The sequence below is a fragment of the Streptomyces sp. NPDC002092 genome, from assembly GCF_053593775.1.
This window is the reverse complement of the sequence record NZ_JBSFDG010000015.1, coordinates 169329-224526: the sequence shown is the minus strand read 5'-3', so window position 1 is coordinate 224526 and position 55198 is coordinate 169329. Positions and strand designations below refer to the sequence as shown.

General features: G+C 70.4%; 58 protein-coding genes, 1 tRNA gene, 1 pseudogene and 1 riboswitch (2 of these 61 only partly in view). Of the genes and pseudogenes, 30 read left to right on the top strand and 30 right to left on the bottom strand.

The genetic code is table 11. From position 1 onward, the window contains the following. Positions 1–1121, top strand: the 3' portion of a protein-coding gene (locus ACWCRD_RS32050) for a sel1 repeat family protein (protein ID WP_450969236.1). The gene continues 691 nt to the left of window position 1, outside the view; the window shows 1121 of its 1812 coding nt (coding positions 692–1812); its start codon lies off the left edge, out of view; the stop codon is at positions 1119–1121. Between the two features lie 107 nt (positions 1122–1228). Further along, a tRNA-Met gene (locus ACWCRD_RS32045) sits at positions 1229–1302 on the top strand. 87 nt (positions 1303–1389) lie between these two features. On the opposite strand, the gene ACWCRD_RS32040 is transcribed toward ACWCRD_RS32045, so the two are convergent. The 3 genes from ACWCRD_RS32040 to hisN form a co-directional block, all read right to left on the bottom strand. Next, positions 1390–1806: a Fur family transcriptional regulator gene (locus ACWCRD_RS32040; RefSeq protein ID WP_115906041.1), complete on the bottom strand. Its 417-nt coding sequence runs from the start codon at positions 1804–1806 to the stop codon at positions 1390–1392. A 106-nt stretch (positions 1807–1912) separates the two neighbouring features. Continuing rightward, positions 1913–2305, bottom strand: coding sequence for a CBS domain-containing protein (locus ACWCRD_RS32035; RefSeq protein ID WP_450969235.1), 393 nt, complete (start codon positions 2303–2305; stop codon positions 1913–1915). Between the two features lie 184 nt (positions 2306–2489). Further along, positions 2490–3290 (bottom strand): histidinol-phosphatase, encoded by an 801-nt coding sequence (gene hisN / locus ACWCRD_RS32030; protein ID WP_450969234.1) that lies wholly within the window; start codon positions 3288–3290, stop codon positions 2490–2492. Between the two features lie 187 nt (positions 3291–3477). Here hisN and ACWCRD_RS32025 point away from each other — a divergent pair, with 187 nt between their 5' ends. Beyond that, the gene (locus tag ACWCRD_RS32025; RefSeq protein ID WP_450969233.1) at positions 3478–4086 is read left to right on the top strand and encodes a TetR/AcrR family transcriptional regulator; all 609 of its coding nucleotides are present in this window, start codon (positions 3478–3480) and stop codon (positions 4084–4086) included. 198 nt (positions 4087–4284) lie between these two features. Here ACWCRD_RS32025 and ACWCRD_RS32020 read toward each other — a convergent pair whose 3' ends face one another. The 4 genes from ACWCRD_RS32020 to ACWCRD_RS32005 all read right to left on the bottom strand — a co-directional run bounded on the left by ACWCRD_RS32020 (position 4285) and on the right by ACWCRD_RS32005 (position 7872). Further along, a complete protein-coding gene (locus ACWCRD_RS32020; protein WP_344405388.1) occupies positions 4285–4608 on the bottom strand; it encodes a DMT family transporter in 324 nt (107 codons plus the stop codon). A gap of 76 nt (positions 4609–4684) precedes the next feature. After that, positions 4685–5698: a ribosome small subunit-dependent GTPase A gene (rsgA, locus tag ACWCRD_RS32015; protein ID WP_450969232.1), complete on the bottom strand. Its 1014-nt coding sequence runs from the start codon at positions 5696–5698 to the stop codon at positions 4685–4687. Between the two features lie 11 nt (positions 5699–5709). After that, entirely contained in the window at positions 5710–7026 is a 1317-nt protein-coding gene (gene aroA, locus ACWCRD_RS32010) for a 3-phosphoshikimate 1-carboxyvinyltransferase (protein WP_450969231.1), read from the bottom strand. Between the two features lie 123 nt (positions 7027–7149). Further along, entirely contained in the window at positions 7150–7872 is a 723-nt protein-coding gene (locus tag ACWCRD_RS32005) for a M50 family metallopeptidase (RefSeq protein ID WP_450969230.1), read from the bottom strand. Between the two features lie 50 nt (positions 7873–7922). On the opposite strand from ACWCRD_RS32005, the gene ACWCRD_RS32000 reads away from it, so the two are divergent. The 8 genes from ACWCRD_RS32000 (at position 7923) to def (ending at position 15284) form a co-directional block, all read left to right on the top strand. After that, positions 7923–8738, top strand: coding sequence for an SOS response-associated peptidase (locus tag ACWCRD_RS32000; protein WP_450969229.1), 816 nt, complete (start codon positions 7923–7925; stop codon positions 8736–8738). Between the two features lies 1 nt (position 8739). Continuing rightward, on the top strand, positions 8740–9384 hold the full coding sequence (locus ACWCRD_RS31995) for an alpha/beta hydrolase family protein (protein ID WP_450969228.1): 645 nt from the start codon (positions 8740–8742) through the stop codon (positions 9382–9384). Between the two features lie 256 nt (positions 9385–9640). After that, on the top strand, positions 9641–10324 hold the full coding sequence (gene sigR, locus ACWCRD_RS31990; protein WP_450969227.1) for an RNA polymerase sigma factor SigR: 684 nt from the start codon (positions 9641–9643) through the stop codon (positions 10322–10324). Further along, positions 10321–10623, top strand: coding sequence for a mycothiol system anti-sigma-R factor (gene rsrA / locus ACWCRD_RS31985; protein WP_398957465.1), 303 nt, complete (start codon positions 10321–10323; stop codon positions 10621–10623). Before sigR ends, rsrA begins: the two co-directional genes overlap by 4 nt. Positions 10624–10764: 141 nt before the next feature. Next, the gene (locus ACWCRD_RS31980; protein WP_450969226.1) at positions 10765–12075 is read left to right on the top strand and encodes an HD-GYP domain-containing protein; all 1311 of its coding nucleotides are present in this window, start codon (positions 10765–10767) and stop codon (positions 12073–12075) included. 100 nt (positions 12076–12175) lie between these two features. Next, a complete protein-coding gene (locus ACWCRD_RS31975; RefSeq protein WP_450969225.1) occupies positions 12176–13417 on the top strand; it encodes an HD-GYP domain-containing protein in 1242 nt (413 codons plus the stop codon). A 107-nt stretch (positions 13418–13524) separates the two neighbouring features. After that, complete coding sequence (locus tag ACWCRD_RS31970) at positions 13525–14505, top strand: tetratricopeptide repeat protein (RefSeq protein WP_344405375.1); 981 nt, start codon at positions 13525–13527, stop codon at positions 14503–14505. Positions 14506–14633: 128 nt separating this feature from the next. Beyond that, on the top strand, positions 14634–15284 hold the full coding sequence (def, locus tag ACWCRD_RS31965; RefSeq protein ID WP_450969224.1) for a peptide deformylase: 651 nt from the start codon (positions 14634–14636) through the stop codon (positions 15282–15284). A 17-nt stretch (positions 15285–15301) separates the two neighbouring features. On the opposite strand, the gene ACWCRD_RS31960 is transcribed toward def, so the two are convergent. After that, entirely contained in the window at positions 15302–16267 is a 966-nt protein-coding gene (locus ACWCRD_RS31960; protein ID WP_450969223.1) for a GlxA family transcriptional regulator, read from the bottom strand. A gap of 93 nt (positions 16268–16360) precedes the next feature. Here ACWCRD_RS31960 and ACWCRD_RS31955 point away from each other — a divergent pair, with 93 nt between their 5' ends. After that, the gene (locus tag ACWCRD_RS31955) at positions 16361–16585 is read left to right on the top strand and encodes a hypothetical protein (protein ID WP_450969222.1); all 225 of its coding nucleotides are present in this window, start codon (positions 16361–16363) and stop codon (positions 16583–16585) included. Here ACWCRD_RS31955 and ACWCRD_RS31950 read toward each other — a convergent pair. From ACWCRD_RS31950 to ACWCRD_RS31905, 10 genes and pseudogenes are all read right to left on the bottom strand, one after another. Next, positions 16552–17037 carry a hypothetical protein gene (locus tag ACWCRD_RS31950; protein WP_450969221.1) on the bottom strand — a complete coding sequence of 162 codons (486 nt, stop codon included), beginning with the start codon at positions 17035–17037 and terminating at the stop codon, positions 16552–16554. The two genes, ACWCRD_RS31955 and ACWCRD_RS31950, sit on opposite strands and share 34 nt — an antisense overlap. Before the next feature lie 110 nt (positions 17038–17147). Then, on the bottom strand, positions 17148–19193 hold the full coding sequence (locus ACWCRD_RS31945) for a putative Ig domain-containing protein (RefSeq protein WP_450969220.1): 2046 nt from the start codon (positions 19191–19193) through the stop codon (positions 17148–17150). Positions 19194–19425: 232 nt separating this feature from the next. Continuing rightward, the gene (locus ACWCRD_RS31940) at positions 19426–20046 is read right to left on the bottom strand and encodes a nucleotidyltransferase family protein (protein WP_450969219.1); all 621 of its coding nucleotides are present in this window, start codon (positions 20044–20046) and stop codon (positions 19426–19428) included. 27 nt (positions 20047–20073) lie between these two features. Beyond that, the gene (locus ACWCRD_RS31935) at positions 20074–21093 is read right to left on the bottom strand and encodes a ribonucleotide-diphosphate reductase subunit beta (protein WP_450969218.1); all 1020 of its coding nucleotides are present in this window, start codon (positions 21091–21093) and stop codon (positions 20074–20076) included. Beyond that, a complete protein-coding gene (locus ACWCRD_RS31930; RefSeq protein ID WP_450969217.1) occupies positions 21093–23465 on the bottom strand; it encodes a ribonucleoside-diphosphate reductase subunit alpha in 2373 nt (790 codons plus the stop codon). Before ACWCRD_RS31930 ends, ACWCRD_RS31935 begins: the two co-directional genes overlap by 1 nt. A 124-nt stretch (positions 23466–23589) precedes the next feature. Beyond that, positions 23590–23718, bottom strand: a riboswitch (cobalamin riboswitch). A 62-nt stretch (positions 23719–23780) separates the two neighbouring features. After that, the gene (locus ACWCRD_RS31925) at positions 23781–24281 is read right to left on the bottom strand and encodes a GNAT family N-acetyltransferase (protein WP_450969216.1); all 501 of its coding nucleotides are present in this window, start codon (positions 24279–24281) and stop codon (positions 23781–23783) included. Positions 24282–24355: 74 nt separating this feature from the next. Next, positions 24356–25984: a monocarboxylate uptake permease MctP gene (mctP, locus tag ACWCRD_RS31920; protein WP_450969215.1), complete on the bottom strand. Its 1629-nt coding sequence runs from the start codon at positions 25982–25984 to the stop codon at positions 24356–24358. Continuing rightward, positions 25981–26244 carry a DUF3311 domain-containing protein gene (locus tag ACWCRD_RS31915; protein WP_450969214.1) on the bottom strand — a complete coding sequence of 88 codons (264 nt, stop codon included), beginning with the start codon at positions 26242–26244 and terminating at the stop codon, positions 25981–25983. The genes mctP and ACWCRD_RS31915 overlap by 4 nt, the downstream gene beginning before the upstream one ends. A 185-nt stretch (positions 26245–26429) precedes the next feature. Continuing rightward, a pseudogene (locus ACWCRD_RS31910) lies at positions 26430–26991 on the bottom strand (carbon starvation CstA family protein); the annotation flags it as partial. Between the two features lie 176 nt (positions 26992–27167). Then, positions 27168–27932 carry a GntR family transcriptional regulator gene (locus ACWCRD_RS31905; RefSeq protein WP_450969213.1) on the bottom strand — a complete coding sequence of 255 codons (765 nt, stop codon included), beginning with the start codon at positions 27930–27932 and terminating at the stop codon, positions 27168–27170. Positions 27933–28241: 309 nt separating this feature from the next. Between ACWCRD_RS31905 and ACWCRD_RS31900 the strand changes: the two genes are divergently transcribed. The 4 genes from ACWCRD_RS31900 (at position 28242) to ACWCRD_RS31885 (ending at position 32944) form a co-directional block, all read left to right on the top strand. After that, positions 28242–29525: an extracellular solute-binding protein gene (locus tag ACWCRD_RS31900; RefSeq protein ID WP_450969212.1), complete on the top strand. Its 1284-nt coding sequence runs from the start codon at positions 28242–28244 to the stop codon at positions 29523–29525. Positions 29526–29597: 72 nt separating this feature from the next. Next, complete coding sequence (locus tag ACWCRD_RS31895; protein WP_450969211.1) at positions 29598–30587, top strand: carbohydrate ABC transporter permease; 990 nt, start codon at positions 29598–29600, stop codon at positions 30585–30587. Then, on the top strand, positions 30584–31447 hold the full coding sequence (locus ACWCRD_RS31890) for a carbohydrate ABC transporter permease (RefSeq protein WP_450969210.1): 864 nt from the start codon (positions 30584–30586) through the stop codon (positions 31445–31447). Before ACWCRD_RS31895 ends, ACWCRD_RS31890 begins: the two co-directional genes overlap by 4 nt. A 9-nt stretch (positions 31448–31456) precedes the next feature. Beyond that, positions 31457–32944 carry a glycoside hydrolase family 3 protein gene (locus ACWCRD_RS31885; protein ID WP_450969209.1) on the top strand — a complete coding sequence of 496 codons (1488 nt, stop codon included), beginning with the start codon at positions 31457–31459 and terminating at the stop codon, positions 32942–32944. Positions 32945–33103: 159 nt separating this feature from the next. On the opposite strand, the gene nagB is transcribed toward ACWCRD_RS31885, so the two are convergent. Next, complete coding sequence (gene nagB / locus ACWCRD_RS31880) at positions 33104–33889, bottom strand: glucosamine-6-phosphate deaminase (RefSeq protein WP_450969208.1); 786 nt, start codon at positions 33887–33889, stop codon at positions 33104–33106. Between the two features lie 237 nt (positions 33890–34126). On the opposite strand from nagB, the gene ACWCRD_RS31875 reads away from it, so the two are divergent. After that, positions 34127–35197 carry an SIS domain-containing protein gene (locus tag ACWCRD_RS31875; protein ID WP_450969207.1) on the top strand — a complete coding sequence of 357 codons (1071 nt, stop codon included), beginning with the start codon at positions 34127–34129 and terminating at the stop codon, positions 35195–35197. Between the two features lie 39 nt (positions 35198–35236). Here ACWCRD_RS31875 and ACWCRD_RS31870 read toward each other — a convergent pair whose 3' ends face one another. Continuing rightward, positions 35237–35989, bottom strand: coding sequence for an SDR family oxidoreductase (locus ACWCRD_RS31870; RefSeq protein ID WP_450969206.1), 753 nt, complete (start codon positions 35987–35989; stop codon positions 35237–35239). 97 nt (positions 35990–36086) lie between these two features. Between ACWCRD_RS31870 and ACWCRD_RS31865 the strand changes: the two genes are divergently transcribed. Continuing rightward, positions 36087–36719 (top strand): TetR/AcrR family transcriptional regulator, encoded by a 633-nt coding sequence (locus tag ACWCRD_RS31865; protein ID WP_450969205.1) that lies wholly within the window; start codon positions 36087–36089, stop codon positions 36717–36719. Positions 36720–37106: 387 nt separating this feature from the next. After that, positions 37107–38573: a sensor histidine kinase gene (locus tag ACWCRD_RS31860; RefSeq protein WP_450969278.1), complete on the top strand. Its 1467-nt coding sequence runs from the start codon at positions 37107–37109 to the stop codon at positions 38571–38573. A 206-nt stretch (positions 38574–38779) separates the two neighbouring features. On the opposite strand, the gene ACWCRD_RS31855 is transcribed toward ACWCRD_RS31860, so the two are convergent. Next, on the bottom strand, positions 38780–39037 hold the full coding sequence (locus tag ACWCRD_RS31855; RefSeq protein ID WP_016639615.1) for a WhiB family transcriptional regulator: 258 nt from the start codon (positions 39035–39037) through the stop codon (positions 38780–38782). Positions 39038–39356: 319 nt separating this feature from the next. Further along, positions 39357–40325: a diacylglycerol/lipid kinase family protein gene (locus tag ACWCRD_RS31850; protein ID WP_450969204.1), complete on the bottom strand. Its 969-nt coding sequence runs from the start codon at positions 40323–40325 to the stop codon at positions 39357–39359. Between the two features lie 169 nt (positions 40326–40494). Here ACWCRD_RS31850 and ACWCRD_RS31845 point away from each other — a divergent pair, with 169 nt between their 5' ends. Continuing rightward, positions 40495–40944: a hypothetical protein gene (locus ACWCRD_RS31845; RefSeq protein WP_450969203.1), complete on the top strand. Its 450-nt coding sequence runs from the start codon at positions 40495–40497 to the stop codon at positions 40942–40944. Between the two features lie 37 nt (positions 40945–40981). On the opposite strand, the gene ACWCRD_RS31840 is transcribed toward ACWCRD_RS31845, so the two are convergent. The 3 genes from ACWCRD_RS31840 to ACWCRD_RS31830 form a co-directional block, all read right to left on the bottom strand. Beyond that, a complete protein-coding gene (locus ACWCRD_RS31840) occupies positions 40982–42097 on the bottom strand; it encodes an RNA polymerase sigma factor SigF (protein ID WP_450969202.1) in 1116 nt (371 codons plus the stop codon). A gap of 17 nt (positions 42098–42114) precedes the next feature. Beyond that, positions 42115–42528 carry an ATP-binding protein gene (locus ACWCRD_RS31835; RefSeq protein ID WP_004925829.1) on the bottom strand — a complete coding sequence of 138 codons (414 nt, stop codon included), beginning with the start codon at positions 42526–42528 and terminating at the stop codon, positions 42115–42117. A 269-nt stretch (positions 42529–42797) separates the two neighbouring features. Next, positions 42798–43058: a UBP-type zinc finger domain-containing protein gene (locus ACWCRD_RS31830; protein ID WP_344405347.1), complete on the bottom strand. Its 261-nt coding sequence runs from the start codon at positions 43056–43058 to the stop codon at positions 42798–42800. Between the two features lie 62 nt (positions 43059–43120). On the opposite strand from ACWCRD_RS31830, the gene ACWCRD_RS31825 reads away from it, so the two are divergent. Further along, positions 43121–44725, top strand: a complete 1605-nt coding sequence (locus ACWCRD_RS31825) for a Na+/H+ antiporter (RefSeq protein ID WP_450969201.1) — start codon at positions 43121–43123, stop codon at positions 44723–44725. On the opposite strand, the gene ACWCRD_RS31820 is transcribed toward ACWCRD_RS31825, so the two are convergent. Together ACWCRD_RS31820 and ACWCRD_RS31815 are read right to left on the bottom strand one after the other, a co-directional pair. Further along, positions 44698–45630, bottom strand: a complete 933-nt coding sequence (locus ACWCRD_RS31820; protein ID WP_450969200.1) for a 1-aminocyclopropane-1-carboxylate deaminase/D-cysteine desulfhydrase — start codon at positions 45628–45630, stop codon at positions 44698–44700. The two genes, ACWCRD_RS31825 and ACWCRD_RS31820, sit on opposite strands and share 28 nt — an antisense overlap. Positions 45631–45692: 62 nt before the next feature. Beyond that, positions 45693–46283 (bottom strand): N-acetylmuramoyl-L-alanine amidase, encoded by a 591-nt coding sequence (locus ACWCRD_RS31815; protein ID WP_450969199.1) that lies wholly within the window; start codon positions 46281–46283, stop codon positions 45693–45695. 295 nt (positions 46284–46578) lie between these two features. Between ACWCRD_RS31815 and ACWCRD_RS31810 the strand changes: the two genes are divergently transcribed. From ACWCRD_RS31810 to ACWCRD_RS31775, 8 genes are all read left to right on the top strand, one after another. Next, complete coding sequence (locus ACWCRD_RS31810) at positions 46579–47985, top strand: family 2B encapsulin nanocompartment shell protein (protein ID WP_450969198.1); 1407 nt, start codon at positions 46579–46581, stop codon at positions 47983–47985. A 113-nt stretch (positions 47986–48098) separates the two neighbouring features. After that, entirely contained in the window at positions 48099–49184 is a 1086-nt protein-coding gene (locus ACWCRD_RS31805; protein ID WP_450969197.1) for a family 2 encapsulin nanocompartment cargo protein polyprenyl transferase, read from the top strand. A gap of 270 nt (positions 49185–49454) precedes the next feature. Next, entirely contained in the window at positions 49455–50060 is a 606-nt protein-coding gene (locus ACWCRD_RS31800) for a GNAT family N-acetyltransferase (protein ID WP_450969196.1), read from the top strand. 298 nt (positions 50061–50358) lie between these two features. Continuing rightward, positions 50359–50940 (top strand): dihydrofolate reductase family protein, encoded by a 582-nt coding sequence (locus ACWCRD_RS31795; protein WP_450969195.1) that lies wholly within the window; start codon positions 50359–50361, stop codon positions 50938–50940. An 18-nt stretch (positions 50941–50958) separates the two neighbouring features. Continuing rightward, a complete protein-coding gene (locus ACWCRD_RS31790) occupies positions 50959–51153 on the top strand; it encodes a hypothetical protein (protein ID WP_450969194.1) in 195 nt (64 codons plus the stop codon). An 86-nt stretch (positions 51154–51239) separates the two neighbouring features. Beyond that, positions 51240–51653 (top strand): YciI family protein, encoded by a 414-nt coding sequence (locus tag ACWCRD_RS31785; RefSeq protein WP_450969193.1) that lies wholly within the window; start codon positions 51240–51242, stop codon positions 51651–51653. A gap of 6 nt (positions 51654–51659) precedes the next feature. Then, a complete protein-coding gene (locus tag ACWCRD_RS31780; RefSeq protein ID WP_450969192.1) occupies positions 51660–52865 on the top strand; it encodes an RNA polymerase sigma factor in 1206 nt (401 codons plus the stop codon). A 9-nt stretch (positions 52866–52874) separates the two neighbouring features. Further along, on the top strand, positions 52875–53117 hold the full coding sequence (locus tag ACWCRD_RS31775) for a hypothetical protein (protein ID WP_450969191.1): 243 nt from the start codon (positions 52875–52877) through the stop codon (positions 53115–53117). Here the strand turns inward: ACWCRD_RS31775 and ACWCRD_RS31770 are convergent. The 3 genes from ACWCRD_RS31770 to ACWCRD_RS31760 are packed head-to-tail and all read right to left on the bottom strand — an operon-like array spanning position 53102 to position 54702. Then, on the bottom strand, positions 53102–53872 hold the full coding sequence (locus ACWCRD_RS31770) for a VOC family protein (RefSeq protein ID WP_450969190.1): 771 nt from the start codon (positions 53870–53872) through the stop codon (positions 53102–53104). The two genes, ACWCRD_RS31775 and ACWCRD_RS31770, sit on opposite strands and share 16 nt — an antisense overlap. Continuing rightward, positions 53869–54282 (bottom strand): VOC family protein, encoded by a 414-nt coding sequence (locus tag ACWCRD_RS31765; RefSeq protein WP_115905991.1) that lies wholly within the window; start codon positions 54280–54282, stop codon positions 53869–53871. Before ACWCRD_RS31765 ends, ACWCRD_RS31770 begins: the two co-directional genes overlap by 4 nt. A 27-nt stretch (positions 54283–54309) precedes the next feature. Beyond that, a complete protein-coding gene (locus ACWCRD_RS31760) occupies positions 54310–54702 on the bottom strand; it encodes a helix-turn-helix domain-containing protein (RefSeq protein WP_115913281.1) in 393 nt (130 codons plus the stop codon). A 102-nt stretch (positions 54703–54804) separates the two neighbouring features. On the opposite strand from ACWCRD_RS31760, the gene ACWCRD_RS31755 reads away from it, so the two are divergent. Then, positions 54805–55198, top strand: the 5' portion of a protein-coding gene (locus tag ACWCRD_RS31755; RefSeq protein ID WP_450969189.1) for an anion permease. Its footprint extends 761 nt past the window's final position; 394 of the gene's 1155 nt are visible here — the first part of the coding sequence; its start codon is at positions 54805–54807; its stop codon lies beyond the right edge, outside the window.

Below are 55198 nucleotides of genomic sequence, written 5' to 3'. Positions count from 1 at the left end.
AGCGCGGTGAACTCAAGGAGGCCGGGCGCTGGTATCTGACGTCCGCCAAGGACGGCGAGGCGCGCGCCGCCTGCGCGCTCGGGTTCCTGCTGCGGGACGCCGGCGACACCGAGAGCGCCGCCGTGTGGTGGCTCAGGGCCGCTCAGGACGGGGACGGCAACGCCGCCAACGCGCTGGGCGCCCTGCACGCCGAGCGCGGCGAGACGCAGACCGCCGAGCGCTGGTACCGGGCCGCGATGGACGCCGGTGACGACAACGGCGCCTACAACCTCGGGCTGCTCTGCGCCGAGCAGGGGCGGACCGCACAGGCCGAGCAGTGGTACCGCCGGGCCGCCTACGCCGGACACCGCGAGGCCGCGAACGCCCTGGCGATCCTGCTGCTGCAGGGCGGCGACACGACGGGCGCCGAGCCGTGGTTCTCCAAGGCCGCGGAGGCCGGCAGCGTGGACGCCGCCTTCAACCTGGGGATCCTGCACGCCGGGCGGGCCGAGGACGACGCCGCGCTGCTCTGGTACGAGCGTGCCGCGGCCGCCGGGCACACCGAGGCGGCGCTGCAGGTCGGCATGGCGCGGCTGCGGGACGGGGACGAGCGGGCGGCGGAGCGGCATCTGCGCTGCGCGGCAGGAGGCGGCAGCGCGGAGGCCGCGTACCGGCTGGCGACCGTCCTGGACGCCCGGCGCCCGCCTGCGCCCGCGCATGAGCTCGGGGAGTCCGTGCACGAGAAGACCGAGTGCGAGGAGTGGTACGAGCGCGCGGCTTCCCAGGGGCACCGGCGGGCGCAGGTACGGGTCGGGATGATGGCCGCCGCCCGCGGCGACGTGGTGGACGCGGCGCGCTGGTACCGCGCGGCCGCCGAGGCCGGGTCCCGCAACGGCGCCTTCAACCTCGGGCTGCTGCTGGCCCGCGAGGGGAGCGAGCCGGAGGCGGCCGTGTGGTGGACGCGGGCCGCCGACGCGGGGCATGGGCGGGCGGCGCTGCGGCTGGCCCTGGTCTACGCGCGTCGGGGTGAGCTGGCGGAGGGGCAGCGGTGGGCGGACCGGGCGGTGACGCTGGGGCCGGCGGAGGTGTCGGAGCGGGCGGCGCGGCTACGGGACGCTCTGCTGGAGGAACTGTCGGCGTAGGGGCCGGGGGTCGGCCGACCGTCCGGGGGCTGCGCCCCTGAAAATCCTGCCCCGCCGTAACCGATTTGCTTCTGGTCGCGGGCTTCACGTAATGTTGCGTTCATCGACGCGGGGTGGAGCAGCTCGGTAGCTCGCTGGGCTCATAACCCAGAGGTCGCAGGTTCAAATCCTGTCCCCGCTACTGAAGGCCGAGGGCCGGAGTCCAGTGAATGGATTCCGGCCCTCGGTGTTTCCCTGCTCTTGGTGTTCGTGCAGGGCTGGTGGGTGGTTACGCCGCCGCGCAGTTCGGGCAGATGCCGCGGTATGTGACCTCGACGTCCGAGACGGTGAAGCCGAAGCGCTCCGTGTCGGGGAGGTCGGCCAGCGGGTTGCCGCTCGGGTGGACGTCGCGGATCGCGCCGCACTGGGCACAGACCAGGTGGTGGTGCGGCCGGTGCGCGTTCGGGTCGTACCGCTTGGCGCGCTTGTCCGTGGAGACCTCGAGCACCTCGCCGAGGGAGACCAGCTCGCCCAGCGTGTTGTAGACGGTCGCGCGGGAGATCTCGGGCAGCTTGGCGACGGCCCGGGAGTGGACCTCGTCGGCGGTCAGATGCACATGCTCGCCGTCGAGAACCTCGGCCACGACGCGCCGCTGCGCGGTCATCCGCCATCCGCGTCCGCGCAGCCGTTCCAGAAGGTCGCTCATGAAATCCAGCCTAACAGCAGGGGGACCATTTTCCGAACAGGTGTGAGTTTGGATCGCTGCTGGATTTGGACTGAGTCCAAAGTGGTCCTCTGGTCCCCCTTCAGGCTCAGGCGGGCACGTGCTGCCGTGCCGGTGCCCAGCAGCGGATGATGTCGCGGACCGAGACGATGCCGGCCGGCTCGCCCCGGTCGAGGACGATGAGATGGCGGAAGCCGCCGTGGGCCATGGCGCGTGCCGCCTCCTCCAGCGTCCAGGACGGGGCGGCGAAGACGACGTCGTTGGTGGTGTGGTCGTGGGCCCGCTCGATGTCGGGGCTCTGGCCGAGGCCGACGGAGTTGAGGATGTCGCGTTCGGTGAGGATGCCGATACCGCCGGCGTCGGGGTCGAGGACCAGGGCCGCGCCGACCCTGCGGGCGGACATCAGGGCTGCGGCCTGGCGGAGGGTGTGATCGGGGCCGATGGTCAGAACCACCGTGCTCATGGCGTCGCGGACGAGCATGGACTTCAGCCACCTCCAAGGAAATCCCACTTGGTTCTAGCCCGGCGCAGGAGGCGCCTATAGGCACTGCACAAGTTCACAAGCGGGGGGACTCTCAGAGTCGCAGGTAAAGCGGGAGTCAACAAGAGGGCGCGTGCTGTCAATTGAGGGCGCACGCGCTCATCTGTGCTTTTGCGCGTGCGCCTCAGCAGCGCTCGTTGAGATACCCCAGCAACTCGTCGTGCAGCAGGCCGTTCGAGGCGGCCGCGTTGCCGCTGTGCGGGCCCGGGCGGCCGTCCAGGCCCGTGAAGGTGCCGCCGGCCTCGGTGACGATGATCGTGTTGGCGGCCATGTCCCAGAGGGAGAGCTCCGGCTCGGCGCAGATGTCGACCGAGCCCTCGGCGACCATCATGTACGGCCAGAAGTCGCCGTACGCGCGTGTGCGCCACACCTCGCGGGTCAGGTCCAGGAAGCCGCCCAGCCGGCCCTGGTCCTCCCAGCCGGACAGGGAGGAGTACGCGAACGAGGCGTCCGAGAGCTTCGCGACGCGGGAGACCTGCAGACGGGAGGCGGAGGAGAGGCTGCGGCCGGTGAAGGCGCCGTGGCCCTTCGCGGCCCACCAGCGGCGGCCCAGAGCAGGGGCGGAGACGACGCCGACGACGGGCTCGAAGCCGGTCTCGCCCGCCTCCATCAGGGAGATCAGGGTGGCCCACACCGGGACACCGCGTACGTAGTTCTTGGTGCCGTCGATCGGGTCGACCACCCAGCGGCGCGGGCCCGTGCCCTCCAGGCCGTACTCCTCGCCGAGGACCGCGTCGCGGGGGCGGGCGCGCTGGAGCTGGCCGCGGATGAGCTCCTCCGCCGCCTTGTCCGCTTCGCTCACCGGGGTCATGTCCGGTTTCGTCTCGACCTTGAGGTCGAGCGCCTTGAAGCGGGACGTCGTTGCCGCGTCGGCGGCGTCCGCGAGGACGTGGGCGAAACGGAGATCGTCGAGGTAGTCCGGCATGGAACGAACGCTATCCGGCGAGGTCGCGGTGGGGCCACCAGGCCATGCTCACGGTTTGGCGGCACATTGCCGCCATCGGGGGCGGCACACGGCGGCCGAGGGGCGCCCCCGCGTGCGCTCGCGAACCCTTGACAGTGCCCCTGTGCGCGTCAAATCTGGGCGCAGAGCCGCTCGCCCCAGGGAGGCGATGATGCCTGCAGCGCGGGAATCCCTACTGGACGCCGCGTACACGGCGCTGGCGCGCCGACCGTGGTCCGCCGTACGGATGGTGGACGTCGCTTCGGCCGCCGGAGTGTCCCGGCAGACCCTCTACAACGAGTTCGGCAGCAAGGAGGGTCTCGCCAGGGCGCTCGTGAGAAGGGAGGCGGACGGCTATCTCGCCGGCGTCGAACGTGCGCTCGCCACCCACAGCGACGCCCGGGACCGGCTCACCGCGACCGCCGAGTGGACCGCGTCGACGGCGCGCGAGAACGCACTCGTACGGGCCATGCTGACCGGCTGCTGGAGTGAACGGCTGCCCTCGCCGACGCTGTCCGCGGTGCCGTCCTCCTCGGCGGTGCCGGCGCAGCGGCGGGCGGACGGTCCGCTGCCGTCGCCCGGCGACTTCGTGGCGATCGTCCGGGACCGTGCCGTGGCGGTGCTGTCGAAGCCGGGGGCGGTCAAGTCGGACACGGCGGATCTGGCGCGCTCCTGCGAACTGGTGGTGCGGCTGGCCCTGTCCTGCGTGGCGGCGCCGCCGGGCGAGGGCGGGGTGGCGGACCTGGTCCGTACGGCCCTGCCCCGGCAGACGGTGTGACGGGGCGCAAGGTCGACGCGCCCCCGTGGACGGCCTTCTTCGCGGCGGGAGGGGGCCGCGCGTCCCTTGCTCAAGTGACCGGTCTCGACTCCGATTTCGGCGGGTGAGCGGTCGCACGGGGTCGACCGCACGCTGGGGGAACGGGAGTTGACGCGGACCGGCATGCGGTCTGCGGCCGCCCGGAGTCGTCCAAGTCGCCTAGTGGGCGGACCCGGAGAGCTGGAGGCCGATCACGCCCACGATGACCAGGCTGATCGAGACGAGCTTCAGCATCGACACCAAGTCGCCGAGGAAGATCATGCCGTAGATCGCGGTGCCCGCCGCGCCGATGCCGGTCCACACCGCGTAGGCGGGGCCGACGTCCAGCTTCCTCAGGGACAGGGTGAGGAGGCCGAAGCTGCCCAGGGCGAAGGCGCAGAACGCGATCGTCGGCCACAGGCGGGTGAAACCGTGGGAGAGCTTGAGGCACACGGCGAAACCCGTCTCGAGCAACCCGGCCACCACTACCAGCAGCCACGCCATGTGCTGTCCTCCCGTATGTCCGGCTCGGTGCGATTATGCACTTACCGGGCTGGCGGCCCCACAAACAACGCGGAGGTCAGTCGCCCTCCTTGCGCTCCCGCGTGGACAGCAGCCGGCGCAGCGAGTACAGCCGGGCCGGGTCCGCGTGGCCCTCGGCCACCCACGCGTCCAGCGCGCAGTCCGGCTCGTCGTGACTGCAGGCGCGCGGGCAGCCCTCCGTGCCCGGTTCCAGGTCGGGGAAGGCGTGGATGACGCGGGACGGGTCGACGTGGTGCAGGCCGAAGGACCGTACGCCCGGGGTGTCGATCACCCAGCCGTCCTCGCTGTCCGCGAGCGGCAGGGCGAGCGCCGACGTGGTGGTGTGGCGGCCGCGGCCCGTCACCGCGTTCACATGTCCGGTCGAGCGCCGCTGCTCCTGTGGGACCAGCGCGTTGACCAGGGTGGTCTTGCCGACGCCCGAGTGACCGACGAATGCCGTGATCCTGCCGTCGAGTTGCTCGCGCACGCGGGCGACCGCGCTGCCGTTCTCCAGCTCCTCACGGCTGGTCACGACGTACGGGATGTCGAGGGCGCCGTACAGCTCGAGGAGCTTGTCGGGCGGGGCGAGGTCCGACTTCGTCAGCACCAGCAGCGGGGTCAGTCCGCCGTCGAACGCCGCGACCAGGCAGCGGTCGATCAGACGGGGGCGCGGCTCGGGGTCGGCCAGGGCCGTGACGATCGCCAACTGGTCGGCGTTGGCGACGACCACACGCTCGTACGGGTCGTCGTCATCGGCGGTGCGGCGCAGGACCGAGGTGCGCTTCTCGATGCGGACGATGCGCGCGAGGGTGTCCTTCTTGCCGGACAGATCGCCCACGAGGGCCACCCGGTCGCCGACGATCGCCGCCTTGCGGCCGAGTTCGCGGGCCTTCATCGCCAGCACGATCCGGTCGTCGACCAGGCAGGTCAGCCGGCCGCGGTCGACGGTGAGGACCATGCCCTCGGCCGCGTCCTCGTGGGCGGGGCGGATGTTCGTACGCGGCCGGGTGCCCTTGCGGTTCGGGCGGCTGCGGATGTCGTCCTCGTCGGTGTGCTTGCCGTAGCGGCGCATCGCGGAAGTCCCTACGCCCCGAGCATCCCGGCCCACATGTCGGGGAAGTCCGGCAGGGTCTTGGCCGTCGTCGCCACGTTCTCGATCTGCACGCCCTCGACCGCGAGGCCGATGATCGCGCCGGCCGTCGCCATACGGTGGTCCTCGTACGTGTGGAAGATCCCGCCGTGCAGCTTGCGCGGACGGATGTGCAGACCGTCGGCGGTCTCGGTGACGTCACCGCCGAGCTCGTTGACCTCCTTGGTGAGCGCGGCCAGCCGGTCCGTCTCGTGCAGCCGCAGATGGGCCACTCCGCGGAGGGTGGAGGGGGAGTCCGCGAGGGCCGCGACCGCGGCGATGCCCGGGGTCAGCTCACCGACCTCGCTCAGGTCCACGTCGATGCCGCGGACGGTGCCCGAACCGGTGAACTCCAGCCCGTACTCGGTCAGTTCGCAGGAACCGCCCATGTCGGTGAAGATCTCCCGCAGCTTGTCGCCGGGCTGCGTGGTGCGGGACGGCCAGTCGGGGATCACGACCTTGCCGCCGGTCACCAGGGCGGCCGCCAGGAACGGCTGCGCGTTGGACAGGTCGGGCTCGATGGTCAGGTCCCGGCCGAGCAGCGCGCCCGGTGTCACCCGCCAGACATTCTGCTCGCCGCCCGACTCCGGGGTGTCCACCTGCGCGCCGACCGCGCGCAGCATGTCGACGGTCATGCGGATGTGCGGCAGGGAGGGCAGGGAGCTGCCGATGTGACGGACCTCGACGCCCTGGTTGAAGCGCGGGCCGGAGAGCAGCAGGGCGCTCACGAACTGGGAGGACGACGAGGCGTCGATCTCCACCGGGCCGCCGTCCAGGGCGCCCCCGCCGTGCACCGTCAGCGGCAGCGCGCCACGGCCGTCGTCGTCGATACGGGCGCCGAGCACGCGCAGGGCGTCGATGACGCCGTTCAGGGGACGCTCGTACGACCTGGGGTCGCCGTCGAAGCGGATGGGGCCGTCGGCGAGAGCGGCCACCGGGGGCAGGAAGCGCATCACGGTGCCGGCGTTGCCGACGTCGACCGTGGCCGGGCCGTGCAGGCCCGTCGGGAGCACCCGCCAGGTCTCGCCGGTGCCGTCGGGGCCCACGCCCTCCTCGATGCCCACGCCCATCGCGCGCAGGGCGCCCGCCATCAGCAGGGTGTCGCGGGAGCGCAGGGGGCGGCGCAGCCAGCCCGGCTCGCTCGCCAGCGCCGCCAGGACGAGGGCGCGGTTGGTGACCGACTTGGACCCCGGTACGTGGACCGTCGCGTCGACGGCTCCGCTCGCGAGGGGGGCGGGCCAGAGGGCGGTGTGTGCGGGGTTTGTGGCCATGGGGCCACTTTATAAGCAGGGGGTTGCGCAGGTCGTTGTACAGGTGCGGCGCCATCGCGGCTGGTCGCGCCCACGCGGCGGAGCCGCATATCAGACACAGCCCCGCGCCCCTGGGGTGGCTGATCACGCCTCCAGCAGCCAGCGCCCCCCGCCTATCAGGGAGCACAGGCTCACCGCGTGGAACAGGAAAAGCCACAGTCCCGCCGGTACATGGGTGAGACGCGACAACTGATCCGCGTCTGAGTCGCCCGCACTCCCACGGCTCCGCTTCGCCTGCAGCTCGAACGCCGGGCGTACCCCTCCCACCAGCAGGAACCACACCACGGCGTACGCGAACGCCGCCTGCACCTGCGGTCCCGCCAGCCACGACACCAGCAGGAACGTGCCCCCTGCCAGCACGACCGTCAGGGCGCCGTACGCGTTGCGGATCATCACCAGCATGGCGACCAGCAGGGCCGTCGCCAGCCACAGCAGCAGGGTGATGTGGCCGACGGCGAGCAGGGCCGCGCCGCCCAGGCCGAGGAGCGGGGGAGCGGTGTAGCCCGCGGCCGCGGTGAGGATCATGCCCAGGCCGTGCGGCTTGCCGCGGCTGACGGTGAGGCCGCTGGTGTCGGAGTGCAGCCGTATGCCCGTCAGCTGTCGGCCGGTGAGCAGGGCGATCAGGCCGTGGCCGCCCTCGTGGGCGATGGTGATGGCGTTGCGCGAGATGCGCCAGACGTTGTGCGGGACGACCACGGCCGATGCGGCGACCAGGGTCGCGATCACCACCCACAGGTCGGGGTCCGGCTGGCTGCCGGAGACCTGGTCCCAGAGGGATGCCAGCGAGTCGGATGCGGTGGGGTGCATGTTCGGCTGTGGCTCCCTGGAGTCGTGTCGAATCTGGCAGTGTGGCACGTATGTGCGGACGGTATGCAGCGAGTCGTAGGCCCGAGGATCTCGCAGGAATCTTTGAGATCGAGAAGTGGGAACCCGAGGAGACCCTCGCGCCCGACTACAACGTGGCCCCCACCAAGGAGGTCTACGCCGTCCTGGACCGCCCTCTGAAGGACGCAGAGGACCCGCGGCCGGTTCGGCAGCTGCGCACGCTGAAGTGGGGCCTGGTGCCGTCCTGGTCGAAGACCCCGGAGGGCGGCGCGCGGATGATCAACGCCCGTGCGGAGACCGTCCACGAGAAGCCGTCGTACAAGCGGGCCTTCACCTCCCGCCGCTGCATCATCCCCGCCGACGGCTACTACGAGTGGGTCACCGCCAAAGAGGAGCGGGACCTGGAGGTCGAGGGGAAGAAGAAGCGGCCCCGCAAGCAGCCGTACTTCGTGCTGCCCGCCGACGGGTCGGTCTTCGCGATGGCCGGGCTGTACGAGTTCTGGCGGGACAAGACGCTGCCGGACGACCACCCGCAGGCCTGGTGGGTGACCTGCTCAGTGATCACGACCGAGGCGGAGACGACACCCCTCGCCGTCGCCCCGGCCGAGGGCCCGCACGCGCTCGCCGACATCCATCCCCGGATGCCGCTGATGCTCACCCCGGACCGCTGGGACGCCTGGCTCGACCCCTCGCGCACCGACCCCGAGGACCTGCGAGCGCTGCTGGAGCCGCCGCCCGCCGGGCTGATGCGCGCCTACCCCGTCTCCACCGCGGTCAGCAACGTCCGCAACAACGGGCCGGAACTGCTGAAGGAACTCGACGGCCCCGAAGAGGGCACACTTTTCTGATGTGACAGATCTGACAGAAGTGATACAGAACGTCGAGACCGGTGCCGGCCCGGCACGCATCATCTGGCGCCACGCCAGCCGGCCGAGGCTCGTTCTCGCCGTCAGTCACGGTGCCGGGGGCGGCATCGAGGCACGGGACCTCCAGGCCCTCGCCCGGGTCCTGCCCGGACACGGGGTGACCGTCGCCCTCGTCGAGCAGCCCTGGCGGGTGGCCGGCAAGAAGCTGGCCCCCGCCCCGAAGACGCTCGACCTCGGCTGGCGCGGGATCTGGCCCGCGCTCGCCGGGCCCGGACTGCCGGTGATCTCGGGCGGACGCAGCGCGGGCGCCCGCGTGGCCTGTCGTACGGCCGTCGAACTCGGCGCCCACGCCGTCCTGGCCCTCAGCTTCCCGCTGCATCCGCCGGGCAGGCCCGAGAAGTCCCGCGCCGAGGAACTGCTCGGGTCCGGGGTGCCCACCCTCGTCGTACAGGGCGGGAACGACCCCTTCGGAAAGCCCGAGGAGTTCCCGGAAGGGTCGTACGAGCTGGTCGAGGTGGAGTACGGCGATCACGGGTTCGCCGTGCCCAAGCGGGCGGAGATCACGCAGGAACAGGCGCTGGAGATCATCACGGGGGGTGTCACCCAGTGGACCGCGTCACTCGGGTGAGGGCTGGGAATGCCGCGCGGGCGGCCACTGTTGAGGCGGACAGATGTGCTGGAGACCAGCACCGATCGTCGTGGGAGAGGAAGTCCGCCGCATGGGTTCGACCACTTGCCCGAGCCGCAGCAGCCGCACTGACCTGGACTGGACGGTGCTGACTGCGGCCAAGACCACCCCTATTCGAGGGGCGGCGGGGACGGGTCGTCGTCTATCCTCCGATTCTGGCGACACCGGTTTCGGTGCTGCCCGGAATCTTGAGGAGGTGGGTCCGGTCACTGGGATCGACGCAGGGACCGACAACGGCCAGGCGGAGCGGCCCGAGGGCCAGGGCATCAGCGCGGAGTCGACCTCGGAGCGCAGCGCGCGCTTCGAGCGGGACGCGCTCGAATTCCTCGACCAGATGTACTCGGCCGCCCTGCGCATGACGCGCAACCCGGCCGACGCCGAGGACCTGGTGCAGGAGACGTACGCGAAGGCGTACGCGTCCTTCCACCAGTTCCGCGAAGGCACCAATCTCAAGGCGTGGCTGTACCGGATCCTCACCAACACCTTCATCAACTCGTACCGCAAGAAGCAGCGCGAACCCCAGCGCTCCGCGGCCGAGGAGATCGAGGACTGGCAGCTCGCCCGCGCCGAGTCGCACATGTCGACCGGTCTGCGCTCCGCGGAGTCGCAGGCCCTCGACCACCTGCCCGACTCGGACGTGAAGGAAGCACTTCAGGCGATCCCCGAGGAATTCCGCATCGCCGTGTACCTCGCCGATGTCGAGGGCTTTGCGTACAAGGAGATCGCGGACATCATGGGGACACCCATCGGCACGGTGATGTCCCGGCTGCACCGGGGCCGCCGTCAACTGCGCGGCATGCTCGAGGACTACGCGCGCGAGCGCGGACTGGTCCCGGCCGGCGCCGGAGAGTCGGACGAAGCGAAAGGCTCGGGCTCATGAGCTGCGGAGAGCCGCACGAGACGGACTGCAGTGAGGTCCTCGACCATCTCTACGAGTTCCTCGACAGTGAGATGCCGGACGTCGATCGCGACAAGTTCAAGCAGCACTTCCAGGAGTGCTCGCCGTGCCTGGAGAAGTACGGCCTGGAGCAGGCCGTGAAGAAGCTGGTCAAGCGGTGCTGCGGCCATGACGACGTACCGAGCGACCTGCGTGCGAAGGTGCTCGGGCGGCTCGACCTGATCCGCTCCGGACAGGCCGTCCCCGAGCACGACATCACCGCGACCCCGCAGGAGTCCTGAACTCCCCCGGACCCTCGTCCGGAATGCCTGGAACGGGCTGTCGTCACTCGAACGTGCTAATCCGCGGTTCATAAGCCCGCGGACTGCCCCCGGCCCGCCCTAGTCTCCTCACCCGGAGCAGGTTCGGCCGGGAGGAGCGTGATGGAGGCGGTTCCGGCACGGGCACGCGTGTACGTCGCCTGTACGGTCCTCGGCGCGTTGCTCTGCCTGCTCCCGCTGCTCGCCGTCCACACGTCCTGGCGTGCGGTCGCCCTGCTGGCCCTGCTCTACGCCGGCTGTGAGCAGGCCGCCGCCCGATGGCGGTTTGCCGGAACGTTCTACCCGGTGCTGCTCGCCGGTGCCTTTCTGCTGCCGCCCCCGGCCGCCGCGCTGGTCGCGCTGCCGGGGGCGCTGCTGTCCCCGGTCGACCGGCGGCCGCGGCGGCTGCGGCGGAGCTGGCGCAGCGCCCAGCTGGTCCTCGGCGTGTGGGCCGCGGGCCGGGTGCACTGGTCGCTGGGCGGGCGGGACGCGGTCGTCGCCTCCGACTTCCCCTACGCACTCGTGCCCGCGAGCGCCGCGGTACTGGCCTTCTGCCTGGTGCTGACCGCCCTCGACGGCGGGATCCGCGCGCTGGCCGAGCGGGTGCCGGTGCGGCGGGCCTGGCGCGGGCTGTTCGTACGGTCCCTGGCGCCGGTGGTGGTCCACGGTCTCGCCGGGCTGATGATGGCCGTCCTGTGGCGCAGCCCCTACGGCCCCGTCGCCGCGCTGCTGGTGCTGCTGCCGATGTGCGTGTCCTGGTGGGTGTTCACGCAGTACCACCGGGAGCGCGCCGCCCACCAGGCGACGATCCGGGCGCTGGTGCAGGCCGTCGACATCAAGGACGAGTACACCCGCGGCCACAGCGAACGGGTCGGCCAGGCCTCCATGATGATCGCCCGTGAACTCGGGATGGACGACGAGCGCGTCGAGGTCCTGCGGTTCGCCGGGATCCTGCACGACGTGGGCAAACTCGGCGTCCCCACACGGCTGTTGAGGAAGGACGGGCCGCTGACTCCCGAGGAACGCCGGGTGATCGAGCTGCATCCCGAGTACGGCCACGAAATGGTGCGCGGAATCGGTTTTCTGGGCGAGGCCCGGGCCGCCGTGCTCCACCACCACGAACGCCTCGACGGCAGCGGCTACCCGTACGGGCTGCGCGGAAGCCAGATCCCCGAATCCGCGCGCGTGGTGGCCGTCGCGGACGCCTTCGACGCGATGACGTCCACACGCTGCTACCGGCGCGCCCGACCCGTCCCGGTGGCCCTGGAGGAGCTGGAACGGTGTGCGGGCGCGCAGTTCGACCCCCGCATGGTCGCGGCACTCGTACAGGCGCTCGCCCGGTCCGGCTGGCATCCCGCAGTCACCGCGGAGGAGCAGCCCCGGCTTCCCGCACCGGCCAGGGCCGTCTCCAGCCGACCGGGGGCTCGCGGATGAGCGCCCGGCGGTCGGGGAGGGGCAGCTCCGCCTGGGGAACCCGCGGCCGTCGTCTCGAGCGGGCCGGGGACCCCGGGATGCGCGCCCCCGGAGCCCGCGGATGAGCGCCCGGTCGCCGCTGACGCTTCTCATTCATGCCTGTGCCGGCCTCCTCGCCGCCGTCTCCCTCGCCGTCACCCATCACACCGGCCTGGAGGAGCGGCCCACCGCCCTCGCCTTCGGGCTGCTCGTCACCGTCGGCGAGCTCAGCCGCTGGACCGGTGCCCGGGTCAGGGAGGCCGCGCCGCTCGGGGCCGCCGGGGCGATGTCGTACGCCCTGCTCGGGGAGGACGCCGGGCAGCCCACCCACCACGGCGTCACCCAGGTCGTCGCCGTCGTCCTCGCCGCCGCCCTCATCGGCAGCGTGCCGCACATCGCCCGCGGACGCGGACCCGTGCTCGACCACCTCGCGCGGCGCGTGCTCACCGTCGGATTCGCCGCCGTCTGCTTCCAACCCCTGTACAACCGGGGGGTGTTCGGCCAATGGCACGGCCCCGCCTACGCCCTGCTGCTCCTCGCCCTCCTCGCGCTCACCGCACTGTGCGACGCCGTACTCGCCGCCGCGCTCGCCCACTCCCGCACCCAGTGGCCCTTCGGCCCGCTGCTGCGGGACGAACTGCACGCCCTCCTCGGCATCGGCTCCGCCGTGTGCGCCACGGGCGCGGTGATGGCCCTCGCGGTCGCCGTCGTCGGACTGTGGGCGCTGCCCGTGTTCTCGCTGCCGCTGCTGCTGACCCAGCTGTCCTTCAAGCGGTACGCGGCCGTGCGGACCACCTACCGGCAGACCATCACCTCCCTCGCCCGCGCCACCGAGATCGCCGGGTACACCCCCGCCGGGCACGCCCGCCGGGTGGCCGCCCTCAGCCGTGCCGTCGGACGTGACCTCGGGCTCACCCGGCCCGAACTGACCGTGCTGGAGTACGCCGCCCTCATGCACGACATCGGCCAGCTCAGCCTGGTCGACCCGGTACCGGCGGGCGCCACCGCGGGCCTTCCCTCGGCCGAGCAGCGCCGCATCGCCCTGCTCGGCGGGGCCGTCGTACGCCAGACCGGGGTCGACCCGGCGGTCGCCGTGGTCGTCGAGCGGCAGGCCGACCCCTACCGGGAGCAGCCCCTTGCCGCCCGGATCGTGCGGGCCGTCAACGCATACGACGAGAAGGCACGCGACGCCGGGCCCGGCGGGCCCCTCACGGCGCTGGAGGAGCTGCGGCTCGCCACCGCCGGGGACTATGCGCCCGAAGTGGTGGAATCGCTGGCCCGGGTCCTCGCACGGGACTGTCTGACCCTGCCTGCGGCTGGGTAACCCATGGGTAATGAGCGCCCTTCCAGCCGTACGTGGTTGGATGCGAATGAGAGGGTGTGTCCGGGGGCAGCACTAGCCAGCCCACTCCACGGAACTGGCAGGGAATCGTGAGGATCTTCGGCAAGGGACGGCACCGGCCCTCCGCCTCCTGGCGGCAGGCCACCGACCGCGCGTTCACGCTGATCGGCGACGGCCGGTACGAGGACGCGGGCGCTCTGTTGACACGTGCTGCCGACCTGGAGCCCTGGCTCTCCGAGTCCTGGTTCAACCTCGCCCTGCTGCACAAGTTCCGGCACGACTGGGAGCAGGCCCGCGCGGCAGGCCTGCGCGCCGTCGCGCTGCTCGACCGGGAGACCGGCGCCCCCGACTGGTGGAACGTCGGCATCGCGGCCACCGCCCTGCAGGACTGGCCGCTGGCCCGGCGGTCCTGGCAGGCGTACGGGCTGCGGGTGCCGGGGGCTGCCGCGGCGAACGGCGAGCCGGTCGGGATGGAGCTGGGCAGCGCCGCCGTACGGCTGTCCCCTGAGGGGGAGGCCGAGGTCGTGTGGGGGAGGCGGCTGGACCCCGCGCGCATCGAGGTGCTGTCGATTCCGCTGCCGTCGTCCGGACGGCGGTGGGGTGAGGTCGTGCTGCACGACGGAGTGCCCCATGGTGAGCGCACCACCGCCGCCGGGCATGCGTACCCGGTGTTCGACGAGATCGAGCTGTGGGCGCCGTCGCCGGTGCCGACGTGGGTGGTGCTGCTTGAAGCCGCCACCGAGGCGGATCGGGATGCGCTGGAGCAGTTGGCCGCGGACGCGGGGTTTGCCGCGGAGGACTGGTCGTCCTCCGTGCGCCTGCTATGTCGTATGTGCTCGGAGTCTCGGATGCCGTCCGATGAAGGTGACGGGGAACATCTGGATCCTCATGATCACAGTGAGCCCGGGCATCCGGGGCCGTTGGGGCATCGCACGGACGGGCAGTTGTGGGTGCCGGAGCGGGAGTGCGGGGTGGCGGCCCCGGCTTCCCTGGTCAGGGGGCTGTTGGACGGGTGGGTTGCGGACAGTCCGGATTCGCGGGACTGGCGGGATCTCGAAGAGGTGTGCTGAGGATCGCGGCCGGGTGCGGGCTCGTCGTGGCTGGTCGCGCAGTTCCCCGCGCCCCCTGAGGGGCGCTACCCGTACCCTGTAGCAGCAACTTCACCCCTTGGTTTGGTTTAGGAAGGCATACGTCGGTCATGGCGCAGCAGGACACCGATCAGCAGCACGTGGGCGTGCTTCCCGTGGACGACGACGGCTTCGTCATCGACACCGAGGAGGCCGAGGAGCGCGAGAACGCCTGGCGGGCGGCCGGGACCTCGCGGCCCATCACGGTCGTCGGCAACCCGGTGCTGCACAAGGAGTGCAAGGACGTCACCGAGTTCGGTGAGGAGCTGCAGCAGCTGGTCGCGGACATGTTCGCCTCGCAGCGCACCGCCGAGGGCGTGGGTCTGGCCGCCAACCAGATCGGCGTCGACCTGAAGGTCTTCGTCTACGACTGCGGCGACGACGAGGGCGTCCGGCACGTCGGTGTCGTCTGCAACCCCAAGCTGGTCGACCTGCCCGCCGAGCGGCGCCGCCTGGACGACAGCAACGAGGGCTGCCTGTCCGTGCCCACCGCGTACGCACCGCTCGCCCGTCCCGACTACGCCGAGGTGACCGGCCAGGACGAGAAGGGCAACCCGATCAAGGTCCGCGGCACCGGCTACTTCGCCCGCTGCCTGCAGCACGAGACCGACCACCTGTACGGCTACCTGTACATCGACCGCCTGTCCAAGCGTGAGCGCAAGGACGCGCTCAGGCAGATGGCCGAGAACGAGCCGCGCTACCCCGTCGTCGCGAACGACTGAGGCGGCCCCGGTGACGGTCAGGCGGCCGCCTCCGGGCCCCTGAAGGTGCGCCGGTAGGCGTTCGGGGTCGTCCCGATCGCCTGGACGAACTGGTGGCGCAGTGCCGCCGCGTTGCCGAACCCCGCTCTGCCCGCGATCGCGTCCACCGTCTCGTCCGTCCCCTCCAGCAACCGCTGGGCCAGCAGCACGCGTTGCCGCAGGATCCACCGGTAGGGAGTCGTCCCCGTCTCCTGCTGGAAGCGGCGGGCGAAGGTGCGCGGCGACATATGGGCGCGGTCGGCGAGCTGCTCGACCGTGACCTCCTCGTCGAGGTGCCGCTCCATCCACACCAGCACCTCGGCGACGGTGTCGCCGTGCGAGCGGGGCAGCGGCCGCTCGATGTACTGCGCCTGCCCGCCGTCCCGGTGCGGCGGCACCACCATCCGCCGGGCGATCTTGTTCGCGACCTCCGGGCCCTGCTCCTTGCGCACGATGTGCAGACAGGCGTCGATGCCTGCGGCGGTGCCCGCCGAGGTGATCACCGGGTCCTCGTCCACGTACAGGACGTCGGGCTCGACCGTCAGCTGCGGGTACGCCCGCGCCAGCTCCTCCGCGTGGTGCCAGTGCACGGCGCAGCGCCGGCCGTCGAGCAGCCCGGCCGCGGCGACCACGAAGACGCCGGAGCAGACGCTGAGGATGCGGGCGCCCCGGCGGGCCGCGCGCCGCAGCGCGTCAAGGAGCTCGGGCGGGAACTCCCGGGTCTCGAAGCGGGCGCCGGCCGGCACGGCGATGAGGTCGGCCTCCTCCAGCCGCTCCAGACCGTGCTCGACGTTCATGGAGAAGCCGGCACGGGTGCTCAGCACCGGACCCTCGGCCGAGGCGACCGCGAAGTCGTAGACGGGCAGTCCGTCGTCGCTGCGGTCGGTGCCGAACACCTCGCAGACCACGGCCAGTTCGAAGGGGTTCACACCGTCCAGGACGACGGCGGCGACGTTCTGCAGCATGCCACCAGTGTGCCTTGCCATTGGCAGTATTTCGAGGGTCCACGGCAGTCCTGCCACTGTTTGTCAGGAGCTATCGGCGCGACAGTGGTGTCCATGGATACGGCACACCTCGAAGGACTGATCGGAATGCTGACCGTTCTCGCCCTCCTCGTTCTCCTGGTCCTCCCGTCCGTGCTCGGTATCGCGCGCGACCGTCGCATCGACCGGCAGATTCGCGAGGCCGAGCAGGCCCGCCGGGAGGCCGATGGCCTCGGCCCCGACGGGCGTCCCGCCCGCCGGCAGCGCTACTTCACCACCACGGTGACCCACCACTCCTGAATCCCCAGGCACGAGACCTGGCCGGGCTGTTTGGCGCACAGCGGCCGCGTGGACTGCAGCCGGGTCTTCCCGTCCGCCACGGCCTTGAAGGCCGCGCTCGCATCGCCGGGCTGCAGGACGAAGCCGCTGTTGGCCGCCCGCAGCACCGAGCCGCTCGCCGTGACCGGCTTCCAGGGCCGCTTCGCGGTTCCGTCCAGGCTGATCCGGACGGTGTCGCCCACCGCCAGACAGACCGTACGGCCGCTGTCGGCGGCACCGAGCGTCGACTCCGTCGTGCAGCCGCCCGAGGGGCTCGGCGTCGGACTGGCCGGCGGGCTCTTCCTGGGGGTGGGGGAGGACGACACGTTGTTGCCGTCGCCGCCCTTGCCGCTGTCGGTCTGGTTGCCGCAGCCGGCCAGGGCGAGGGTCAGTGCCGCGAGGGCGAGTGTCGTGTGGCGGATCGTTCGGCGCATGGGGGGCCTCCTCACCTCTGTGACGTGTGACCCCCGCGTCCGGATCCACACCGGAGCCCCGGCCGCGAAGGCGGCGACCGGGGCTCGGGGTCACACAGGATCGATCGGGATCAGCTGGTCGTGACGGCGGTGTCGTCGACGACGAAGCTGGTCTGGAGCGAGGAGTCCTCGACACCGCTGAACTTCAGGGTGACGGTCGAGCCCGCGTAGGAGCTCAGATCGATGGACTTCTGGGCGTACCCGGAGGCGGCGTTGAGGTTCGAGTACGTCGCCAGGGTGGTCGAACCGGCGCTGACCGTCAGCTTGTCGTACGCGGTGGAGCCGGTCTCCGCGGTGTCGATGTGCAGATAGAAGGTGAAGGTCGCCTTGCAGCCGCTCGGCACGGTCACCGACTGGGACAGCGTGTCGGTGTGCGAGGAGCCGTAGCCGTCCAGCCAGGCGTAGTACGAACCGCCGTGCGCCGACTCACTGCTGGAGTTGGTGATGACACCGCTGGACGCGGTCCAGGTGGTGTTGCCCGACTCGAAGCCGGGGTTGCCGAGCAGCTGCGAGGAGGTGCAGGTGCCGCCGCCGGAACCGACGGTCCAGCTGAAGGAGGTCGAGCCGGAGGCGCCGGTCGAGTCCTTGGCGGTGACGGTGACCTGGTAGGTGCCCGCGGTGGACGCCGTACCGGAGATCAGGCCGCTGGAGCTGCTGATCGACAGCCCGGTCGGCAGGCCGCTCGCGCTGTAGGTGAGAGCCGCGCCCCCGCTGTCGGTGGCCTTGATCTGCAGGCTGACCGAGCTGCCCGTGGTGGTGGACTGGCTGCCGGGGTTGGTGACGGTCACCGTGTTGCCGGAGGTGCTGCCCGAGGTGAAGGCGGTGGTGCCGTTCGGGGTGCCCCAGCCGGTCGGGCCGTCGTAGCCGGTCTCGGCGGTGCAGAAGTACGCCGTGGAGCAGGAGCCGTTGCTGCCGCTGGTCACGTCGTACAGGTTGCCGGTGTGGCTGTAGGGGTACTTCGCCGGGTAGTCGCCGGAGCCGGGGGTGCCGGCCAGGGCGTACACGCCGGCGATGATCGGCGACGAGGCGCTGGTGCCGCCGTAGACCGCCCAGCCGGAACCGCCGTACGTGTCGTAGACCGCGACACCGGTGGCCGGGTCGGCGACCGCGGAGACGTCGGCCTCCATGCGCTTGCTGCAGCCGCTGTCGGTCTGCCAGCTCGGCTTCGGGTCGTACGCGGAGCAGCCGGAGCCGGTGCCCTCGGTGGAGCTGGTGTGCCACACCGACTCGGTCCAGCCGCGGGAGTTGGAGGACGTGGACAGGGCCGTACCGCCGACCGCCGTCACATACTGCGAGGTCGCCGGGTACTCGGCGCCGTAGGCGGAGTCACCGGCGGAGACGGTGATCGCGACACCCGGGTGCTTGAAGTACGAGGTGTCCTCGCTGGTCTGGGACGAGGACTCGGAGCCGCCCCAGCTGTTGGAGACGAACTTCGCGCCGAGCGACACGGCCTCGTTCTCGGCGATGCCGAGGTCGGTGTCGTTCGCGGAGTTCGCCTCGACCAGGATGATGTTGCAGTTCGGGCAGACCGCGCTGACCATGTCGATGTCCAGCGCCTCCTCACCCGCCCAGCCGGTGTCGTTGGTGGGCAGCGAGGTGGTGGAGCCGGTCTGGCTGACCTGCTTGAAGCAGCCGTTGGCCTTGGTGCAGGAGGACAGGCCGTACGTCGAGCGGTAAGTGGCCAGGTCCGACTCGGCGTTGGGGTCGTTGTAGGCGTCCACCACGGCAACCGTCAGGCCCGAGCCGCCCGTCGAGGGCAGGTTGTAGGCGCTGTGCAGGTTGGCCGGGGAGAGGCCGGAGGGCGCGGCGGCGGCGACCGCGGAGGCCAGCCGCTGCTTGATGTCGGTACGGCGCTGGGCGAAGCAGGACGCGTGGCCGGGGGCGGCGGTGGCGCACAGGTGCTGGGTCGGCACCTTCTGGCCGGCCTTGCCGGTCGAGTGGAACGTCTGCCGCTCGGGGGAGGTGAGGGCCTTGGCGTTCTGGGCGGTCCGGGTGGGGTGCGCGGCCACGGGTGCCGCGTGCGCCGGTGCGGCCACGAGGCCGGCGAGGCCGAGAGCGAGGGCGGGTATGGCGGTGGCCAGGAGTCTTCGCAGGCTCCGTCTGGGCTTCTCACGCATGGGGGTACTGCCTCCGTCGTTGGAGTGGGGTTCTCGACGCTGGTGGCAGGCCTGTGACGCGCGTAGCGGCGGCGGGGCGCCGTCATGGGCATGACACTTCGAACATCCTGTGCCGGTGTTGTGTGCACATGGCAGGACGGCCAGAAAGTAGCCGGAGGCGAGGAGCCCGGAACAGATGGGCCGGAAGAACTTTGCCGCTCCGTGGGAGGTCCATGGCCGTCCGATGGAGGCCCTATGGACGCTCCATGGACGAGTCCCGGCGAGGCCAGTCCAGCACGGTCAGCTCCGGCCACTGCTCGCGCCAGCGCGCGGCCTTGGTTTCGTATACGGAACGCGGGGCGAGCACGGGGTTCGGCCGCACGACGAGGTTGAAGACGTCGGAGAGGCCGTGCGGTGCGTAGACCCGCCACCGGCCGCCGGCCTCCAGCCGTACCCCCAGGCAGCAGGTCGTGGCGGCGAAGCTGTCGATCGCCGCCTCGCTCGACTCGTACGGCGGGCACGGCACTCCGAACCTGTCCTCGTACCAGAGGTGCACGCGTGCCTCGTTGCGGATCTCGACCTCGGCCGGGAGATCCGCGAAGATCTCCCGGCCGGCCTTGATCACGGCGTCCTCGGCCTCCCAGGACAGGTCACCGGCGTCGAAATAGAAGACGTCGTAGTCCTTGATGCCGGCGGTGGGCGGCCGGTCGGTGACGACGTTCCAGACGGTCTGGAAGAGGCACCCGGCGGTGAGGTACCAGCCGGGCAGCGCCATCGTCGCGGCCCGCTCCAGCACCTCGGTCAGGACGCTGTTGCGGGACAACACCGCGCACAGGGAGTCGAGTTGGTCATCGAGAGGGAGACGGCTGATCACCCTCCCGGCATATCACGGCCGGAGGCGTCAGAAGTCCTCGTCCAGGTCGACCGTGCCCTCCACCGCCACCTGGTACGCCGAAGGCCGGCGCTCGAAGAAGTTGGTCAGTTCCTGGACGCCCTGCAACTCCATGAAGGAGAAGGGGTTTTCGGAGCCGTACACCGGGGCGAAGCCGAGGCGGGTGAGGCGCTGGTCGGCGACGCACTCCAGGTACTGGCGCATCGACTCGGTGTTCATGCCGGGCAGACCGTCCCCGCACAGGTCGCGGCCGAACTGCAGCTCGGCCTCGACGGCTTCCCGCAGCATGTCCGTCACCTGCTGCTCGAGCTGGTCGTCGAAGAGCTCCGGCTCCTCCTTGCGGACGGTGTCGACCACGTCGAAAGCGAAGGACATGTGCATCGTCTCGTCGCGGAACACCCAGTTGGTGCCGGTGGCCAGGCCGTGCAGCAGGCCCCGGCTGCGGAACCAGTAGACGTACGCGAAGGCCCCGTAGAAGAACAGGCCCTCGATGCAGGCGGCGAAGCAGATCAGGTTGAGCAGGAAGCGGCGGCGGTCGGCCTTGGACTCCAGACGGTCCAGGCTGTCCACCGAGTCCATCCATTTGAAGCAGAACTGGGCCTTCTCACGGATGGAGGGGATGTTCTCGACGGCCGCGAAGGCGGCGGCGCGGTCCTCCGGGTCGGGCAGGTAGGTGTCCAGGAGGGTCAGATAGAACTGGACGTGCACTGCCTCCTCGAACAGCTGGCGCGACAGGTACAGGCGCGCCTCCGGGGAGTTGATGTGCTTGTACAGGGTCAGGACCAGGTTGTTCGCCACGATCGAGTCCCCCGTCGCGAAGAAGGCGACGAGGCGGCCGATCAGGTGCTGCTCGGCGGGCGTGAGCTTCGCGAGGTCGGCGACGTCCGAGTGGAGGTCGACCTCCTCCACGGTCCAGGTGTTCTTGATGGCGTCCCGGTAGCGCTCGTAGAAGTCCGGGTAGCGCATGGGGCGCAGGGTCAGCTCGAAGCCCGGGTCGAGAAGGTTCTGGGAACGGGTGGTGCTGGTCATCACTGGCAGGCCTCGCAGGACTCGGGGTTTTCCAGGGAGCAGGCGACGGCCTCGGGGTCGGCCGCCTGCTGGACGGGGACGGTGGCCCGGGCGGCGCGGGCGATGCGGGTCGCCGGGCGGGAGCGCAGGTAGTACGTCGTCTTCAGGCCCTGTTTCCAGGCGTACGCGTACATCGAGGAGAGCTTGCCGATGGTCGGCGTCTCCAGGAACAGGTTCAGGGACTGGGACTGGTCGAGGAACGGCGTGCGGGCCGCCGCCATGTCGATCAGGCCGCGCTGCGGGATCTCCCACGCCGTGCGGTACAGGGCGCGTACGTCGGCCGGGATCCAGGTGAAGTCCTGCACCGAGCCGTTCGCCTCGCGCAGGGCCTCGCGGGTGCGGGCGTCCCAGACACCGAGCTCCTTGAGGTCCTTCACCAGGTAGGAGTTGACCTGGAGGAACTCGCCGGAGAGCGTCTCGCGCTTGAACAGGTTGGAGACCTGCGGCTCGATGCACTCGTACACGCCCGCGATCGACGCGATGGTCGCGGTGGGGGCGATCGCGAGGAGGAGCGAGTTGCGCATGCCGACGGTCGCGATGCGCTCCCGCAGGGCCGCCCAGCGCTCCGGCCAGGTGAGTTCGGTGTCGTAGTGGTCGGGGTGCAGGACGCCGCGGGCCGTACGGGTCTTCTCCCAGGCCGGCAGCGGTCCGCTCCGCTCGGCGAGGTCGGCGGAGGCCTCGTACGCGGCGAGCATGATGCGCTCGGCGATACGGGTGGACAGGGCCTTGGCCTCGGGGGAGTCGAACGGCAGGCGCAGCTTGAAGAAGACGTCCTGGAGGCCCATCGCGCCCAGGCCCACGGGGCGCCAGCGGGCGTTGGAGCGGCCCGCCTGCTCGGTGGGGTAGAAGTTGATGTCGACCACGCGGTCCAGGAAGGTCACGGCCGTGCGGACCGTCTCGTCCAGCCGTTCCCAGTCGATGTCCCCACCGGCCACGAACGCGCCGAGGTTGACCGAGCCCAGGTTGCAGACCGCCGTCTCGCCGTCGTTCGTGACCTCCAGGATCTCCGTGCAGAGGTTGGAGGAGTGGACGACATGGCCCGGCTCGGCCGTCTGGTTGGCGGTGCGGTTGGCGGCGTCCTTGAAGGTCATCCAGCCGTTGCCGGTCTGGGCGAGGGTGCGCATCATGCGGCCGTAGAGGTCGCGGGCCGGGATGGTCTTCTTCGCGAGCCCCGCCTCCTCCGCCCTGCGGTAGGCGGCGCCGAACTCCTCGCCCCACAGGTCCACCAGCTCCGGCACGTCCGCCGGGGAGAACAGGGACCACTGCCCGTCGGCGTTCACGCGGCGCATGAACTCGTCCGGGACCCAGTGCGCGAGGTTCAGGTTGTGCGTACGGCGGGCGTCCTCACCGGTGTTGTCGCGCAGCTCCAGGAACTCCTCGATGTCCGAGTGCCAGGTCTCCAGGTAGACGGCGGCCGCACCCTTGCGCCGGCCGCCCTGGTTCACGGCGGCGACCGAGGCGTCGAGGGTCTTCAGGAACGGGACGATGCCGTTGGAGTGGCCGTTGGTGCCGCGGATGAGGGAGCCGCGGGCGCGGATGCGGCTGTACGACAGACCGATGCCGCCCGCGTGCTTCGAGAGGCGGGCGACCTGGTGGTAGCGGTCGTAGATGGAGTCCAGCTCGTCGAGTGGGGAGTCGAGGAGGTAGCAGGACGACATCTGGGGGTGCCGGGTGCCGGAGTTGAAGAGGGTGGGGGAGGAGGGAAGGTAGTCGAGGCGGCTCATCAGGCCGTAGAGCGCGGCCACTTCGTCCACCGAGCGGCTGCCCGTCTTTGAATCAGATGCAGTGTCTTCGGCCAGTCCGCTCGCCACCCGCAGCATGAAGTGCTGGGGCGTCTCGATGACCTTGCGGGTGAGGGGGTGCCGGAGCAGGTAGCGGCTGTGGAGCGTGCGCAGGCCGAAGTAGCCGAAGCGGTCGTCGGCTTCGAGGTCGATCAGCGCGTCGAGGCGGTGGGCGTGGACCCGTACGAACTCGGCCGTGCGGTCGGCGATCAGCCCCTCCCGATGGCCCACGGCGACGGACTCCGTGAACGACATGACGCCCTGCGAGGCGGCCTCCGCGGCGATGCCGATCGTCAGCAGCCTGGCTGCCAGCCTGCTGTACGCGGGGTCCTCCGAGATGAGCCCGGCCGCCGCCTCCGTGGCCAGTTCGCGCAGCTGCGTCTCGTCCGCACGGGCGGACCGGCCGCGCAGCGCGGCGGCGGCGACCCGGCCGGGGTCGGCGTCGGGGAGGTCGGCGGTCAGCTCGGTCAGGGTCCGCAGCAGCGCGGCTCCCAGGCCGTCGTCGGACACGGCGGCGCTGGCTGAAACCGGGTCTGCTGGCGCGATGGTCACGTGAGGCTCTCCCTCGCTCGGCACGGGGGCCTTGCGGAGGGCAGGGGGCAGTCACGAGCGCACACGGCGTCGCGTCCACCGGCCCACTCCACGAGGCCCGGACGTCGAAGCACCCGGGCCGGATGGGCCGGGCACACCGTCGGCAGGTCCTCGGACTGACGCCCATATGCGCGCGAACACCTATGGGTACACCGTTGCGGGACAGTTCCGGATTCACACCGGATTCCCCTGCGGCGACAGCGAGCATGAGCATACATCTTGTGCCGGGTGAGGACAGCACCCCCATATGTTGTGTCGCGGCGACTTCGGAGCGTGTCAGAGTGTCAACTCATAGGTGAGGAGCGTGAACTCGGCGCCCGGGATCGGCTTCCAGTCGCGCTCGGGGGCGCGGACGAAGCCGGCGCGCTCGTAGATGCGGTGGGCGGCGTGCATGACGGGCTGGGTGCACAGGACGATGCCGGAGCACTCCGCGGCTCTTGCCCGGTCGACACAGGCGCGTACGAGGGCTTCTCCGGCGCCTCGGCCGCGCGCTGCCCGGTCGACGGCCAGCATGCGTATCTCGGCCTCTCCCGGGCCGGCCAGATCCGCCATGGGGCCGCCGGACGGGACGTAGGCGACGCCGCCGATCGGCCGGCCGCCCAGGTCGGCCACCAGCACCTCCGCGGCTGCCGCCCGCTTGGCGACGTCCCTCAACTCGGCCAGATACCAGTCGCTTTCACCGAAGGTGAGCAGGCCGTCCTGCAGATAGGCCTGGGCGGTGATCTCACCGAGGACCTCGTACTCACCGGGTTCCGCCTGTCTGATCACGATGTCCATGGTCCCGAGTCTGCCGGACGGGTACGACAACGGGCCGCCGGATTTCTCCGACGGCCCGCTGATCGCCGTGACCGCTAGTGGGACGCGCCCGCCGTCGCCGGCGGCAGCTCCACCTGGACGCCCGGGTCGCCCGCGTCCGCCGTGTAGTCGTCCGGCTTCGTCTCGTCGACGCCCTCCGGGGCCTTCAGGGCCTTGAGTACGAAGGTCAGGACCACCGTCACCAGAACGTTCAGGACGAACGCCGTGAGGCCGATGTAGCCGATCTGGCCGATGCCGGGGATCGCCGCGTTGGAGCCGCCGAAGTGCTTCTGCGTGGGCGAGGCGACGCCGTACGCGGCGAGGGTGCCGTAGACCATGCCGACCGCCCAGCCCGCGAGCAGCGCCCAGCGGTGGAACCAGCGCGTGAACAGGCCGCCGACCAGGGCCGGGAATGTCTGCAGGATCCAGATGCCGCCCAGCAGCTGGAAGTTGATGGCGACCGTCTTGTCCATCGTCAGGACGAAGACCAGGGCGCCCACCTTCACCAGCAGCGAGACCAGCTTGGAGACCTTGGTCTCCTGTTCCGGCGTCGCGTCCGGCTTGATGAAGTCCTTGTAGATGTTGCGGGTGAAGAGGTTCGCGGCCGCGATCGACATGATCGCCGCCGGGACGAGGGCGCCGATCCCGATGGCCGCGAAGGCCACGCCCGCGAACCAGCTCGGGAACATGTCCTCGAACAGCTGAGGGATCGCCAGCTGCCCGTTGGTGACCTTGACCCCCGCCGCGATCGCCATGAAGCCGAGCAGCGCGAGCAGGCCCAGCATCAGCGAGTACAGCGGAAGGATGGTGGTGTTGCGCCGGATCACGTCACGGCTCTTCGAGGACAGCGTCGCGGTGATCGAGTGCGGGTACATGAACAGCGCGAGCGCGGAGCCCAACGCCAGCGTGGCGTACGTCCACTGGTTCGCCTCGGCCGGGACCAGCGCCCCGCGCGGCTTCCCCGTCGCCGGGTTGGTCGCGCTGAAGGCCTCGCCCGCCTTGGCGAAGATGTGGTCGAACCCGCCCAGCTTGATCGGGATGTAGATGATCGCGACGGCGATGACGATGTAGATCAGCGCGTCCTTCACGAACGCGATCAGCGCGGGCGCGCGCAGACCCGACGAGTACGTGTACGCCGCCAGCACACCGAAGGCGATCAGCAACGGCAGGTCCTTCACGAACCAGTTGGAGCCCGCGTCGCCGCCGATCCCCATGACGTCGAGGACCGCCTGGATGCCCACCAGCTGCAGGGCGATGTACGGCATCGTCGCCAGGATGCCGGTGACGGCCACCGCCAGCGACAGCCCCTTCGAGCCGAAGCGGCCGCGCACGAAGTCCGAGGTGGTCACGTACCCGTGCCGGTGCGAGACCGACCACAGGCGGGGCAGGAAGGTGAAGATCAGCGGGTACACCAGGATCGTGTACGGCACGGCGAAGAAGCCCGCCGCGCCCGCAGCGTAGATCGCCGCGGGTACGGCGACGAAGGTGTACGCCGTGTACAGATCGCCGCCGAGCAGGAACCAGGTGATCCAGGTGCCGAAGGACCGGCCGCCCAGGCCCCATTCGTCGAGGCTCTGCTCGTTCTCGGCCTTGCGCCAGCGCGCGGCCAGGAAGCCCATGACCGTGACGGCCAGGAAGAAGAAGATGAAGACGCCGAGCGCGACGCCGTTCACGCCGTGGTTCATTCCGCCGCACCGCCCTTCTGTGCGGCGCGGGCGCGCTGGTCACGCTGCCACAGCTTGTACGCCGTCATGGTCAGCGCCGTGGAGATCAGCACCCACAGCATCTGGTACCAGTAGAAGAACGGGATGCCGCCGAGCGCCGGGTCCGTCTTGGCGTAGGAACCCACCCAGAGCATCGCCACGAAGGGCGCCACGAGACAGAGGGCGATGACCACGCGGACCGGTGTCACCACCGGTGGTCTCGCCTCGGACACATCTGACATACCGGCTCCGTCCCCTCGCTGATCACCCGTACTGATCACTTGTGTAATGCGCAGGCAATCTAGGTCACGGTGTCACGGGAGCGGAAGACCTCGTCCGCATATCGGTATGTCGATTCCGTGAAAGCCCGACATCGCTGTCAGCGGCAGCGGAAACCCTGGCGCGGGTCCTCCTCCTGACGGTCCGTCCGCATCCGCTATGACCAGCGCCAGCACCCCGAGCAGGATGATCATGATGGCGAAGGCGGCGATCAGCGCGGCCGCACCCCCGAAGGGGCCGATCTCCTCGCGGGCCATCTGGCCGAGCGAACGCCCGTCCCTGCGCGTGGAGAAGAACAGCACCACCATGTCCTGGACCGCGCCCGCGAAGACCACGCCGGCGATGATCCAGATCGTGCCGGGCAGATAGCCCATCTGCGCGGCCAGCACCGGACCGACCAGGGGTCCGGCACCCGCGATCGCCGCGAAGTGGTGGCCGAGCAGGACACGGCGGTCGGTGGGGTGGAAGTCGATGCCGTTGTCGAGGCGTTCGGCCGGGGTGGCCCGGGTGCCGTCGACCTTGAGCACCTTGTGCGCGATGAACTTCGCGTAGAAGCGGTAGGCGATCGCGTACGAGCCGAGGGCTGCCGCGACCATCCAGGCGGCCGAGACGCTCTCGCCCCGGGAGAGCGCGAGCACGGACCAGCCCGCCGCTGAGACCAGGGCGACGAGGGTCCAGATGACGATGGAGCGGACGTTCGCGGTACGCACGAGGCGGTCCTCCCGTCCAGACGGAGTCGGGAGGACCGTAGAACAGGAGTCGCGCAAGCGCTACACCGCGTTCGGTACTACGGCGAATCAGTCCTGAGGGCGCTTCAGACGGGCCACGCTGCATTGTCCCGGGGGATGACCCCCGGACCCCCGGCCGACCCACACCCCGCCAGGCTCTACTCCGCAGGCCGCTTGAGCCGGGCAACAAACTTGTATCGGTCCCCCCGATAAACAGACCGCACCCACTCCACCGGCTCGCCCGTCTTGTCGTACGAGTGGCGGGAGAGCATCAGCATCGGCAGGCCCACGTCCGTGCCGAGCAGGCCCGCCTCGCGCGGGGTGGCCAGTGAGGTCTCGATGGTCTCCTCCGCCTCGGCGAGATGGACGTCGTAGACCTCGGCCAACGCCGTGTAGAGGGACGTGTACTTGACCAGCGAGCGGCGCAGCGCCGGGAAGCGCTTCGCGCTCAGGTGGGTCGTCTCGATCGCCATCGGCTCGGCGTTGGCCATGCGGAGGCGTTCGATACGGAGCACCCGGCCGCCTGCCGTGATGTCGAGGAGCTCGGCGAGGCGGTCGTCGGCGGTGATGTAGCCGATGTCCAGCAGCTGCGAGGTGGGTTCCAGGCCCTGGGCGCGCATGTCCTCGGTGTACGAGGTGAGTTGGAGCGCCTGGGACACCTTCGGCTTGGCGACGAAGGTGCCCTTGCCCTGGATGCGTTCGAGGCGGCCCTCGACGACCAGCTCCTGCAGTGCCTGCCGCACCGTCGTGCGCGAGGTGTCGAACTCGGCGGCGAGGGTGCGCTCGGGCGGTACCGGAGTGCCGGGGGACTGCGTCTCCGTCATGTCGAGCAGGTGTTTCTTCAGGCGGTAGTACTTGGGCACGCGCGCGGTTCGGACACCTGCCCCGCCGTCGGTCTCCGCACTGCTGACGTCGCTGCTCATGCTCTGCCTTCCCGGCTCCGGATGCGGGTCACTTCGTGATCCCTTCTGTATACCGTCGCCAGCTCATTTGGTCTAGTCCACGGAGGGCCAAGTGGTCTAGCGGACGAGAGTACTCCGGCATCGGTGATTTCGCTGCCTTCTTACTTAAAGGTTCTTGCATATGTAGGTCGCATAACGGCTGGTCAGAGGCGTTTCGAGCACCCTTGACAGGCTTCGTGGTCTGGTCCAAGCTCCCGGTACTGGTCTACACCATTGGTTCAGGTCCCGGCGCATGAGCGGGGAGGTGTGGGCATCCCTGAGGAGGGTGGCGTGAAGCGCAAGCTCATAGCCGCGATCGGTATCGCGGGCATGATGGTCTCCATCGCGGCGTGCGGCAGCAGTGACGGCAAGGGTTCTTCCAACAGCGGCGCGGACGCCAAGGAGCTGACTGTCTGGCTCACCGTCGACGCCCAGAACAACTGGCCGAACCTGGTGAAGGCCGCCGACGCGGCCGTCCAGAAGAAGCACCCCGGCATCAAGATCAACCACGAGTACTACGGCTGGCCGGACAAGAACACCAAGCTCGACGCGGTCCTCGCCACCGACAAGGCCCCCGACGTGGTCGAGATGGGCAACACCGAGATGCTGGGCTACATGGTCAAGGGTGCCTTCGCCCCCCTGGACCCGGCGAAGTTCAGCAACTCCGCCGCCTGGCTGGACGGCCTCAAGGCCTCGGTGACGTACGGCGGCAAGACCTACGGCGTGCCGTACTACGCGGGCGGCCGGGTCGCCAACTGGCGCAAGGACGTCTTCGCCTCGGCGGGCGTCAAGTCCACGCCGAAGACGTACGCGGAGCTCACCGCCGACCTCGACAAGGTGCAGCAGAAGGAGGGGGACAAGTTCTCCGCCTGGTACCAGCCCACCCGTGACTGGTACGCGGCCATGTCCTTCGTCTACGACGCCGGCGGCTCCATCGCCAAGGAGGAGGGCGGCCAGTGGAAGGCCAACCTCTCCTCGCCCGAGTCGATCAAGGGCCTCACCGAGTTCAAGAACGTCATCGACAAGTACATGCACGGCGACAAGACCAAGGACGAGTCCGACCGCTACATCGTCTACGGCCAGGGCAAGTCCGGCATGATCTTCGGCGCCGCCTGGGAGGGTGCGACCTCCGCCGACCCGAAGAACGACAAGACCGGCAAGCTCAAGAACAACCTCGAGAACTTCGTGATGCCGGGTCCGTCCGGCAAGAACCTCCCGGTCTTCCTGGGCGGCTCCGACCTCGCCGTCCCGGTCAAGTCCAAGGCGCAGGCCCTCGCCGCCGAGTGGATCGACGCGTTCACCGGCCCCGCCGGCCAGAAGGGCCTGATGGCCAAGGGCAACCTGCCCAACAACAAGACCGACCTCGCGACGCTGAAGAACGACCCCGCGACGGCGGTCCCGGCCACCGCCGCCGAGTCCAACTGGTTCGTCCCGATGGCCCCCGGCTGGGGCCAGGTCGAGAAGGCGCAGGTCCTGCAGACCATGCTGCAGGACATCGGCACCGGCAAGAAGTCGGTCGAGGCCGCCGCCAAGGACGCGGACACCGCGATCGACAAGGTCATCAACGCCAAGTGACCAGCGAGCGGGGTTCCGCCCGGGCGGAACCCCGCTCTCCGTACGACCTGAGGGACCGCTGAGGAGCGCGCGATGAGTGCCGCAGACACGACCACCCCTGCCAAGGTGCCGCCGCCGCGGCAGGCGCCGCCACCGCCGCCGGTCGCCGAGAAACCACGCAGAGCCCGGACTTCGGGCGGCGCGGCCACACCGTGGCTGCTGCTCGCCCCCTGTCTGCTGATCCTGGCGCTGGTCCTCGGCTATCCGCTGTTCCGCCTGGTCACCCTGTCCTTCCAGAAGTTCGGACAGTCCCAGCTGTGGGGCTTCCAGCCCGCCGACTGGGTCGGGTTCGCCAACTTCACCGGAGTGCTGGGCGACGGCGAGTTCTGGCAGGTCGTGGTCCGCACGATCGTCTTCGCGGGCGGGTCGGTCGTCTTCACGATGGTGCTGGGCATGCTGATCGCCCTGCTTCTGCAGCGGGTCTCCGGCTGGGTGAAGACGCTGGTCAACATCGTGCTGGTGGCCAGCTGGGGCATGCCGATCATCGTCGCCACCACCGTCTTCAAGTGGCTGTTCGACGCCGACTACGGCATTCTCAACGCCCTGCTCAGCAAGCTGCCCGGCGTGGACCTCATCGGCCACAACTGGTTCGCCAGCGGGCCGCAGGGCCTCGCCGTGATCATGCTGCTGGTGGTCTGGGGTGCCGTCCCCTTCGTCGTCATCACCCTCAGCGCCGGCCTCACCCAGGTCCCCGCCGAACTGGAGGAGGCGGCCCGCCTGGACGGCGCGGGCTCCTGGGGCGTCTTCCGGTACGTCACCCTGCCCATCCTCAAGCCGATCATCGTGATGCTCACGACCCTGTCGGTCATCTGGGACATGGGCGTCTTCCCGCAGGTCTTCGTGATGCGCAACGGCCATCCCGAGCAGGAGTTCCAGCTCCTGACCACCTACTCGTACGACCGTGCCTTCGTGGTCAACGACTATGCGCAGGGCTCCGCGATCGCGCTGATCACCGTGGTGCTGCTGCTCGGCGTGGTCGCCGTGTACATGCGCCAGATGCTGAAGATCGGAGAGGTCGAATGACCGTCATGAACGCCGTGGCGACGACGGACGCAGGCTCGCGACCCCGCAAGTCCAAGCTCGGCTGGAACCTCCTCGGTCTCCTGGTCTTCGTCACCGCCGGCTTCCCCGTCTACTGGATGCTCAACACGGCCATCAAGCCGGCCAAGGACACCATCGACCCCGACCCGAGCCTGTTCCCGACCGGCTTCACCCTCGACAACTTCCGCCGGGCGCTGGCCATCGCGGACTTCTGGGGCCCGGTCGGCCGCAGCCTGATCGTCTCCCTCTCGGTCGTGGCGATCGGCATCGTCGTCGGCATGCTGGCGGCGCTCGCCATCTCCCGGTTCGCCTTCCGCGGCCGCAAGATCGTGATCGTCGGCATCCTCGCGGTCCAGATGGTCCCGCTGGTCGCCATGATCATTCCGATCTTCCTGCTCCTCAACGACCTGGAGCAGTACGACAAGCTCTCGGGCCTGATCATCACGTATCTGACCTTCATCCTCCCCTTCACGGTGTGGACGCTGCGCGGCTTCATCGTCAACATCCCGAAGGAGCTGGAGGAGGCGGCGATGGTCGACGGCTGCAGCCGCACGGGCGCCTTCATCCGGGTCGTCTTCCCGCTCCTGGCCCCCGGCATGGTCGCGACCTCGGTCTACGGCTTCATCCAGGCCTGGAACGAATACCTCTACGCCCTGATGCTGCTCAGCCAGCAACACCAGACCGCGACCGTCTGGCTCGGCAACTTCACCACCAAGCACGGCACCGAATACGCGCCGATGATGGCCGGAGCCACGATGATGGCCGTGCCGATCGTCGCCCTGTTCCTCCTCGTCCAGCGCAAGATGGCCGCGGGCCTGACCGCCGGCGCAGTGAAGGGATAACGCCACCCGATGACGACATTCGCCAGCGGTACCGACACTCTCACGCGCGACGCCCTGACGGTCCTGCAGCCGGGCTTCACCGGTACCACCGCCCCCGACTGGCTGCTGCGCCGCCTGGGCGAAGGCCTCGCCTCGGTCGGCCTCTTCGGCCGCAACATCGCCTCGCCCGAACAACTCGCGGCCCTCACCGCCCAGTTGCGCGCCGAACGTGACGACGTCCTCGTCGCCATCGACGAGGAGGGCGGCGACGTCACCCGCCTGGAGGTCCGCACCGGTTCCTCCTTCCCCGGCAACAACGCGCTGGGCGCGGTCGACGACGTCGAGCTGACCCGGGACGTGGCCGCAGAACTCGGCCGCCGCCTCGCCGCCTGCGGGGTCAACCTCAACTGGGCCCCGTCGGCCGACGTGAACTCCAACCCGTCCAACCCCGTGATCGGCGTCCGCTCCTTCGGCGCCGACACCGACCTGGTCGCCCGGCACACCGCCGCCTATGTCACCGGCCTGCAGTCCGCCGGAGTCGCCGCCTGCACCAAGCACTTCCCGGGCCACGGCGACACGGCCGTCGACTCCCACCATGCGCTCCCGCGCATCGACGTGGACACATCGGTGCTCCATTCCCGCGAACTGTCCCCGTTCCGCGCGGCGATCGAGGCCGGCACCCGCGCGGTGATGAGCGCGCACATCCTGATCCCCGCCCTGGACCCGGACCGGCCGGCGACCCTCTCCCCGCGCGCGCTCACGGAGTTGCTGCGCGGCGAACTCGGCTACGACGGCCTCATCGTCACCGACGGCATGGAGATGCAGGCCATCGCCGGTACGTACGGCATCGAGCGCGGCAGCGTCCTCGCCGTGGCCGCCGGCGCCGACGCGATCTGCGTGGGCGGCGGCCTCGCCGACGACGAGACGGTACGGCGCCTGCGCGACGCCCTCGTCTCCGCGGTCCGTGCCGGTGAACTCCCCGAGGAACGCCTGGCGGACGCGGCGGAACGGGTCCGTGCACTGGCCCGCTGGACCGCCGCCGCGGCCGCAGCGGACACGGAACGCACCCCCGACGCCGAGGTGGGCCTCCGCGCGGCCCGCCGCGCCCTGAGGACGACCGCGGCGGGGCCCTTCACCCCGCTCACCGAACCGCCCTACGTCGCCGCCCTCACCCCCGTCGCCAACTTCGCGGTCGGCGACGAGACCCCCTGGGGCGTCGCGGCGGAACTCTTCCGCCTCCTCCCCGGCACGGAGACGGGCAGCTTCGCCGGCGAGGACGCGGGCGGCACCGCCCTGGCCGCGGCGGGCCCCCGCCGCATCGTGGCCGTCGTCCGCGACGAACACCGCCACCCCTGGATGGCATCCGCCCTCGACACCCTGCTGTCGGCCCGCCCAGACACCATCGTGGTGGAGATGGGCCTCCCCCAGGCCACCCCCCGAGGCGCCCTCCACATCGCCACTCACGGCGCGGCACGAGTGTGCGGTCGGGCGGCGGCGGAGGTCATCGCGGGGGTGTAGTGACTACGGCGCAACAGGCGCCGGTCCCTTGAAAGGGACCGGCGCCTGCGCCATTCCCAGGGGCGCGGGGCTTGGTCGATGTGCGGCTCCGCCGCGTGGGCGCGACCAGCCACAAACGACCCGCACCCCGCAGAAGACCGAACCCGGCAGACGAACTCGCTAAATCCCCTGCCAGTCGGGCTTGTTGACATACGTGTGGCGGAAGTAATCCGCAAACTTGAGCTTGGAAGCCGCCCCCTCATCGACAACAACCGTCGCATGCGGATGCAACTGCAACGCCGAAGCAGGACACACCGCAGCCACCGGCCCCTCCACGGTGGCGGCGACCGCGTCGGCCTTCCCCTCCCCGGTGGCCAGCAGCACCAGATGCCGCGCCTCGAGAATCGTCCCGATTCCCTGAGTGATCACGTGATGCGGCACCTGGCCGATGTCCCCGTCGAAGAACCGCGCATTGTCCACCCGGGTCTGCTCGGTCAGCGTCTTGATCCGGGTCCGTGAGGCCAACGAGGAGCACGGCTCATTGAACCCGATGTGCCCGTCGGTCCCGATCCCGAGCAACTGCAGATCCACCCCGCCGGCCTCCGCCAGGGCCCTGTCGTACGCGGCGCACGCCAACTGCACGTCCTCGGCCGTCCCGTCGGGCCCCATGAACGCGTCCATCCCGATCCCGAGCGGCTCCAGCACCTCACGCGCCAGCACCGAACGGTACGACTCCGGATGCTCGGCCGGCAGCCCCACATACTCGTCGAGCTGCGCGATCCGCGCCCGCGAGGCGTCCACGGCACCGGAGCGCACCTTGGCCGCGAGCGCCTGGTAGATGGGCAGCGGGGTGGAGCCGGTGGCCACGCCGAGCAGTGCCGCGGGCTTGCGCCTCAGGAGCTGCGCCATGGCCTCGGCGATGAGCTCGCCGCCCGACTTGGCGTCCGGAACTATGACAACTTCCACGCTGGCCTGCCGATCTGAAGAAACGGTCCGAAGAGGGGGGGCTCAACCGGCACCCGAAAGGGGCTATGTGGTTTAGACCAATCTAACAGAGCCGCCCCTTGTGGCCCAGGTGGAGTGGGGTCATCGTCTTTCCATACGGAGGACAGGCGCCATTCGCCGCGGGGGAGTGAAATGGGTGCGGCGCCGCCCCGCGCAGCACCTCCCAGCACCCCGCAACCGACCCGCAAGGAGCCCACCATGGCCGCCGCGACACCGGACCCCCGGACCGACGTCCCGGGGCGGATCATGGCCCGTGAGATGGCCGAGCAGCCCGCCGTGCTGCGCCGCCTCCTGGAGGAAGGCGCCCCCGGTATCCGGCAGGTGGCCCGGGACATCGCCGCCCGCACCCCACGCTTCGTCCTGCTGACCGCCCGCGGCACCTCCGACAACGCCGCCCTCTACGCCAAGTACCTCCTGGAGATCCGCCTCGGCCTGCCCTGCGGCCTGACCTCGATGTCCACCACCACCGCATACGGCGCCCGCCCGGACCTCACCGACGTCCTCGTCGTCACCGTCAGCCAGTCCGGCGGCTCCCCGGACCTGGTGGCCTCCACCCGCGCCGCCCGCGAGGCCGGCGCGATCACCCTCGCCGTGACCAACAACCCCGGCTCACCGCTGGCCGGTGTCTCCGAGTACCACGTCGACATCATGGCCGGGCCGGAGAAGGCCCTCCCGGCGACCAAGACCTATACGGCCTCCCTCCTCGCCCTCTACCTCTTCGTGGAAGGCCTGCGCGGCGGCGACGGCGCCCCCGCGAAGGCGCTGCCGGGCCTCGCCGAGCAGTTGCTGGCCCGGCAGGACGAGGTCCGCTCCCTCGCCGCCCGCTACCGCTTCGCCGAACGCATGGTGATCACCTCCCGCGGCTACGGCTACCCCACGGCCAAGGAGGCCGCCCTCAAGCTCATGGAGACCAGCTACATCCCCGCCCTGTCCTACTCCGGCGCCGACCTCCTGCACGGCCCCCTCGCCATGGTCGACAACGTCTCCCCGGTCATCGCGGTCGTCACCGACGGCAAGGGCGGCGAGGCCCTGCAGCCCGTCCTCGACCGGCTGCGCGGCCGCGGTGCCGACCTGTTCGTCGTCGGCCCCAGGGACCAGGTCGAGCAGGCCTCCGCCGGCTTCGTCCTGCCCACCGAGGGCGTGGCCGAGGAGGTCCAGCCGATCCTGGAGATCATCCCGCTCCAGCTGCTGGCCCACGAGATCACCATCGCCCGCGGCCAGGACCCGGACGCACCGCGCGCGCTGGCCAAGGTGACCGAAACTCACTGAGCCTTTCTGCGGGCGGCCACCACGCCCTCGTAGGAACCCCTACGTCAGCGAACCCCCTGTCGCATCCACCCAGCTCCCCGTCACCCACCGGCCGGCGTCCGACACCAGGAACGCCACCACGTCGGCCACATCGGCAGCCTCGCCCACCCGACCCAGTGCGGAGAGTCCCGCCCCCCACTCCCACGCGCCCGGGCTGCCGTGCAGGACCTCGTACGTGTTGTCCGTGTCGATGAGTCCCGGCGCCACCGAGTTCACGGTGATGCCACGGGGGCCCAGCACCTTGGAGAGGTCGCGGGAGAGAACGTCCAGCGCGCCCTTCGTCATCGAGTACGCCATGTTGTCCGGCATCGCGGCGCTCCTGGCCAGCCCCGACGAGATGTTGACGATGCGGCCTCCGTCCCGCAGCCGCGTCGCGCCCTGCTTGACGATGAAGAACGGCGCCTTCACGTTCACCGCGAAGAGCTTGTCGTACTCCTCCTCGGCTATCTCCTCGATCGACCGCGACTTCCCGATCCCGGCGTTGTTCACGAGGATGTCCAGACCGTCCGCATGCCGGTCGAACTCCTCCCACAGGGCGTCCACGGCCCCCGGCCGCCCCAGCTCCACGCCGATCGTGAACGCCGAGCCGCCGGCCTCCTCGATCGCGGCCACCGTCTCCTTCGCCGCCGCCCCGTTCCTCCCGTAGTGGACGGCGACCCGTGCGCCCTCGCGCCCCAGTCGCTCGGCGATCCCGCGCCCGATCCCCCTGCTCGCCCCCGTGACGAGTGCCGTCCTGCCTGCAAGCACGCCCATGCCGGCGCCCCCTTCGCACAATATCTAGTGGTCGCTACAAAAAGACCGTACAGCAGTCCGCCGATATTTCTCTAGCGCCCCCTATACAATTCACTCCATGGTGGGCAGCGAGGACACGAGGACGAACGCGCAGGCCGCACCCAGGCCCCGTGGCCGCCCTCGCTCCTTCGACCGCGAGACCGCGCTGGAGAAGGCGGTCATGGCCTTCTGGGAGCATGGATACGAGGCGACCTCCGTCTCCGATCTGACCCGCGTCATGGGCATCGGCGCGCCGAGCCTGTACGCGGCCTTCGGCGACAAGCGCGCGCTGTTCGACGAGGTCGTGACCGTCTACGGCGCCCGCTACGGCTCCTTCGCCGACCGTGCCCTCGCCGAGGAGCCCACCGCCCGCGCCGCCGTGGAGCGGATGCTGCGGGAGGCCGCCGCCGAGTACACGGCACCCGGCCGACCGCACGGCTGCCTCGTCATCCACGCGGCCACGAACTGCACGAGCCCCGAGGTCGAGGCGTCCCTGCGCGAGCGGCGCAACGCCAACATCGCCGCCTTCGAGAGTCGTATGAAGGCCGGCATCGCCTCGGGGGAGCTGCCGCCCGGCACCGATGCCGCCGCCCTCGCCCGCCACACAGGCGCGATCATCCAGGGCATGTCCCAGCAGGCGCGCGACGGCGCGAGTCGTCAGGAGTTGGAGGCGCTCGCGGAAATTGCCATGTCCATCTGGCCCCGCACATGAACCCACACGGGTTAGGCTGCGTGCTGGATGCCAGGGCGTCCAAGCAGTTGGAGACCGTCCGAGAAATAACAACAACGAACAGGCTCCAACGCATGGACACCGAGAGTGGTCTAGTCCACAATTGAACAAATGAGACTTCCGTCTTCCCCGCACAGGAAGACGGACGGAGGATCCGGAGCTCTCTGCCCTGACTGCCCCGGCTCCTCATCCTTCGGCCATCCGGGACCGCACACCCCGCGGCCGATATTGCTCCGGGCTGCGGTGCCGGGAGGGTTGAGGGTCCCTCCCAGGCGCCGCGGCCCGCGGGTGTTCTCAGGGCCGTTGCGGTCCTCCGGTCGTATTTAGGACCAGCACATACCCCCAGGTACGCTCACACACGTGCCCTCCATGAACGAACTGGTCCGCCAGCACACCGCCCTCGACGACTCCGACCTCGAGTGGCTCCATCTGCTGGTCTCGGAGTGGCAGCTGCTGTCCGACCTCTCCTTCGCCGACCTCGTCCTGTGGGTCCCCACCCGCGACGGCACACGCTATGTCTCCGTCGCCCAGATGCGCCCCAACACCGGCCCCACCTCCTACCAGGACGACATGGTCGGCCACCTCGTCCCGCGCGGCCGCCGCCCCATGCTGGACGCGGCCCTGGACGAGGGCCGGATCGTGCGCGAGGGTGACCCCGAGTGGCGCGAGGAGGTCCCCGTCCGGGTCGAGTCGATCCCCGTACGACGGGACGGGCGGGTCCTCGGCGTCATCGCCCGCAACACCAACCTCCTGACCGTGCGCACCCCGAGCCGCCTCGAGCTGACGTACCTGCAGAGCGCCTCGGACCTGGCGCAGATGATCGCGGCCGGCTCCTTCCCGTTCGCGAACCAGCAGATGGACATGGACGCCGCGCCACGCGTCGGCGACGGCCTCATCCGCCTCGACGCGGACGGCATCGTCCAGTACGCCTCCCCGAACGCCCTGTCCGCGTACCACCGCATGGGCCTCGCCTCCGATCTCGTCGGCCAGCACCTCGGCAGGACCACCGCCGAACTCGCCCCGACCCGCGGCCCGGTGGACGAGGCGCTGTCCAAGGTGGCCAGCGGCTGGGCGCCCCGCGAGTTCGAGATCGAGGCCAGGGACGGGGTCATCCAGTTCCGCGCGATCCCGCTCAAGCCCAAGGGCACCCGCATCGGTTCGCTGGTCCTGCTCCGGGACGTCACCGAACTGCGCCGCCGCGAACGCGAGTTGATCACCAAGGACGCGACCATCCGGGAGATCCACCACCGGGTGAAGAACAACCTCCAGACGGTCGCCGCGCTGCTGCGCCTGCAGGCCCGGCGCATCGAGTCCGACCGCGGCCGGGAGGCCCTCGAAGAGGCCGTCCGCCGCGTCGGATCGATCGCGATCGTGCACGAGACGCTCTCCCAGAACCTGGACGAGCGCGTGGAGTTCGACGAGATCGCCGACCGGGTGCTGGCCATGGTCGCCGAGATCTCCCCGGGCAAGGTCACCGGCCGGCGCAGCGGTCGCTTCGGCATCCTGGACGCCGAGGTGGCCACCCCGCTCTCCATGGTCCTGACGGAGATCCTGCAGAACGCGCTCGAACACGGCTTCCGCGAGGGCGACACCGGCACGGTCGAGGTCTCCGCGGTCCGCGGCGGCACGACAAAGGAGGCCCGCCTCCTGGTCACCGTCCAGGACGACGGCGTCGGTCTGCCCGACGGCTTCGACCCGCACACCGCCGGCAACCTGGGTCTGCAGATCGTACGGACCCTGGTGGAGGGGGAGTTGGGCGGCACGTTCGACATGGTCCCGGCGCCGGAGCGGGGGACCCGGGTGATCCTGGACGTGCCGGTGCGGGCGAACAAGTAGCGCCGGGTGCGAGCAGGACCGTACGACGGACCCGTACGGCGGGACCGTCCACAGCAAGAAGCCCCGGACCGTTCCCAGGTCCGGGGCTGAAATGCTCGTTGCCAGCTTGTGCTGCGCATCGGGGGTACTGCGCGCTGCGGCTCGGGGGCGGGAGATGCGTACTCGCTGTACGCGCCGCCAAGCTCAGGCTGTTGCGGGGCGGGTTGTCAGGCGGAGGCCTGACGGGCCCGGTTGCGGGCGGCACGGCGCTTCATGGCGCGACGCTCGTCCTCGCTGAGACCACCCCAGACGCCGGAGTCCTGGCCGGACTCGAGCGCCCACTGCAGGCACTGCTCCATGACGGGGCAGCGGCGGCAGACGGCCTTGGCTTCCTCGATCTGCAGCAGCGCAGGACCGGTGTTGCCGATGGGGAAGAAGAGCTCGGGGTCTTCCTCGCGGCAAACGGCGTTGTGACGCCAGTCCATGGCTGCTACCTCTCCTTGGTATTACATGCAGGTTGCTTGTGAATGTGAACGCTTTCACGAATCCCTCAACAAGTGAAGGGCCGAGCGCCAGGTTCCCTGGCGAGGTCCTGTGATGTGAAGAGGGGTTCCGGTGATCTGTGGAGGCCGGTGTTGCGGGCCGTCCCGATCGCCACGTAGAGACTCGCAAACCTCAGCGGCGGATACAACCCCTTCCGGAAAGTTTTTTTTGATTCCTCGGTGTCGACTAGGTCACAGCCGTACTTCCATGGGGTGGATCCTGGCCTAAACGTTCGAGTGAAAGGACTTCAGCCCTTTCTGCTCACACAATCACACGCAGTGCACGGCGTACGCCTGTGAACGTCACGCTCGTACGCAGCCCGAGGTGGTCGCCGTCCATCTGGAGGGGCAGGGGCACCTTCGAATGCAAGGTGAACCGGTCCAGGTCGTGCAGGGACAGCACGTGCTTGCCATGAGGGCCGCGCTCGGGGGACGAAGTGAGCAACTGCGTGGCATACCGGGCACCCGCGACCACGGACATACGGCTGGGACTCAGCAGGTCGAGCCCGGTATCGAACGAGGCCTTAGGCGCCGCGTACACCGGACGATTGCCCAGATACGTCCACGGTGACGTATTGCAGATTATCGACATCACCAGCCCGGTCACCGGTTCCTCACCGGGCCGCTCCAGAGTGATCGAGCCGTTCCGCCGGTGGGGTTCCTGCAGGAACTGGCGTGCGACCTGGCGCAGATACAGGGCGTGGGTGGATTTCCGCCCCTGCTCGCGCTGCTGCTCCACCCGCCCGACCACGCCCGCGTCGAAGCCGAGCCCCGCGCAGAAGGTGAACCAGCGGGAGGGCACCGCCTCGTCCTCGGTGCCCGGCGTGCCTTCGGCGAGGCCCATGCCGACCGTACGTTCGCTGCCCTCGCGCAGCGCGTCCAGCAGTGCGCCGGTCGCCTCGACGGCGTCGTTGGGCAGGCCCAGGGCGCGGGCGAAGACATTCGTGGAGCCGCCGGGGACCACGGCGAGACGGGGGAGGCCCTCCGGGGCGGGGCCCGCGTGCAGCAGGCCGTTGACCACCTCGTTGACCGTGCCGTCGCCGCCGAGCGCCACGACCAGGTCGATGTCGTCGCTCTCCGCGGCCTGCCGGCCGAGGTCGCGCGCGTGCCCGCGGTACTCGGTGGTGACCGTCTCGAGCTTCATCTCGCTCGCCAGGGCGTGGATCAGGACATCGCGCGTACGTGCGCTTGTGGTGGTTGCTGCCGGATTGGCCACGAGAAGTGCACGCATGGGTTGCAGCGTACCTACTGGGAAGTACCGGGCACAGTTCGAGGTAGGGATCAGGTAAGAGGCGGGGGCGTGAGGCTCACCACGGGGTTGTGTCTCAACCTCGCCACGACGGTCCGCGTCCCCCGGGCTCGCCCATGGAGGCGCACATCCCCAGGGCTACCCTTCAGGGGTGACCAGTGAGCAGACCCCCGCCACCGAGGAGAACGCCGGCCCCCGCCCGCGCCGCCTGACGTATGCCGCGGGGCTCGCCGCGCTGGAGGGGCTCGCGCTGGCCGTCGGAGGCGTCTGGATGCTCGTGGAGGGCCTCACGGGCGCCCCGGACGACCGCCGGTCCGCCGTCACCGGCGGTATCACTCTGGTCGTCCTCGCCCTGCTGCCGCTGCTGGCCGCGCGCGGGTTGCTCAAGCAGAAGAGCTGGAGCCGGGGCCCGGCGGTGATCACGCAGATCATGGCGCTGCCGGTGGCGTACAACCTGCTCCAGGCCGACAGCGTGGCGATCCCGGCGGGCATCGCGCTCGCCGTCGTGGCCGTCGTCGCGCTGGTGCTGCTGGTCAACCCGGCGACGACCCAGGCCCTCGGGATCAAGGGTCCGGGCCGTGCGCAGGACGGCAAGCAGTAGTCGTACGGCGCCGCGGTCGCCGTGGGGCGACGGGGTCCTACTCCTCCACCAGGAGCTTCTCCCGCAGCTGGGCCAGGGTGCGGGCCAGCAGCCGGGACACATGCATCTGCGAGATGCCGACCTCCTGCGCGATCTGCGACTGGGTCATGTTGCCGAAGAAACGCAGCAGCAGGATCCGCTTCTCCCGGGGCGGGAGGTCCTCCAGGAGCGGCTTGAGCGACTCGCGGTACTCGACGCCCTCCAGGGCCTCGTCCTCGGCACCCAGGGTGTCGGCCACCGCCGGGGACTCGTCGTCCGTGTCGGGCACGTCCAGGGACAGTGTGGAGTACGCGTTGGCGGACTCCAGGCCCTCCAGGACCTCCTCTTCCGAGATCGCCAGCTTCTCGGCGAGCTCATGGACCGTGGGGGAGCGGCCGTGCTGCTGGGAGAGCTCCGCGGTCGCCGTGGTGAGCGCCAGGCGCAGCTCCTGCAGGCGCCGGGGCACGCGAACCGCCCAGCCCTTGTCACGGAAGTGGCGCTTGATCTCGCCGACGACCGTCGGGGTCGCGTAGGTCGAGAACTCGACGCCCCGCTCCGGGTCGAAGCGGTCGACGGACTTGATCAGGCCGATGGTGGCGACCTGAGTGAGGTCGTCCAGCGGCTCGCCGCGGTTGCGGAAGCGGCGCGCGAGATGCTCGACGAGCGGCAGGTGCATACGGACCAGCTTGTTGCGCAGCTCCGCGTACTCCGGGCTGCCGTCCTTCAGGCCGCGCAGCTCGATGAACATCGCACGCGCCCCGCTGCGGTCCTGTGCGTCGTGATGTGTGGCCTGCGGCACGCGCTGCGCGTCCTGCCCCTCGCCCTCGGCGTTTCGCTCGTGCTCGCTCATCGTCCCGCCCGTCGCCCTTCTCCGAGCCCTCGCCTCTGCTCGGACCGGGGTGACCCCGTTCCGTCCGTCCAGAGGCGTGCTCTGCACGGCACCTTCCCGATCCCGCCGCCCATCGTCCGGGAGGCCGGCCGCCGCTGTGCTGTCGGCGTCGTCCTCCGGATGCGGCCGGGCCTGCTCGGGGATGCCGTCGATGCCGTCGGCGCCGCCGACGGAGTCCCCGATGCGCCGGGATCCGTCTGCGCCCTCGGCCGGCAGCTCTCGTGTGCCGCGCTCTTCGTCACGCACCGGCCCGTCCCCTGTCCTCACGCCGGCCCGGGTCCCGCGCCGCGCTGTTTGTAGAGGCTGATCGAAACGGTTTTGTCCTCGTCCACGGCGGAGGAGACCTTGCCCGCGAGTGCGGACAGGACGGTCCAGGCGAAGGTGTCCCGCGAGGGGGCATGGCCGTCCGTGGTCGGGGCCGAGACGGTGACCTCCAGCGAGTCGTCGACGAGCCGGAAGACGCAGCTCAGCACCGAGCCGGGCACGGCCTGCTGGAGCAGGATCGCGCAGGCCTCGTCCACCGCGATGCGAAGGTCCTCGATCTCGTCGAGGGTGAAGTCCAAACGGGCCGCGAGGCCGGCAGTCGCCGTACGCAGCACCGACAGGTAGGCACCCGCAGCCGGCAGCCGGACTTCCACGAAGTCCTGGGTCGCGGGCTCGCCTGCGATCTGGGACACCCTCACCTCCAAGGTGGTACAAGCTATTCGGGGCCGAGGGTCGCCCCCCGGGATAACGCGATGTGTGTTCAGCGGTGACGCTATCGCGCTCTCAAGTTTCCCGTCCCCGGGACCCCAACCCCTTGCCGTCACTCACAGTAAAACTGTGGACACGCTCCGTGTCTAGGGGTCTGCGGCTCCAATTGGGAAGAACGCGCGCCGGGTTGACGTACCCAGACGTCAGACGGTCGAACCGTCCGGATTCCGGGTCGTCCCCCGGCTGTCCAGGGTCACACGAGAACGTGGTCCACGAAGCACCAACGCCAGTTCTCGCCGGGCTCGAATGTGCGCATGATCGGGTGGCCGGAGTCCTTGTGGTGCTCCGTCGCATGCCGGCCGGGCGAGGAGTCGCAGCAGCCGACGTGGCCGCAGGTGAGGCACAGCCGCAGCTGTACCGGGTGCGTGCCCGCTGCCAGACACTCCGGGCATGTCTCGGTCACCGGACCGGGTTCCGGATCCGGCAGCGCGTCGGCGTGCGTGCACTGTTTCATGATTGCCAGATTACGACGGGCGTGCGGATGACCGCGCGGAAAAACGAGGGCGGGCGAGGACGATGGACGTGATGCCACTGCTGTTGCTGGTGGCGGGGAGCGCCGCGATCGCCGCGGCGGCCCGGCGCACCCCCGTGCCGGCCCCGCTGCTGCTCGTCGCGGTGGGGCTCGCCGTCTCGTACGTCCCCGGGGTCCCGGACTACACCCTCGACCCGGACATCGTGCTGCCGCTGGTGCTGCCCCCGCTGCTGCACAAGGAGGCCGTCGAGAGCTCGTACCTCGATCTGCGGGCGACGATGCGGCCGGTGGCGCTGCTGTCGGTCGGCTATGTGTTGTTCGCGACCTTCGTGGTCGGGTGGGTCGCCTATCTCGTCGTGCCCGGACTGCCCCTGCCCGCGGCGCTGGTGCTGGGCGCGGTGGTGGCGCCGACGGACGCGGTCGCCGCGGCGGCGGTCGCCCGCCGGGTGGGGCTGCCCTCCCGGATCACCACGATCCTGCAGGGCGAGTCCCTGCTGAACGACGCGACCGCGATCACCGCGTACCGGGTGGCCGTCGCGGCCGCCGTCGGCGAGGGTGCCTCCTGGATCGGCGGGATCGGCGAGTTCCTGCTGGCGGCGGTCGGCGGCGTGGTGGTCGGGCTGGTGCTGATGCTCCCGATCCACTGGCTGCGCACGCACGTCAAGGAGGCGCTGCTGCAGAACACCATGTCCCTGTTGATCCCGTTCGTCGCCTACGCCGTCGCCGAGCAGGTGCACGCCTCCGGTGTCCTCGCGGTCGTGGTCGTCGCCCTCTACCTCGGACACCGCGCGTGGGAGGTCGACTTCGCCACCCGTCTCCAGGAGGAGGCGGTGTGGAAGGTGGTCGCGTTCGTCCTGGAGTCGGCGGTGTTCGCGCTCATCGGCCTGCAGCTGCCCGTGGTCCTCAAGGGCCTCGGCGAGTACAGGGGCGTGGACGCCGCCTGGTATGCGGTCGCCGTCTTCCTGGTGGTCGTCCTGGCCCGGTTCGTGTGGGTGTATCCGGGGACGTTCGTGCCCCGCATGCTGTCCGCGCGGATCAGGGAACGCGAGGACAACCCCACCTGGAGAGGGCCGATCGTCACCTCCTGGGCCGCGATGCGCGGCGTCGTCTCCCTCGCCATCGCCTTCTCGATCCCGCTCACCGTGCACGGCGGCGGCCCCTTTCCGCAGCGCAACCTCATCCTCTTCCTGACCTTCACGACGGTCATCGGGACCCTGGTGGTGCAGGGACTGACCCTGGCCCCGGTGATCCGCCTGCTGAAGTTCCCTGGCCGGGACGCACAGGCGGAGACCCTCGCCGAGGCCAACGCCCAGGCGCAGGCCTCCCGGGTCGCCGAGCGGCGCCTGGACGAACTGCTCACCGACGAGCGCAACGCGCTGCCGCCACCCCTCGCCGAGCGTCTCCGGCAGGTCCTGGAGCGCCGCCGCAACGCCGTCTGGGAACGCCTCGGGCAGACCAACCCGGTCACCGGTGAATCCGTCGACGACACCTACCGCCGGCTGTCCCGGGAGATGATCGGCGCCGAGCGCGCGATGTTCGTGAGGCTGCGGGACGGCCGCTACATCGACGACGAGATGCTGCGCACGCTGCTGCGCAGGCTGGACCTGGAGGAGGCCGCGGCCTACCGGGAGACGGTGGAGGGCGCCTGAGGAAAGGGCCGCCCGGTGACGACGGCCGCGACGGTCGTCCCGCGCGCGAACGCGCCCTCGGCAGCCAGGGTGACAAGTCCGTACAGCAACTTGGCGACATACAGACGCTCGACCGGCACCCCGTGCCGCTCCTCGAAGTCCTCGGCGAAGGCGTCGAGTTCGCCGGGCACGCGCGCGTAGCCGCCGAAGTGGAAGCGGTCGTCGAGGGCCCATGCGCCGCACCGGCCGCCGAAAGCGCGCTCCTGCAGCGCCTCTATGTCGGCGGGCAGGAAGCCGCCCTTGAGGACGGGTACGCCGAGCGCGCGCTGCCCGGGGGCGAGCCCGGCGGCCAGCCCGGCCAGCGTTCCGCCGGTACCGCAGGCGAGGCCGACGACATCGGCCCGTCCGCGCAGTTCCTCACCCAGGGCCCGGCAGCCGCGCACGGCTTCGGCATTGCTGCCGCCCTCCGGGACGACATACGCCCCCTCCGCGCCGACCGTGCGCAGCACGCGCGCGAGGACGTCCTCTTCGGTCTTGCGGCGATACGTCGACCTGTCGACGAAGTGCAGCCGCATCCCGTCGGCCGCGCACCGGGCCAGGGAGGGGTTGAGGGGCCGGTCGGCCAGCTCCTGACCGCGGACCACCCCGACGGTCGGCAGCCCGAGGAGCCGGCCCGCTGCGGCCGTCGCCCGCAGATGGTTGGAGTACGCGCCGCCGAAGGTGACGACGGTACGGCCGGCCGCGGCGGCGAGACTGGGCGCCAGCTTGCGCCACTTGTTGCCGATGAGCTCCGGGTGGATGAGGTCGTCGCGCTTGAGGAGGAGGCGGAGGCCGCGTTGAGCGAAACGGCCGTCCTCGATCTCCTGCAGGGGTGAGGGCAGCCGGGGGTGCAGTGCTGCGAGGTCGAGGGCGTCGGGGCTGCTCACGGCATCATTGTCACGCCGGTCGGTGATCTCGGCCCAGCGGCCCGCACCACTGCCTGGTGCCGTCACTTCAACCGTTCGTGGATCCGCCCCCTCAGCCAGTCCATCGTGAAACCCCGCGGATCCACCTTCCCCGGCTGCCACTCCAAGTGGCCGATCACCGACCGTTCCGTCCAGCCGTGGTGCCGGCACACCGCCGCGGCGGCCTTCTCGATGGCCTCCAGCTGGGCCTCGGGCCAGGGGTCCTCGCCGTCGCCGAGGTTCTCGCACTCGAAGCCGTAGAAGTGACGGTTGCCGTCGGTGTTCGCCTCGTTGTCCGGCGGGAGCGCCTTCTCGGCGATCACCGCCCGCAGCACGTCGTCGTCACCGAGACCGGCGTGGTTGGCGCGGCCGTAGCCCACCAGGTGGACCGTGCCGTCCTTGGTGATCACGCCGTGACAGAGAGGGCCGGGCAGGCCGGCGTAGCCGTCCCGGCAGATCTCGACGGTGTGTTCGCTGCCGCTGGTGACGGTGTGGTGGATCATCACGCCGTACACCGGACCCCACGGTCCCTTGTGGTTGCGGTTGTGATGTACCCAGTCGCCCACCTCGACGACGGTGAGGCCCTGCGCTCTGAGGCCGTCGAGGAAACTGCCCGCGGACATGGGTGAGGCCATGACCGCCTCCTTCGTACCGTGCCGACGGCCACCCGACGCGACCGCCTGTGAAGGAGCTTGTACCGAAAGTAATGGAGTCGTCACACATCGTGTTCGGGGTGAGGGGGCGGATCCGGCCATTCCGCACGTGCGTGCCGCTGGACAGGATCCCCCTTCGTGCCCAGCTGAGCGGTGATCCATTCCCGCTCTTTCGGGTAATAGCACAGATACGTTCCGTGATGGAAGGCTTGGCCGCGGAGATCGATGCAGCCGCGCACATCGGCGCGGGCTGTTGGAGCGGGAGGGCAATTCTCATATGTCGGTAGGCGAAGAGGTTCGTTCGGAGCAGGGCAAGCCGCAGCAGAGCCTCGGCACTGCCGCCGCGCGGAACCTGGCCACGACGACCAAGTCGGCACCCCAGATGCAGGAGATCAGCTCACGCTGGCTGCTGCGCACGCTTCCATGGGTGAACGTCCAGGGTGGCACCTACCGGGTGAACCGGCGACTGACCTACGCGGTGGGGGACGGCCGCATCACGTTCGTGAAGACCGGCGACCGGGTGGAGGTCATCCCCGCGGAGCTGGGCGAACTTCCCGCACTGCGGTCGTACGAGGACGAGGAGGTGCTCGCGGAGCTCGCCCAGCGCTGCCGGCAGCAGGAGTTCGCGCCCGGCAGCCTGATCGCCTCGTTCGGCAGCCGGACCGACGAGGTGCATCTGCTGGCGCACGGCAGGGTCGAGAAGATCGGCACGGGCCCGTACGGCGACGACGCGGTCCTCGGGGTGCTCGCCGACGGCGCCTACTTCGGCGACGCGGCCCTGCTCGACCCGGACGCCATCTGGGAGTACACGGCCCGCGCGGACACCGCCTGCACGGTGCTGACCCTGACCCGCCAGGACGTCGAACTGGTCGCGGAGCGCAGCGACTCCCTGCGCGACCACCTCCAGCAGCTGCGCTCGATCCCGGAGCAGCGCACCAACAAGTACGGCGAGAAGGCCGTCGATCTCGCCGCCGGCCACAGCGGCGAGCCGGACATCCCGCACACCTTCGTGGACTACGAGGCCAGGCCCCGCGAGTACGAACTGAGCATCGCCCAGACCGTGCTGCGCATCCACTCGCGCGTGGCCGACCTCTACAACCAGCCCATGAACCAGACCGAGCAGCAGCTCAGGCTCACCGTCGAGGCGTTGAAGGAGCGCCAGGAGCACGAGCTGGTCAACAACCGCGAGTTCGGGCTGCTGCACAACTGCGAGTACGACCAGCGGCTCCAGCCGCACGACGGCGTGCCCAGCCCCGACGACCTGGACGAGCTGCTCAGCCGGCGGCGCGGCACCAAGCTGCTGCTCGCCCACCCGCGCGCGATCTCCGCGATCGGCCGCGAGCTCAACAAGCGCGGCCTCGTCCCGGAGACGATCGAGGTGGCCGGCAACCGCATCCCGACCTGGCGCGGTGTGCCGATCTACCCGTGCAACAAGATCCCGGTCTCCGAGGCCCGTACGAGCTCGATCATCGCGATGCGTACCGGCGAGGCCGAGCAGGGCGTCATCGGACTGCAGCAGGCCGGGATCCCGGACGAGATCGAGCCGAGCCTGTCCGTGCGCTTCATGGGCATCAACGAACAGGCGATCATCAAGTACCTGGTGACGGCGTACTACTCGGCCGCGGTCCTGGTGCCGGACGCGCTCGGCGTGCTGGAGAACGTCGAGATCGGCCGGTGGCGGTGACGTTTCTGCACCTGGGAGCCGTGTCCCCGCCCTCCGGGGCGGGTACACCCCGGTCGTACGCGCCCAGCCACAGCGGAAGCGCCACCGTCCGCGGACTGACCGAGGGAGATCCCATGGCCGAGTTCATGACGGAGGCGAAGCAGCGTCCCACGGGGGCGCAGCCGCTGGACGGGCACGAGGCGGCCGCGATCCTGGAGCGCACCCGGTCCTGCGTCGACCCCGAACTGCGCGCCGCCATCGACTCGTTGCCCGGCTCCATGCGCCGGATCGCGTTGTACCACTTCGGCTGGGAGCACGCGGACGGCACCCCGGCGGTGGGCAACGCGGGCAAGGCGATCCGCCCCGCACTCGTCCTCACCGCGGCCGCCGCGCTCGGCGGCCCGGGTGCGCGCGAGGCGGCCGGGCGGGCGGCCGCGGCAGTGGAGCTGGTGCACAACTTCACGTTGCTGCACGACGACGTGATGGACCGGGACACCACCCGCCGGCACCGGCCCACCGCGTGGACCGTGTTCGGCGACGCCGACGCGATCCTCGCCGGGGACGCCCTGCAGGCACTGGCACTCGGGCTGCTCGCCGAGGACCCGCACCCGGCGTCCGGCCCGGCCGCGGCCCGGCTCGCGGCCTGCGTCGTCGAGCTGTGCGCGGGTCAGCACGCGGACACGGAGATGGAACGGCGCGGCCCCGGCGAGATCACCCTCGACGAGGCGCTGACCATGGCCGAGGCCAAGACGGGCGCGCTGCTCGGCTGCGCCTGCGCCGTGGGGGCGCTGTATGCGGGGGCCTGCGACGAGGACGTCGAGGCGCTGGACGCGTTCGGCCGTCAGGCCGGGCTCGCCTTCCAGCTCATCGACGACGTCATCGGCATATGGGGCGACCCGCACCGCACCGGAAAACCGGTCGGCGCGGACCTGATGGCCCGCAAGAAGTCCCTGCCGGTGGTCGCCGCGCTCACCTCGGGCACCCCGGCGGCCGCGGAACTGGCCGAGCTGTACGAAATGCCGTACGGGAAGGGGGACGAGGAGGAACTCGCGCAGACGGCGCTCGCCGTCGAGCGGGCCGGCGGGCGCGACTGGGCTCAGGTCCAGGCCGCCGACCGGATGGCCCGCGCCATGCAGGAGCTGGCCCGCGCGGTCCCCGACCCGGAGGCGGCAGGCGGTCTGCTCGCGCTGGCGGAGTTCGTGACGCGGCGCACCGGCTGACCACACCCCGCACAGACCCCGGAGCCCACCGGGGCGGCCGCGCGGCTCCTGACCCCGCACAGCCGTCGAGGCTCCGGCCGGGCGGGTCCCGCACATCCCCACGGTGTGCGGGGCCCGCCACCCGCCTTTGCGCCTGTGCCGGCGCCGCTCTCGCGGAGCTGGTTGCTCGCCGTCGTGGTCCCTCAATCGATGGTTGCGGTACTCGCCGGACAGCCCCGTATAGGCTCAACATCCATAAGGGCGCAGGCGGTTGAGGTGAAAGGGCGGCACATGGGTGTGGCGATCCGGGCGGCGGACGGGGGCGACCGGGAGCTGGTCGTGCGGCTGCTGGACGAGGCCTTCCAGGACGATCCGGTCAGCGGCTGGGTCTTTCCCGGGGACGAGTACCGCCGTACGACCCACCACAGGCTGATGGCCGCCTTCACCGGGATCGTGCTCGACGAGGGCCGGATCGACGTCACGGAGGACGGCAGCGCATGCGCGTTGTGGCTGTCCGTGCCCGCCGGGGAGCATGAGGCCGCAGCGGGGGCGGCCGACGACGGGGCCGCCCAACTGCGCGCGGCCGTCGATCCCGGTAACGAGCGCATCGAGCTGATCGCCCGTCTGACCGCGGAGATCCACCCCGCCGGACGCGCCCACGAGTACCTCTGGATGATCGGCGTGGCCCCGGAGCGCCAGGGCGAGGGGCTCGGCAGCGCGCTCGTCCAGCACGTCCTCGACCGCTGCGACCGCGAAGGTCTTCCCGCCTATCTGGAGGCGAGCAGCGCCCGCAGCCGTGTGCTGTACGAGCGCCTCGGCTTCGAGCTCACCGGCCGCCCCCTCGACCTGCCGAACGGCCCGCAGATGTGGCCGATGTGGCGGGAGCCCCGCGGCTGACCTGCCACTTCGGGGCGACCGTTACCTCTCCGGCACGACCGCCGCCACGATCCGCTCCACCAGTCCAGTCCTTCCGGCACCTCGACCCCGGGCAGCACAGCGTCCGGCACGCCCGGCAGTGTCAGGCGCTCCAGGATCAGGCCGAGCATGGCGAGACGGAGCACGCAGTTGGGGGCACCGGGTGGCTTCGAGACGCGTCTCCAGGAGGGCGGTGGAAAATCTCCTTGTAGCCACTACGGGTGAAGTACTATGGTTGTAGTTATTCAACGGATCCTGCCTTCCACGGAAAGAGATCAGCTTGCGAAAGCTCACCTACTTCGTCGCCTGCTCCATCGACGGGTTCATCGGGGACCCGGACGGCGACGCGTCGTCGATGTTCGCGCTCCTGGACGAGGAGTTCCTCGGGTTCCTCGCCTCGACGTACCCGGAGACCATCGCGGCCCAGGCCCGCGAGCCGCTGGGCATCAAGGGCGACAACCTCCGCTTCGACACCGTCATCCAGGGGCGTGCCAGCTACCGGCTCGCCCTCGACGCCGGAATCACCAGCCCGTACGCACATCTGCGCGAGTACGTCGCCTCGCGCACCCTGACGGAGTCCCCCGACCCGCATGTCGAGATCATCGCGGAGGACCTGGTCGGCAGGGTCCGCGAGCTGAAGGCCGAGGACGGCGAACTCGGCATCTGGCTGTGCGGGGGCTCGCAGGTGGCCGGTGAACTGCTGGACGAGATAGACGAGTTGGTCATCAAGACGTACCCGCAGGTCTACGGCTCGGGCATGCCGATGTTCGGCGCCGGCTTCTCCGTCACCGACTTCACGCTGGAGTCGGTGCGCACCTTCGGCAACGGCGCCCTCGTCCGCACCTACGCGCGCCGCCGCTGACCGGCCTACGCTGAGGGCATGGACAGCTCAGAACACGTCTGTCCGGTCTGCGGACAGCCCGTGGAAACGGTCGTCAAACGCCACAAGACCCTCGGCGCGTGGGTCCCGGTCTGGGTGCCGGGCCCCTGTCGCAACCCCGAGTGCGAGGCGTACGTCGCCGAAGGCGCCGAACCGGACCAGCAGCCCGGAAAACCCGTCGCGAAAAATTCCTGAGCCCCGTGTCGAGAATCCCGGCCCGGCTCCGACGTCCCCCGTGAGAGCCGCCCGCCGCGGGCGGTGCGAGCCGAAGGAGCAGAGTCATGAAGTACCTGGTCATGGTGCAGTGCACCCAGGCGGACTACGAGGGTATGCAGGGCAAGGCCGGCACGACCTCGCCGGCCTGGAGCCAGGAGGACGTCCAGGCCATGTACGCCTTCATGGGGGCCCTCAACGACGACCTCGCGGAGACCGGCGAGATGATCGACGGACAGGGTCTGGCCGAGCCCGCGAGGACCCGGCTGGTGGGCCTCGGCGAGGACGGCAAGAGCGTGATCACCGACGGCCCGTACAGCGAGACCAAGGAGCTGATGGCCGGCTACTGGGTCCTGGACTGCGCGAGCCTGGAGCGCGTCACGGAGATCGCCGAGCGCATCCTCCAGTGCCCCCAGCCCGCCGGGGCCGCCCACTACCCCGTGGTGATCCGGCCCATCGACAACGGCTCCGCGGACGTCTGAGCGTCCATGGGCACGGCCATCGAGGTCGAGGACCTGCTGCGCCTGCACGCGCCGCAGGTCCTCGGCGCGCTGGTCAGGCGGTACGGGCACTTCGGCGCCGCCGAGGACGCCGTACAGGAGGCGCTGCTCGCCGCGGCCGGGCAGTGGCCCTCGGCGGGCGTGCCCGACAACCCGCGCGGCTGGCTGATCAAGGTGGCCTCGCGGCGGCTGACGGACGCGCTGCGGTCGGAGGAGGCACGGCGGGCGCGGGAGGAGAGGGCGGCAGCGCTGACCTCGCGGCTCGCGACCGGGCCCGAGCGGGCGCCCCGCGAGGACGACACGCTCACGCTGCTGTTCCTGTGCTGCCACCCGGACCTCGCCCCGACCGCCCAGATCGCGCTCACCCTGCGGGCGGTCGGCGGTCTGACGACGGCGGAGATCGCCCGTGCGTATCTGGTGCCCGAGGCGACGATGGCGCAGCGGATCAGCAGGGCCAAGCAGAAGGTGCGGGGCGTGCGCTTCGGACGGCCGGAGCACTGGGAGCAGCGTCTGCCCGCCGTCCTGCACACGCTCTACCTGGTCTTCAACGAGGGCTATACGGCGACGTCCGGAGCGGCCCTGCAGCGCCGCGAACTGGCCGGCGAGGCGATCCGGCTGGCCCGTACCGTCCACCGCCTGCTGCCCGACGACGGCGAGGTGGCCGGGCTGCTGGCCCTGATGCTGCTCACCGACGCCCGCCGCGAAGCCCGCACCGGGCCGCACGGCGAGCTCGTCTCCCTCGACGAACAGGACCGCGCCCGCTGGGACAAGGCCGCGATCGAGGAGGGCGTCGCCCTGGTCACCCGGGCACTGTCCCGGGGCCGCGCCGGCCCCTACCAGGTGCGCGCGGCCATCGCCGCCGTACACGACGAGGCGCCGTCCGCGGAGGCGACCGACTGGCAGGAGATCCTCGGCCTGTACGAGGTGCTGGTCCGCCTGGTCCCGGGCCCCGTCGAACGGCTCAACCGCGCCGTGGCCGTCGCCATGGTGCACGGCCCGGAGGCCGGGCTCGCCGAACTCGACCGCCTGGAACCGGCCTTGGGCCACCGCCTCGACGCGGTCCGCGGCCACCTCCTGGAGCGCGCGGGGGCGTACGAGGAGGCCCGCCGCGCCTACGAGTCGGCCGCCGCGGCGACCCTGTCCCTGCCGGAACAGCGCTATCTGCGGGGGCGGGCCGCTCGGCTGAGGTCGTAACGTGATGCCGTGACAAGCGAGTTGGGGTCGCGCCGCCGCGCGTGGCGGTGGGCCGTGGTGGTGTGGGCGATTGCCGTGGCCGTCGCGGGAGGGCTCACCCTGTGGCTGCAGGACTCCGCTCAACCGCGGCCGCCGGCCCGCTGGGAACGGGCCGACCCCTCCCAGGAGCCGGCCGCCCCGCTGCTGAAGGGCACCGCGTGCCCGCACGGCGACGGGACCACGATCGTGGTGTGCGTCTATGCGAGGCCCTGAGCGCCCTGGCCCTCCCGCGCGGGCAACCCGCCCGTCTCCGGATCCCGCCCCGTCAGGCAGTACGTGCCGCCCGTCGGGTCCCGCATCACCGTCCAGTGGGTGCCGTGGGCGAGCAGCCGCGCGCCGAGGCGTTCGTGGGCGGTGCGGGTCGCCTCGATGTCCGCGCAGGCCAGGTCCAGGTGGGCGGTGGTGGGGCGGTCCTCGTCGAGGCGCTGGAGCAGGATGCGGATCGGGAGGCCCGCCGGCGGCGTGAGCACATGGAACTCGGGGAGCGAGCCCGGCCGTGACTGCCACTCGGGCAACAGGGCGCTCCAGAAGGCGACTTCGGCGTCGTACGCGGAAGGCGCGATGTCGATGCAGACCTGGTCGAGGCGGCTTCCCCGTACGACGGGCGGGCGCGTCGCCTGCTCGCGCCAGGGCATCGTGCACAGCTCCTGGCCCCCGGGCGACCGCAGCACGGCCCACGTCCCGTGATCGGCGACCACCTCCGCCCCGAGAGCCACCGCAGAGCGCATGAACTCCCGTTCGTCGGCCACCGGGAAGTCCAGATGCGCACCACCGGGACCCGAGGTGACCCCTTGCACCTTGACGCACGCGTCGGCCCCGTCGTGCAGGAGGGTCGTGAACTCCTCGTTCTCGCCGCGGAGTTCGGAAAGGTGCGTCCCCGTGACGGCCGTCCAGAACCTGCAGGCGGCTGTGAAGGACTCGATCGGCCGGTCTATGAAGGCGTAGGTCCACAAGGCCTGCCGGCTCATCCCTTCCGCTCCATGAACCGCAGCATGTTCCCCGCCGGATCCCGGAACGCGCAGTCCCGGACCCCGTACGGCATGTCCGTCGGCTCCTGGAGCACCTCCGCGCCGGACTCCTGGACACGGGCGAAGAGGGCGTCGCAGTCCTCGGTGGTGAAGTTGACCCCACGCAGCACGCCCTTGGCCAGCAGCTGCTCCATCGCGTCACGGTCGGCGGGGGAGAGGTCGGGGTTGGCCGCGGGCGGCTCCAGGACGATCGACACGTCCGGCTGCAGCGGCGACCCGACGGTCGTCCACCGCATTCCCTCGTACTTGACGTCGTTGCGGATCTCCAGGCCCAGGACGTCGCAGTAGAAGGCGATCGCCTTGTCGTGGTCGTCGACGGCGATGAAACAGGTGTGCAGTTTCAGGTCCATGGGGCCAACCTAAGGTCGATACCGGCGTCACGTCCTTCTGGGACGCGTGTACGCGCGCACCACACACGGCGGGATCTCCGCGCTCTCCTCGTGCGAGCGGGCCCGGTAGGAACTCGGCGTCTCGCCCACCAGTTCGGTGAAACGGGCACTGAAGGAGCCCAGCGAGGTACAGCCCACCGCCATGCAGACCTCCGTGACGGTGAGGTCGCCGCGCCGCAGCAGGGTCTTGGCGCGCTCGATGCGGCGCGTCATGAGATAGCCGTACGGGGTCTCGCCGTACGCCTCGCGGAAGCTGCGCTGGAAGTGCCCCGGCGACATCAGGGCGGTGCCCGCGAGGGCGGCCACGTCGAGGGGCTCGGCGTACTCCCGGTCCATACGGTCGCGGGCCTGTCGCAGGCGTACCAGATCCTCACGGTTCACCACGTCAGCATCGCACGACCCTCACCGGCCGGGTGCCGGGTTCTGGGGTGGGCTTTGCCTTGAGTTCGCCTGCCGTATGAAAGCGCTTGTTCCCCTGGGGGAATGGACCACATCACGTTCCTCGTGGCGGTAGTCATCGTCACGGCTCTGGCCTTCGACTTCACCAACGGATTCCACGACACCGCCAACGCGATGGCCACGTCCATCGCCACCGGCGCGCTCAAGCCGAGAACAGCGGTGCTCGTGAGCGGAGTCCTCAACATCGTCGGAGCCTTCTTGTCGACGGAGGTCGCCAAGACGATCTCCGGGGGAATCGTCGACGACACCCTCGTCAGTCCGGGAATGATCTTCGCCGGGCTGGTCGGGGCAATCCTGTGGAATCTGCTGACCTGGCTGGTCGGGCTGCCGTCGAGTTCCTCGCATGCCCTGTTCGGCGGGCTGATCGGCGCCGTGTGGGTCGGCGCGGGATCCCACGGAGTGCACTTCGACAAGGTGG

Coding starts and splice junctions, on each gene's coding strand:
- ACWCRD_RS31870 (WP_450969206.1), bottom strand. CDS start 35,989: ATGGGCGTGCTTGCAGGCAGGACGGCACTCGTCACGGGGGCGAGCAGG.
- ACWCRD_RS31955 (WP_450969222.1), top strand. CDS start 16,361: ATGGATACGGCACACCTCGAAGGACTGATCGGAATGCTGACCGTTCTC.
- ACWCRD_RS31790 (WP_450969194.1), top strand. CDS start 50,959: ATGGACAGCTCAGAACACGTCTGTCCGGTCTGCGGACAGCCCGTGGAA.
- ACWCRD_RS31805 (WP_450969197.1), top strand. CDS start 48,099: ATGGCCGAGTTCATGACGGAGGCGAAGCAGCGTCCCACGGGGGCGCAG.
- ACWCRD_RS31875 (WP_450969207.1), top strand. CDS start 34,127: ATGGCCGCCGCGACACCGGACCCCCGGACCGACGTCCCGGGGCGGATC.
- ACWCRD_RS31975 (WP_450969225.1), top strand. CDS start 12,176: ATGAGCGCCCGGTCGCCGCTGACGCTTCTCATTCATGCCTGTGCCGGC.
- ACWCRD_RS31850 (WP_450969204.1), bottom strand. CDS start 40,325: ATGCGTGCACTTCTCGTGGCCAATCCGGCAGCAACCACCACAAGCGCA.
- ACWCRD_RS31960 (WP_450969223.1), bottom strand. CDS start 16,267: ATGCTGCAGAACGTCGCCGCCGTCGTCCTGGACGGTGTGAACCCCTTC.
- ACWCRD_RS31860 (WP_450969278.1), top strand. CDS start 37,107: ATGAACGAACTGGTCCGCCAGCACACCGCCCTCGACGACTCCGACCTC.
- ACWCRD_RS32040 (WP_115906041.1), bottom strand. CDS start 1,806: ATGAGCGACCTTCTGGAACGGCTGCGCGGACGCGGATGGCGGATGACC.
- ACWCRD_RS31925 (WP_450969216.1), bottom strand. CDS start 24,281: ATGGACATCGTGATCAGACAGGCGGAACCCGGTGAGTACGAGGTCCTC.
- ACWCRD_RS31945 (WP_450969220.1), bottom strand. CDS start 19,193: ATGCGTGAGAAGCCCAGACGGAGCCTGCGAAGACTCCTGGCCACCGCC.
- rsrA (WP_398957465.1), top strand. CDS start 10,321: ATGAGCTGCGGAGAGCCGCACGAGACGGACTGCAGTGAGGTCCTCGAC.
- ACWCRD_RS31915 (WP_450969214.1), bottom strand. CDS start 26,244: ATGTCAGATGTGTCCGAGGCGAGACCACCGGTGGTGACACCGGTCCGC.
- ACWCRD_RS31935 (WP_450969218.1), bottom strand. CDS start 21,093: ATGACCAGCACCACCCGTTCCCAGAACCTTCTCGACCCGGGCTTCGAG.
- ACWCRD_RS32020 (WP_344405388.1), bottom strand. CDS start 4,608: ATGGCGTGGCTGCTGGTAGTGGTGGCCGGGTTGCTCGAGACGGGTTTC.
- ACWCRD_RS31765 (WP_115905991.1), bottom strand. CDS start 54,282: ATGGACCTGAAACTGCACACCTGTTTCATCGCCGTCGACGACCACGAC.
- ACWCRD_RS31905 (WP_450969213.1), bottom strand. CDS start 27,932: ATGAGCAGCGACGTCAGCAGTGCGGAGACCGACGGCGGGGCAGGTGTC.
- rsgA (WP_450969232.1), bottom strand. CDS start 5,698: ATGCGCCGCTACGGCAAGCACACCGACGAGGACGACATCCGCAGCCGC.
- ACWCRD_RS31890 (WP_450969210.1), top strand. CDS start 30,584: ATGACCGTCATGAACGCCGTGGCGACGACGGACGCAGGCTCGCGACCC.
- ACWCRD_RS31885 (WP_450969209.1), top strand. CDS start 31,457: ATGACGACATTCGCCAGCGGTACCGACACTCTCACGCGCGACGCCCTG.
- ACWCRD_RS31780 (WP_450969192.1), top strand. CDS start 51,660: ATGGGCACGGCCATCGAGGTCGAGGACCTGCTGCGCCTGCACGCGCCG.
- ACWCRD_RS31770 (WP_450969190.1), bottom strand. CDS start 53,872: ATGAGCCGGCAGGCCTTGTGGACCTACGCCTTCATAGACCGGCCGATC.
- ACWCRD_RS31810 (WP_450969198.1), top strand. CDS start 46,579: ATGTCGGTAGGCGAAGAGGTTCGTTCGGAGCAGGGCAAGCCGCAGCAG.
- ACWCRD_RS31830 (WP_344405347.1), bottom strand. CDS start 43,058: ATGAAACAGTGCACGCACGCCGACGCGCTGCCGGATCCGGAACCCGGT.
- aroA (WP_450969231.1), bottom strand. CDS start 7,026: ATGGCCACAAACCCCGCACACACCGCCCTCTGGCCCGCCCCCCTCGCG.
- ACWCRD_RS31825 (WP_450969201.1), top strand. CDS start 43,121: ATGGACGTGATGCCACTGCTGTTGCTGGTGGCGGGGAGCGCCGCGATC.
- ACWCRD_RS32005 (WP_450969230.1), bottom strand. CDS start 7,872: ATGCACCCCACCGCATCCGACTCGCTGGCATCCCTCTGGGACCAGGTC.
- def (WP_450969224.1), top strand. CDS start 14,634: ATGGCGCAGCAGGACACCGATCAGCAGCACGTGGGCGTGCTTCCCGTG.
- ACWCRD_RS31980 (WP_450969226.1), top strand. CDS start 10,765: ATGGAGGCGGTTCCGGCACGGGCACGCGTGTACGTCGCCTGTACGGTC.
- ACWCRD_RS32000 (WP_450969229.1), top strand. CDS start 7,923: ATGTGCGGACGGTATGCAGCGAGTCGTAGGCCCGAGGATCTCGCAGGA.
- hisN (WP_450969234.1), bottom strand. CDS start 3,290: ATGCCGGACTACCTCGACGATCTCCGTTTCGCCCACGTCCTCGCGGAC.
- ACWCRD_RS31785 (WP_450969193.1), top strand. CDS start 51,240: ATGAAGTACCTGGTCATGGTGCAGTGCACCCAGGCGGACTACGAGGGT.
- ACWCRD_RS31815 (WP_450969199.1), bottom strand. CDS start 46,283: ATGGCCTCACCCATGTCCGCGGGCAGTTTCCTCGACGGCCTCAGAGCG.
- ACWCRD_RS32035 (WP_450969235.1), bottom strand. CDS start 2,305: ATGCTCGTCCGCGACGCCATGAGCACGGTGGTTCTGACCATCGGCCCC.
- ACWCRD_RS31895 (WP_450969211.1), top strand. CDS start 29,598: ATGAGTGCCGCAGACACGACCACCCCTGCCAAGGTGCCGCCGCCGCGG.
- mctP (WP_450969215.1), bottom strand. CDS start 25,984: ATGAACCACGGCGTGAACGGCGTCGCGCTCGGCGTCTTCATCTTCTTC.
- ACWCRD_RS31950 (WP_450969221.1), bottom strand. CDS start 17,037: ATGCGCCGAACGATCCGCCACACGACACTCGCCCTCGCGGCACTGACC.
- ACWCRD_RS31865 (WP_450969205.1), top strand. CDS start 36,087: ATGGTGGGCAGCGAGGACACGAGGACGAACGCGCAGGCCGCACCCAGG.
- ACWCRD_RS31855 (WP_016639615.1), bottom strand. CDS start 39,037: ATGGACTGGCGTCACAACGCCGTTTGCCGCGAGGAAGACCCCGAGCTC.
- ACWCRD_RS31800 (WP_450969196.1), top strand. CDS start 49,455: ATGGGTGTGGCGATCCGGGCGGCGGACGGGGGCGACCGGGAGCTGGTC.
- ACWCRD_RS32025 (WP_450969233.1), top strand. CDS start 3,478: ATGATGCCTGCAGCGCGGGAATCCCTACTGGACGCCGCGTACACGGCG.